General features: G+C 65.3%; 64 protein-coding genes, 1 tRNA gene and 1 riboswitch (1 of these 66 cut by a window edge). Of the genes, 39 read left to right on the plus strand and 26 right to left on the minus strand.

What is annotated here, in order from left to right:
- Positions 1–269 precede the first annotated feature (269 nt).
- Positions 270–1,121: a hypothetical protein gene (locus VHK65_09485; GenBank protein HVS06380.1), complete on the plus strand. Its 852-nt coding sequence runs from the start codon at positions 270–272 to the stop codon at positions 1,119–1,121.
- 218 nt (positions 1,122–1,339) lie between these two features.
- On the opposite strand, the gene VHK65_09490 is transcribed toward VHK65_09485, so the two are convergent.
- Complete coding sequence (locus tag VHK65_09490) at positions 1,340–2,620, minus strand: hypothetical protein (GenBank protein HVS06381.1); 1,281 nt, start codon at positions 2,618–2,620, stop codon at positions 1,340–1,342.
- A 235-nt stretch (positions 2,621–2,855) separates the two neighbouring features.
- On the opposite strand from VHK65_09490, the gene VHK65_09495 reads away from it, so the two are divergent.
- A complete protein-coding gene (locus tag VHK65_09495) occupies positions 2,856–3,278 on the plus strand; it encodes a hypothetical protein (protein HVS06382.1) in 423 nt (140 codons plus the stop codon).
- Positions 3,279–3,416: 138 nt separating this feature from the next.
- Here the strand turns inward: VHK65_09495 and VHK65_09500 are convergent, their stop codons facing one another.
- Positions 3,417–4,085, minus strand: coding sequence for a hypothetical protein (locus tag VHK65_09500; GenBank protein HVS06383.1), 669 nt, complete (start codon positions 4,083–4,085; stop codon positions 3,417–3,419).
- Between the two features lie 21 nt (positions 4,086–4,106).
- Positions 4,107–5,141, minus strand: coding sequence for a hypothetical protein (locus VHK65_09505; GenBank protein HVS06384.1), 1,035 nt, complete (start codon positions 5,139–5,141; stop codon positions 4,107–4,109).
- A 296-nt stretch (positions 5,142–5,437) separates the two neighbouring features.
- Here VHK65_09505 and VHK65_09510 point away from each other — a divergent pair, with 296 nt between their 5' ends.
- The 3 genes from VHK65_09510 to VHK65_09520 are packed head-to-tail and all read left to right on the plus strand — an operon-like array spanning position 5,438 to position 8,651.
- Positions 5,438–6,382, plus strand: coding sequence for an ABC transporter permease subunit (locus tag VHK65_09510; GenBank protein ID HVS06385.1), 945 nt, complete (start codon positions 5,438–5,440; stop codon positions 6,380–6,382).
- Positions 6,379–7,317 carry an ABC transporter permease subunit gene (locus VHK65_09515; protein HVS06386.1) on the plus strand — a complete coding sequence of 313 codons (939 nt, stop codon included), beginning with the start codon at positions 6,379–6,381 and terminating at the stop codon, positions 7,315–7,317. The genes VHK65_09510 and VHK65_09515 overlap by 4 nt, the downstream gene beginning before the upstream one ends.
- Positions 7,314–8,651 carry a kelch repeat-containing protein gene (locus VHK65_09520; protein HVS06387.1) on the plus strand — a complete coding sequence of 446 codons (1,338 nt, stop codon included), beginning with the start codon at positions 7,314–7,316 and terminating at the stop codon, positions 8,649–8,651. The genes VHK65_09515 and VHK65_09520 overlap by 4 nt, the downstream gene beginning before the upstream one ends.
- Positions 8,652–8,672: 21 nt before the next feature.
- Here VHK65_09520 and VHK65_09525 read toward each other — a convergent pair whose 3' ends face one another.
- The 4 genes from VHK65_09525 to VHK65_09540 are packed head-to-tail and all read right to left on the minus strand — an operon-like array spanning position 8,673 to position 12,359.
- Positions 8,673–9,098, minus strand: coding sequence for a VOC family protein (locus tag VHK65_09525; protein HVS06388.1), 426 nt, complete (start codon positions 9,096–9,098; stop codon positions 8,673–8,675).
- Between the two features lie 9 nt (positions 9,099–9,107).
- A complete protein-coding gene (locus VHK65_09530) occupies positions 9,108–10,748 on the minus strand; it encodes an ABC transporter permease subunit (protein ID HVS06389.1) in 1,641 nt (546 codons plus the stop codon).
- Entirely contained in the window at positions 10,738–11,664 is a 927-nt protein-coding gene (locus VHK65_09535; GenBank protein HVS06390.1) for an ABC transporter ATP-binding protein, read from the minus strand. The genes VHK65_09530 and VHK65_09535 overlap by 11 nt, the downstream gene beginning before the upstream one ends.
- Positions 11,665–11,675: 11 nt before the next feature.
- A complete protein-coding gene (locus VHK65_09540; protein ID HVS06391.1) occupies positions 11,676–12,359 on the minus strand; it encodes a TetR/AcrR family transcriptional regulator in 684 nt (227 codons plus the stop codon).
- A 134-nt stretch (positions 12,360–12,493) separates the two neighbouring features.
- On the opposite strand from VHK65_09540, the gene VHK65_09545 reads away from it, so the two are divergent.
- Positions 12,494–12,883, plus strand: coding sequence for an ACT domain-containing protein (locus tag VHK65_09545; protein HVS06392.1), 390 nt, complete (start codon positions 12,494–12,496; stop codon positions 12,881–12,883).
- A gap of 69 nt (positions 12,884–12,952) precedes the next feature.
- Here the strand turns inward: VHK65_09545 and VHK65_09550 are convergent, their stop codons facing one another.
- Positions 12,953–13,858, minus strand: a complete 906-nt coding sequence (locus tag VHK65_09550; GenBank protein ID HVS06393.1) for an ice-binding family protein — start codon at positions 13,856–13,858, stop codon at positions 12,953–12,955.
- A 128-nt stretch (positions 13,859–13,986) separates the two neighbouring features.
- A complete protein-coding gene (locus tag VHK65_09555; GenBank protein ID HVS06394.1) occupies positions 13,987–14,871 on the minus strand; it encodes a Hint domain-containing protein in 885 nt (294 codons plus the stop codon).
- A 71-nt stretch (positions 14,872–14,942) separates the two neighbouring features.
- On the opposite strand from VHK65_09555, the gene VHK65_09560 reads away from it, so the two are divergent.
- The 3 genes from VHK65_09560 to VHK65_09570 all read left to right on the plus strand — a co-directional run bounded on the left by VHK65_09560 (position 14,943) and on the right by VHK65_09570 (position 17,078).
- Positions 14,943–15,200 carry a GlsB/YeaQ/YmgE family stress response membrane protein gene (locus VHK65_09560; protein ID HVS06395.1) on the plus strand — a complete coding sequence of 86 codons (258 nt, stop codon included), beginning with the start codon at positions 14,943–14,945 and terminating at the stop codon, positions 15,198–15,200.
- A gap of 132 nt (positions 15,201–15,332) precedes the next feature.
- The gene (locus VHK65_09565; protein ID HVS06396.1) at positions 15,333–16,253 is read left to right on the plus strand and encodes an ice-binding family protein; all 921 of its coding nucleotides are present in this window, start codon (positions 15,333–15,335) and stop codon (positions 16,251–16,253) included.
- A 36-nt stretch (positions 16,254–16,289) separates the two neighbouring features.
- Positions 16,290–17,078 (plus strand): class F sortase, encoded by a 789-nt coding sequence (locus VHK65_09570; GenBank protein HVS06397.1) that lies wholly within the window; start codon positions 16,290–16,292, stop codon positions 17,076–17,078.
- Positions 17,079–17,497: 419 nt separating this feature from the next.
- On the opposite strand, the gene VHK65_09575 is transcribed toward VHK65_09570, so the two are convergent.
- A complete protein-coding gene (locus VHK65_09575; GenBank protein HVS06398.1) occupies positions 17,498–17,854 on the minus strand; it encodes a hypothetical protein in 357 nt (118 codons plus the stop codon).
- Between the two features lie 82 nt (positions 17,855–17,936).
- Here VHK65_09575 and VHK65_09580 point away from each other — a divergent pair, with 82 nt between their 5' ends.
- On the plus strand, positions 17,937–18,812 hold the full coding sequence (locus VHK65_09580) for a lytic transglycosylase domain-containing protein (GenBank protein ID HVS06399.1): 876 nt from the start codon (positions 17,937–17,939) through the stop codon (positions 18,810–18,812).
- On the opposite strand, the gene VHK65_09585 is transcribed toward VHK65_09580, so the two are convergent.
- Together VHK65_09585 and VHK65_09590 are read right to left on the minus strand one after the other, a co-directional pair.
- Positions 18,809–19,600 (minus strand): dienelactone hydrolase family protein, encoded by a 792-nt coding sequence (locus VHK65_09585; GenBank protein HVS06400.1) that lies wholly within the window; start codon positions 19,598–19,600, stop codon positions 18,809–18,811. The two genes, VHK65_09580 and VHK65_09585, sit on opposite strands and share 4 nt — an antisense overlap.
- A 9-nt stretch (positions 19,601–19,609) precedes the next feature.
- On the minus strand, positions 19,610–20,131 hold the full coding sequence (locus VHK65_09590) for an alpha/beta family hydrolase (GenBank protein ID HVS06401.1): 522 nt from the start codon (positions 20,129–20,131) through the stop codon (positions 19,610–19,612).
- A 19-nt stretch (positions 20,132–20,150) separates the two neighbouring features.
- Between VHK65_09590 and VHK65_09595 the strand changes: the two genes are divergently transcribed.
- From VHK65_09595 to VHK65_09605, 3 genes are read left to right on the plus strand one after another with little or no spacing between them, the layout of a single operon-like run.
- Complete coding sequence (locus VHK65_09595; protein ID HVS06402.1) at positions 20,151–20,381, plus strand: hypothetical protein; 231 nt, start codon at positions 20,151–20,153, stop codon at positions 20,379–20,381.
- A complete protein-coding gene (locus VHK65_09600; GenBank protein HVS06403.1) occupies positions 20,378–20,581 on the plus strand; it encodes a hypothetical protein in 204 nt (67 codons plus the stop codon). Before VHK65_09595 ends, VHK65_09600 begins: the two co-directional genes overlap by 4 nt.
- Before the next feature lie 43 nt (positions 20,582–20,624).
- The gene (locus VHK65_09605) at positions 20,625–21,335 is read left to right on the plus strand and encodes a tetratricopeptide repeat protein (GenBank protein HVS06404.1); all 711 of its coding nucleotides are present in this window, start codon (positions 20,625–20,627) and stop codon (positions 21,333–21,335) included.
- Positions 21,336–21,453: 118 nt separating this feature from the next.
- On the opposite strand, the gene VHK65_09610 is transcribed toward VHK65_09605, so the two are convergent.
- Positions 21,454–23,208: a hypothetical protein gene (locus VHK65_09610; protein HVS06405.1), complete on the minus strand. Its 1,755-nt coding sequence runs from the start codon at positions 23,206–23,208 to the stop codon at positions 21,454–21,456.
- A gap of 199 nt (positions 23,209–23,407) precedes the next feature.
- On the opposite strand from VHK65_09610, the gene VHK65_09615 reads away from it, so the two are divergent.
- The 6 genes from VHK65_09615 to VHK65_09640 all read left to right on the plus strand — a co-directional run bounded on the left by VHK65_09615 (position 23,408) and on the right by VHK65_09640 (position 29,085).
- On the plus strand, positions 23,408–23,704 hold the full coding sequence (locus VHK65_09615) for a hypothetical protein (GenBank protein ID HVS06406.1): 297 nt from the start codon (positions 23,408–23,410) through the stop codon (positions 23,702–23,704).
- Positions 23,705–23,834: 130 nt separating this feature from the next.
- A riboswitch (cobalamin riboswitch) is annotated at positions 23,835–24,016 on the plus strand.
- Between the two features lie 79 nt (positions 24,017–24,095).
- A complete protein-coding gene (locus tag VHK65_09620) occupies positions 24,096–25,208 on the plus strand; it encodes a prenyltransferase/squalene oxidase repeat-containing protein (GenBank protein ID HVS06407.1) in 1,113 nt (370 codons plus the stop codon).
- A 65-nt stretch (positions 25,209–25,273) separates the two neighbouring features.
- Positions 25,274–25,933, plus strand: coding sequence for a hypothetical protein (locus VHK65_09625; protein ID HVS06408.1), 660 nt, complete (start codon positions 25,274–25,276; stop codon positions 25,931–25,933).
- Positions 25,930–26,766, plus strand: coding sequence for an energy-coupling factor transporter transmembrane component T (locus VHK65_09630; protein ID HVS06409.1), 837 nt, complete (start codon positions 25,930–25,932; stop codon positions 26,764–26,766). Before VHK65_09625 ends, VHK65_09630 begins: the two co-directional genes overlap by 4 nt.
- Positions 26,747–28,249, plus strand: coding sequence for an ATP-binding cassette domain-containing protein (locus VHK65_09635; GenBank protein ID HVS06410.1), 1,503 nt, complete (start codon positions 26,747–26,749; stop codon positions 28,247–28,249). The genes VHK65_09630 and VHK65_09635 overlap by 20 nt, the downstream gene beginning before the upstream one ends.
- Positions 28,246–29,085: an ECF transporter S component gene (locus tag VHK65_09640; protein ID HVS06411.1), complete on the plus strand. Its 840-nt coding sequence runs from the start codon at positions 28,246–28,248 to the stop codon at positions 29,083–29,085. Before VHK65_09635 ends, VHK65_09640 begins: the two co-directional genes overlap by 4 nt.
- Here the strand turns inward: VHK65_09640 and VHK65_09645 are convergent.
- On the minus strand, positions 29,051–29,395 hold the full coding sequence (locus tag VHK65_09645; GenBank protein HVS06412.1) for a hypothetical protein: 345 nt from the start codon (positions 29,393–29,395) through the stop codon (positions 29,051–29,053). The genes VHK65_09640 and VHK65_09645 overlap by 35 nt on opposite strands.
- Between VHK65_09645 and VHK65_09650 the strand changes: the two genes are divergently transcribed.
- Genes VHK65_09650 through VHK65_09670 form a run of 5 tightly spaced genes read left to right on the plus strand, consistent with a single transcriptional unit; the run spans position 29,385 to position 32,769 of the window.
- Entirely contained in the window at positions 29,385–29,780 is a 396-nt protein-coding gene (locus VHK65_09650) for a hypothetical protein (protein HVS06413.1), read from the plus strand. The two genes, VHK65_09645 and VHK65_09650, sit on opposite strands and share 11 nt — an antisense overlap.
- 1 nt (position 29,781) lies before the next feature.
- Positions 29,782–30,369 (plus strand): sigma-70 family RNA polymerase sigma factor, encoded by a 588-nt coding sequence (locus VHK65_09655; protein ID HVS06414.1) that lies wholly within the window; start codon positions 29,782–29,784, stop codon positions 30,367–30,369.
- A complete protein-coding gene (gene rsrA, locus VHK65_09660) occupies positions 30,369–30,614 on the plus strand; it encodes a mycothiol system anti-sigma-R factor (GenBank protein HVS06415.1) in 246 nt (81 codons plus the stop codon). Before VHK65_09655 ends, rsrA begins: the two co-directional genes overlap by 1 nt.
- On the plus strand, positions 30,611–31,807 hold the full coding sequence (locus tag VHK65_09665) for a cytochrome c biogenesis protein/redoxin (GenBank protein ID HVS06416.1): 1,197 nt from the start codon (positions 30,611–30,613) through the stop codon (positions 31,805–31,807). Before rsrA ends, VHK65_09665 begins: the two co-directional genes overlap by 4 nt.
- Entirely contained in the window at positions 31,804–32,769 is a 966-nt protein-coding gene (locus VHK65_09670) for a pyridoxal-phosphate dependent enzyme (GenBank protein ID HVS06417.1), read from the plus strand. The genes VHK65_09665 and VHK65_09670 overlap by 4 nt, the downstream gene beginning before the upstream one ends.
- Here the strand turns inward: VHK65_09670 and VHK65_09675 are convergent.
- Genes VHK65_09675 through VHK65_09685 form a run of 3 tightly spaced genes read right to left on the minus strand, consistent with a single transcriptional unit; the run spans position 32,671 to position 34,462 of the window.
- Entirely contained in the window at positions 32,671–33,105 is a 435-nt protein-coding gene (locus tag VHK65_09675; protein ID HVS06418.1) for a hypothetical protein, read from the minus strand. The two genes, VHK65_09670 and VHK65_09675, sit on opposite strands and share 99 nt — an antisense overlap.
- Positions 33,095–34,213 (minus strand): glycine oxidase ThiO, encoded by a 1,119-nt coding sequence (gene thiO, locus VHK65_09680; GenBank protein HVS06419.1) that lies wholly within the window; start codon positions 34,211–34,213, stop codon positions 33,095–33,097. Before thiO ends, VHK65_09675 begins: the two co-directional genes overlap by 11 nt.
- Positions 34,214–34,249: 36 nt before the next feature.
- Entirely contained in the window at positions 34,250–34,462 is a 213-nt protein-coding gene (locus VHK65_09685; protein ID HVS06420.1) for a hypothetical protein, read from the minus strand.
- Positions 34,463–34,666: 204 nt separating this feature from the next.
- Here VHK65_09685 and VHK65_09690 point away from each other — a divergent pair, with 204 nt between their 5' ends.
- Positions 34,667–35,605, plus strand: coding sequence for a patatin-like phospholipase family protein (locus VHK65_09690; GenBank protein HVS06421.1), 939 nt, complete (start codon positions 34,667–34,669; stop codon positions 35,603–35,605).
- On the plus strand, positions 35,602–36,843 hold the full coding sequence (locus VHK65_09695) for a hypothetical protein (protein HVS06422.1): 1,242 nt from the start codon (positions 35,602–35,604) through the stop codon (positions 36,841–36,843). The genes VHK65_09690 and VHK65_09695 overlap by 4 nt, the downstream gene beginning before the upstream one ends.
- On the opposite strand, the gene VHK65_09700 is transcribed toward VHK65_09695, so the two are convergent.
- Positions 36,840–38,003 (minus strand): hypothetical protein, encoded by a 1,164-nt coding sequence (locus VHK65_09700; protein ID HVS06423.1) that lies wholly within the window; start codon positions 38,001–38,003, stop codon positions 36,840–36,842. The two genes, VHK65_09695 and VHK65_09700, sit on opposite strands and share 4 nt — an antisense overlap.
- A gap of 115 nt (positions 38,004–38,118) precedes the next feature.
- Here VHK65_09700 and VHK65_09705 point away from each other — a divergent pair, with 115 nt between their 5' ends.
- Entirely contained in the window at positions 38,119–38,874 is a 756-nt protein-coding gene (locus VHK65_09705) for a glycerophosphodiester phosphodiesterase family protein (GenBank protein ID HVS06424.1), read from the plus strand.
- A gap of 283 nt (positions 38,875–39,157) precedes the next feature.
- Here the strand turns inward: VHK65_09705 and VHK65_09710 are convergent, their stop codons facing one another.
- The gene (locus VHK65_09710) at positions 39,158–40,318 is read right to left on the minus strand and encodes an acyl-CoA dehydrogenase family protein (protein ID HVS06425.1); all 1,161 of its coding nucleotides are present in this window, start codon (positions 40,316–40,318) and stop codon (positions 39,158–39,160) included.
- 56 nt (positions 40,319–40,374) lie between these two features.
- Here VHK65_09710 and VHK65_09715 point away from each other — a divergent pair, with 56 nt between their 5' ends.
- The gene (locus VHK65_09715; protein HVS06426.1) at positions 40,375–42,123 is read left to right on the plus strand and encodes an ABC transporter permease; all 1,749 of its coding nucleotides are present in this window, start codon (positions 40,375–40,377) and stop codon (positions 42,121–42,123) included.
- Entirely contained in the window at positions 42,123–42,782 is a 660-nt protein-coding gene (locus VHK65_09720; protein HVS06427.1) for an ABC transporter ATP-binding protein, read from the plus strand. The genes VHK65_09715 and VHK65_09720 overlap by 1 nt, the downstream gene beginning before the upstream one ends.
- Here the strand turns inward: VHK65_09720 and VHK65_09725 are convergent.
- The gene (locus VHK65_09725; protein ID HVS06428.1) at positions 42,779–43,351 is read right to left on the minus strand and encodes an HD domain-containing protein; all 573 of its coding nucleotides are present in this window, start codon (positions 43,349–43,351) and stop codon (positions 42,779–42,781) included. The genes VHK65_09720 and VHK65_09725 overlap by 4 nt on opposite strands.
- A 137-nt stretch (positions 43,352–43,488) precedes the next feature.
- On the opposite strand from VHK65_09725, the gene VHK65_09730 reads away from it, so the two are divergent.
- Together VHK65_09730 and VHK65_09735 are read left to right on the plus strand one after the other, a co-directional pair.
- Positions 43,489–43,629, plus strand: coding sequence for a hypothetical protein (locus VHK65_09730; GenBank protein HVS06429.1), 141 nt, complete (start codon positions 43,489–43,491; stop codon positions 43,627–43,629).
- 44 nt (positions 43,630–43,673) lie between these two features.
- Positions 43,674–43,745: transfer RNA gene (locus VHK65_09735), tRNA-Lys, on the plus strand.
- A 175-nt stretch (positions 43,746–43,920) separates the two neighbouring features.
- Here VHK65_09735 and VHK65_09740 read toward each other — a convergent pair.
- Entirely contained in the window at positions 43,921–44,796 is an 876-nt protein-coding gene (locus VHK65_09740) for a helix-turn-helix transcriptional regulator (protein ID HVS06430.1), read from the minus strand.
- Positions 44,797–44,949: 153 nt separating this feature from the next.
- On the opposite strand from VHK65_09740, the gene VHK65_09745 reads away from it, so the two are divergent.
- The 7 genes from VHK65_09745 (at position 44,950) to VHK65_09775 (ending at position 50,791) form a co-directional block, all read left to right on the plus strand.
- Positions 44,950–45,816, plus strand: a complete 867-nt coding sequence (locus tag VHK65_09745; GenBank protein ID HVS06431.1) for an SDR family oxidoreductase — start codon at positions 44,950–44,952, stop codon at positions 45,814–45,816.
- Entirely contained in the window at positions 45,816–46,583 is a 768-nt protein-coding gene (locus VHK65_09750) for an SDR family NAD(P)-dependent oxidoreductase (protein HVS06432.1), read from the plus strand. The genes VHK65_09745 and VHK65_09750 overlap by 1 nt, the downstream gene beginning before the upstream one ends.
- 57 nt (positions 46,584–46,640) lie before the next feature.
- A complete protein-coding gene (locus VHK65_09755) occupies positions 46,641–47,162 on the plus strand; it encodes a GNAT family N-acetyltransferase (protein HVS06433.1) in 522 nt (173 codons plus the stop codon).
- A gap of 457 nt (positions 47,163–47,619) precedes the next feature.
- Positions 47,620–48,333 carry a hypothetical protein gene (locus VHK65_09760; protein HVS06434.1) on the plus strand — a complete coding sequence of 238 codons (714 nt, stop codon included), beginning with the start codon at positions 47,620–47,622 and terminating at the stop codon, positions 48,331–48,333.
- A complete protein-coding gene (locus VHK65_09765) occupies positions 48,311–48,643 on the plus strand; it encodes a hypothetical protein (GenBank protein HVS06435.1) in 333 nt (110 codons plus the stop codon). The genes VHK65_09760 and VHK65_09765 overlap by 23 nt, the downstream gene beginning before the upstream one ends.
- Positions 48,644–48,834: 191 nt before the next feature.
- Entirely contained in the window at positions 48,835–49,998 is a 1,164-nt protein-coding gene (locus VHK65_09770; protein ID HVS06436.1) for an MFS transporter, read from the plus strand.
- 76 nt (positions 49,999–50,074) lie between these two features.
- A complete protein-coding gene (locus VHK65_09775) occupies positions 50,075–50,791 on the plus strand; it encodes a TMEM175 family protein (protein ID HVS06437.1) in 717 nt (238 codons plus the stop codon).
- On the opposite strand, the gene VHK65_09780 is transcribed toward VHK65_09775, so the two are convergent.
- Positions 50,788–51,576, minus strand: coding sequence for a M23 family metallopeptidase (locus VHK65_09780; protein HVS06438.1), 789 nt, complete (start codon positions 51,574–51,576; stop codon positions 50,788–50,790). The two genes, VHK65_09775 and VHK65_09780, sit on opposite strands and share 4 nt — an antisense overlap.
- A 228-nt stretch (positions 51,577–51,804) precedes the next feature.
- Between VHK65_09780 and VHK65_09785 the strand changes: the two genes are divergently transcribed.
- Positions 51,805–52,449 carry a hypothetical protein gene (locus tag VHK65_09785; GenBank protein HVS06439.1) on the plus strand — a complete coding sequence of 215 codons (645 nt, stop codon included), beginning with the start codon at positions 51,805–51,807 and terminating at the stop codon, positions 52,447–52,449.
- Positions 52,450–52,453: 4 nt separating this feature from the next.
- Here the strand turns inward: VHK65_09785 and pyrE are convergent, their stop codons facing one another.
- The 4 genes in view from pyrE to carB are tightly spaced (each overlapping or abutting the next) and all read right to left on the minus strand, a layout consistent with a single transcriptional unit that may run on beyond the window.
- Entirely contained in the window at positions 52,454–53,056 is a 603-nt protein-coding gene (gene pyrE / locus VHK65_09790) for an orotate phosphoribosyltransferase (GenBank protein HVS06440.1), read from the minus strand.
- Entirely contained in the window at positions 53,049–53,981 is a 933-nt protein-coding gene (locus VHK65_09795) for a dihydroorotate dehydrogenase (GenBank protein HVS06441.1), read from the minus strand. The genes pyrE and VHK65_09795 overlap by 8 nt, the downstream gene beginning before the upstream one ends.
- Positions 53,974–54,834 carry a hypothetical protein gene (locus tag VHK65_09800; protein HVS06442.1) on the minus strand — a complete coding sequence of 287 codons (861 nt, stop codon included), beginning with the start codon at positions 54,832–54,834 and terminating at the stop codon, positions 53,974–53,976. Before VHK65_09800 ends, VHK65_09795 begins: the two co-directional genes overlap by 8 nt.
- On the minus strand, positions 54,831–55,135 hold the end of the coding sequence (gene carB / locus VHK65_09805) for a carbamoyl-phosphate synthase large subunit (protein ID HVS06443.1). It continues 2,899 nt past the right edge of the window; 305 of the gene's 3,204 nt are visible here — the last part of the coding sequence; the start codon falls outside the window, past its right edge; its stop codon occupies positions 54,831–54,833. The genes VHK65_09800 and carB overlap by 4 nt, the downstream gene beginning before the upstream one ends.

The following is a 55,135-nucleotide window of genomic DNA, read 5'->3' on the forward strand; positions in this document are numbered from 1 at the left end:
CGTCTACATCGCGGTGGCGGCGGGGAGCGGAACGACCTACCTCGAGCCAGCCTTCCTGTTCACGGGAACCTTCACCCAGGGCGGGACGGATTTCGAAAAGCGCGTCCTGGTCCCTGCGCTCGTCACCAGCGCGATTAAGTCATAGGGTCCAGGTTCGATTGTTCGAATAGTGTCCGCCACGGGCTACTTAACCGAACACGATTCGAACCCCCTTCGTGGTTCGCAGATCTCGTCGAAGGGGTAACTCAGAACGTGGAATGATGAGACAAATGGCTATTTCGCGGGCAAATGCCTTTCTTGTGAACACGATAGGACCCACCGGGACCCCCTTTCCGTTTCGTGTCCGGACCGAAGTCACGCCAGCGGGGATCTGGACGTTGTCTTTGGTTGCACTTGATGTTTCAGACGTCGGTCCCTCCTGGGGAGACATCGCCCTGCCCTACACCTATGTATGGGACGTTGGCCACTACCAGTTCCGCCCAGGGAGCGACCGGTTACTTCTCGACGCGGAGGAGATCGCGAGAACACGCGCTATCGAAGTGATGGGATACGAGATAGAGTGGGCCCGCACCCACCGGGGTCCAGCCCGCGAAGGGATTCGCGACCTAATTCGGATTCGGAGTTCCGACCTCCCGCGGTTTGTTGAAGACCTGCACACGTATGACTTCGAGATGATCGACGCGAGCCACGAACTCTCCAAGGCGGAACTCGACGAGCTCATGGTGATCGCCCATGCGCGAGAACCAAAAGCCGGGATGCTTGACCCTCTTACGTGGGCAAGCCTCTACGTGAGCAACCATGACGCGTGTTACATGTGGCAGGAGGCCCGGTCCAACGACCTCCTCCGGGCGACCGTCAGCCGCGCTTTAGTCAACTTCACGATAGCTTCGAGTCACACCGACCTCGAGGTGACGGCCCCGAATCCTAGGGTTCTAGACCACCTAATCGAGCCTGCCACCGCGTGGACGGCTCCTCAGGACATGGTCACTCTGTCGGAGGACGCGATCAGATTGGCTGTATGTCGTGGCGACTGGAAGCTTGGCCAGAATCTCCCACGAGAAGCCGCTTATATGGTGCAGTACCGGTTCAAGGCCGGTACTTGGGAATGGCTAGCGGCCTGACCAAGAGTCAGACTCGTGGGTGGCGGAGCTCCGCCGGGAGCCGCAGGCTGGCAACTCCTAGTCCAGGTTGGCTCTGAGGACGCGGCAGGAATGATGTGGGGAGATGGGTGCCGGCTGCGCGCGCCGCTAAAGGCCTGCCGGACTGGCATCTTGGGACCGGCCCAAATTCGTTTGTTCGATTAGTGTCCGCCACGGGCTACTCTTTAGGACGCTTCTACTCACGAGGAGCTACAGAGCGCTTGGGCCCGCGCGAGCCATTGGTCGTCAGTGATCGGCTGACGACCGGGGTCAAAGGGGCCCGGGGAGAGCTGATGCATGAGGTCTTGTGCGGCACTGATACCTCCATTTCGCTCAGCGCTAGCGAACGGGGCCTCTGCCACCTGAGACTGACAAACCTCTGAGATGGAGCGAGTTGGTGCTGCCTGATCGAGAAGCCATTGTTCGAAGGCGGCATAAGGTTCATATGCGGGAAATCCAAAGCGATAAGTGAGTGCATAGGCGGCAGCTTGGCGAAACTGCTGAAGCCTCTGACCTGGTGTGTGGGAGAGCGACATCGAAATGGGCCATTGCCAGGCTGCAAGCGTGGTCGGCCGCGTAGAAACAGAATCGAACGTGATGACAAACGTAGCGGCATCAATCGGGAGTCCGGCGCGCCGAGCAAGAAGGTTGTATTCGGCCTGGTAACTGTTGACTTCCCCGACTACCTCGGAATGGCCGGTGGGCGCCACCAAGACGATGGATTGGGATGTGGCCCGAACAGAGGTGGCTGGACTATCGCTTGGCAGCGAGGCAGACTGCCAAGCGACGCCGCTCCCCATGAGGAGTGTCACCGCTGCAAGCGGTAGCAACGGGAGCACCAATGGCCAGCCCGATGACCGGAAATGCCAGAGCGCCAAGATCCCCATCACGAGCAAGCCAACCGTCAGCACAGACCCCGCCGCGCTCATCCAATTCCCGATGTCCTGGTAATACCGTGGTGCCGTCGCCAACGACACGGCGCTTGGCAATAAGGCTGCGGTCAGGCCCACGAGCGTTGAATTCCGAGTTGCGCTGCGTTCGGTTGATCGCAGTAACACGGCGAACGTGATCGGTACGAAGACCGCCGCGACGCTGATTGACAGTCCGGCAACGATGAGCAGCCCAAAATAGCTGGCAAGGCCATGGTAGCCAGGGCAGCACGTATACGTCGATACCAGGTCAGCTCCAAGCAATAAACCGATGGCTGCGCAGACAACGCCGGTAACAATGGCGAACACCCGTAGTCCCGCGGCGACACCAGAACGTGGAGCAACCCGTTTGAGACTTTGCGTGGCGATAGCCGCGCCCCCGACAACGGCGGCTCCACCAACCGGAAAGGCCAGCCAGCGCAGGCCCTCGAGGAGGCTGGCAGTATGCCGTGGCAGCATCGAGAGGATGAGGAACCCGCCAGCATAGAGGAACGTAGAAAATGCGATCCGCGCGTCGTAACGGTTGTGGCGGTCGACCCTCACGGTGGACAAAACGGGACGGGCTAAGAAAGCTGCCGCTGCTGCTCCAGAACACCCTGCTGGCTTTGGCGGGGTGGCCTTCCTGTTGTCGCGTTTCTTACGCCTCCGGCCCATTCAAATGTTCGATTAGTGTCCGCCACGGGCTCCTCCACCGAACACGCTTGTACGCTAGTTCCGCCGCCGGCCGCGAAGGTAGCTGGCCACCCGGCGCGTTGAGACTGTGGCGACGGCTCCAGCTGCTTGAGGAATGCCCTACCTGCTCTACCTGCTCTTCGTCGTACTCCTACCCGTGGTCAGCACCGGGGGTGCGGTTGCCCTCCTGGCCGGAGCGTTCGGGCGGGGTACGCAAGCCTCCCTGTTCAGTGTCCTGAGCGCGGTCGGCCTCCTCCTGGCCGCGGGCCTGTTGATTTTTGTAACGGCGACCGGATCTGGCTACTCAAGCGTAATGGCTTTCGAGGAGTTGATCGTCGCTTCGGCCGCGGCGCTGGTAGGTTCGGGCGTCTTGATTTTGAAGCCACCCGCGGCTCGCCGGCTCGCGGCCGTTCTCCTCGTTACGGCGTACCCGCTTGTGCTTTTCGGGCTCGGATGGGCCGGGAGCCTTCTCTCGTCCGGCGCGACGTGCTGGGTGGTAGTCAAGGCCGCGCGAGCTGCCGCCGGCTGGTTCACCTGACGCGTCTCGGCCTAGAAGAAGGGTGGTCCAAGACGCGACCCTGCTGCTTTCGGAACTCAGCCGCGACCCGTCACTGCCCGCCGCACGAGCCCTCGATACTGGGGAGGAGGAGCGACTCGCTCCTCCTCCGCTTGAGCGCTACTGCCCGTCGCCTGGACTGAGCCTAGACGAGAACGGTTGCGGTAGTCCGAGTCGGCCATCCGACCACGCGACGTACAAAGTCTGGTCCGTGTAGGGCGAATTCGGCGTCGCGAGTACATAGTTATCGGTGTAGTCGCCGAAGTTGGGGATGATGTTTGACGAAACGTTGAGCCATCCCGTTGGCTCGGTCGTAACGCGCACGTTTCGGGGGATGTCCTCGGTGCGCGGATCAAAGCTCACGGCCGCCATGACGTCAGTCAGCGCCCCCGGCTCTCGCTGCTGGTACCAGGTCACGTTCAGCTTGCCGTCCGCATCAGCGTTTCGAAGGGCCGGCAGGATGTTCCACGTCGATCCCGGATCCGCGTTCAGGCGGATGGGAGCGTCCTGCACCGGCTTCAGGCTGACGAGGTTGAAACTCTGGAGCAGGATATCGGCGGTCGGGATGCGGCGCGCGTCATTCCAGGCAATGCTGACCGTCCCCGCCGGCTGGCTGACCGCGATCCTGGGGAAGTCCTGAATCCCCGGGGATGGGAATTGCGGGACACGATTGTAACCGGGCACGATCGCGAGATCGATCGAAATGATATTGACGGCCTGCTGCTTGGGGGTGGTCCCGCACGGCGACACCGGCTGCACGAGAAGGCAGGCAAACGGCACGTAGGCCACCTTGTTCTGTACGGGCAGCGTCTAGCAATCCGTCGGGCCCCATGGCGGTCCGAGGTTCGTCTGCAGGTTGTATTCCCAGGCTACGTAGACATCTCCGCTACCAACATGCACCGCTGGGTACGACCCCTCGTTCTGGCACAGCTGGCCGGGCTGAACTACGAAGTACGGCGTGGGCGATCCCCCGGGTGAGCAAACCGGAGTTCCGGGACTGCTGATGTCACAGGCCGCCAGCTCGATCTGGCCCTGGAAATTTGGAGAGGCCGGGTCTCCGTTGTAGCGGGTATAGCTAGCGTAGAGGCGGCTGCGGCTCGGGTCAATCGACAGGAATTCCTTGTCAAGGAAGTCACCCGGACCACCGGCTGCTACGAGGACAGGTGGCTTGCAGGCGAGGATGTTTCCCGTGGCAGCGCACGCGTTGACAGCTACGTTCGACTGGCCGGTCACGACACTGATGTAAAGGCTGCTGACATAGAAGTAGGTGGTGCCCCCTCGTTGCCAGCTTTCTACGCTGGGGTCGCCGAAGAGCCGGTATCCGGTCGTGCAATCGTTCGGGAGCCCGCCCATGTCGGTGAACGAGCGGCCGCCGTCGGCTGAGAAGCCGTAACCAGTGACCTCCTCTTTAAAGGGCGGTGAATACGAAAGACCGCAGGGGGCCAAAAAACCCGTCACATCGTTCCACGCGTCGACCACGTAGGGGCCGGTCGCGGCAATCGATGTTTCGGCCTGGCCGTATGCCTGGGCCCCTGGTGGCACCGCGAACTGGTCCTCCTGAGGATTGGCCGCATTGACATTCTTGCCAAACTGCCGTGGCGCACCCTCCTCGTTGTGCTCCGGTTGCGTCTTCGCCGCTGACGTCGCGGCCTTCGGCCGTGGAACACCGGCCTGCTGGCTCGCCTTGAAGTCGCAGTAAATGCGAGCGCCGGCCGAGGCGGCCACGTGGCCGATTCGGGCGCAGAAATCGTTGCTCGCTAAAGCCGGCGCTGTCGTGGCCGCGCTGAGCGGCAGCAAGACTAGTCCGACGATCCCACCCGCAGCAAAACGGCGCCAATTTCCCATCCCCATTCCCTCCTGGTCAGCCGAATCCTCCCGACGACTTATCCAATAAGCTAACGCCGCCTTAGCGTCCAGTCAACCGACCGTGCACTCTGCCCAATCCTGTGGGGACTCGGCAGACGCCGCAGCTATGCTTCCTTCGCCGTAAGCACGAGCTAGGCTTCCGACTGGATGGCCGCCGTGCTGCTTGAATTTGCGCGCACCGAGACGGGGCCCGCCTAACTGAGCAGCGCGATGGAGTCTGCGGGCCCGGACCTAATCTCGACCTAACAATTGGATGCAATGGTGGGATCGTAGGCATGCTCTGGCTGAACCTGAGCCTTATCGCACTGATCGTCAGCCTGGCCGTGGCCATCGTTTTCGCGCGCTGGCCGCAGTTGTGGGCATCCGCGCGGATCGTCGCGCTGTTCGCCTTTCAGCTGAGTGGCATTCTCCTGGTGACCTGGCTACTGGTCGCCGTCGTCCAGCCTCCGGTGCTACCGGGCCGGGTGCGTGCCGGACCGACCAACGTAGGCGGCGATTGGCATCAGGTGCTCAGCGTCGTGTTGATTGCCGCGGAGCGCAGCTTCGCGCTGATCGCCGTCGCGATCGCCGCGGGCACGGTTGCCGGCCTCGGCGCAACCTTCGCCATCACGGTCTTGCGCAGCCGGCGGCTCCTCGCGATCGCGCCCCTGGTGACGGTCTTGTGGGTCGTCCCCACCTTCCTGTTCGCCATCCTGGCCCAGGAGATTCAGTTCCTGCTTTATAACTCGCTGGACCTGCGGGTGAGCGGGGGGTATGGCGAGGTGTCCATCGGACAGATTTTCTGGTCGGCTCTTGTGCTGGGCGTGCGCCCGGCAGCCTACATCTTCCGGCAGACCCGCGTCGCCCTAGACCAGGAGAGCACCATGGATCACGTGCGTGCCGCACAGGCGCGCGGGTTGCCCTGGCGAGTAGTCGCGCTGCGCTACATCATCCGGCCGACCGCGCCGACGCTGGTGGGGACCTGGGTCAGCTCGGTGCGATTGATGATCGGCTCCCTGCCGCTCGTCGAGTTTTTCTTCGCCTACCCGGGACTGGGCTACACGCTCTTGCTCTCGCTCGGGATCGCGCCCGGCACTCAAGCGCCTGCCCCCAACGCGGACCTTGCCATCGCCCTCGTCGTCGCCATGGCCGGCCTGCTCGTCCTGCTCGAGTCGGCGGCATCCCTGCTGCAGGGCTGGCTCGACCCCCGCATCCGCGACCTTCGCCTCGAGCAAGCATGAGACGGGCCGCGGCGGTGGCTGGCGTCGCGATCCTGGTCGCCCTGGGAGCCCTGCTCGCCTATGGCTTGCTGCAACCACTTATGTGGTCGACCACCATCTGGGTCTTCGGCGTCGGGCACGGCACGCATGCCGTCTTTCTGCCACCGTTCCACGCATTCAGCACGATCGACGTCTTCGACGCCGACAACAACGTGCATGGCACCCACTTCTATCTGCTGGGCTCGGACGACGGCGGGCGCGACCTGGTGGCGTTGACCGCGCGCGGCGCGCTGCCCTCCCTGACGCTGGTCGGGCTGGTTGTGATCGCTCGCGTGCTCATCGGGGCCCTCGCCGGCCTCGCCATGGGGCTCGGCTATGGTCCGGTGCGCCGGCTGAGCCGGGGCATGAGCCGCTGGGTGATCGGGTTCCCATACCTGGCGCTGGCCATCATCGTCATCCACGCACTGAGCCCGCGCAACCGCCTGCTCGCGTTCGTGATCGGCATGGCCGTGGTCGGATGGCGCGATGTCGCCGAAGTGGTTGCCGAGCGGATCGAGCATGTGCGCTCGCAGCCGTTCGCCATGAGCGCCCGGGCACTCGGCACGCACGGACTGACGTTCTTCCGCATCCACGTGCTGCCCCACCTGCGGCCTGCGCTGGCGGTGGAGCTACCATTTCAGGCCAGCGCGGTGCTCGTCCTGCTCGCGGAGCTGGGCTACCTGAAGGTGTTCATCGGCGGCGTTATCACCCTCGCCGAAGGCGAGCGGGGTGACCAGCCCCTCCAATTGCTCACGCAGCCGGAGATCGGCCAAATGCTCTCCGACTCGTACCGGTACATCATCCACAATCAGTTCCTGCCGGTCCTGGTACCGGCGCTGGCCATCGTACTGGCTGCCCTCGCGTTTGAGCTGATCGGCACCGGGCTGCGGTCGCAGATCGACCAGAGCGTCCGATGAACCGAACCCTCAAGCTCATGACGGCAGTCGCCGCGTGGCCGATCCTGCTCGGCGCCTGCGCGCTACCCTTTGTGACGCCGGACGCCTCTGGCACAGAGGGCAAGCCCATCGGAGCCTTTGGACCCGAAGCCAAGACGGCGGCCAACAACCTGGGCCTCGTTTTCGCCCTCCTGCCCGACGACCGAGTGCTGGCGACAGGTGGCTCCGCCTCTCGCGGCTCTTTGGACGACGCGGAGGTGTACGAGGCGCAGCGCAACACCTGGTCGGTCCTTCCCAGCATGCCCGAGGCACGCAACCAGCACACCGCGACGGCGCTGCTGGACGGCTCGGTCCTCGTGGCGGGCGGCACCTCGGCAACGGGCGACGTCCTCGCGACGGCAGCGCTCTTTCACGCCAACGGGACCTGGACGCCAACCGGGCCGATGAGTCAGCCGCGGTGGGGGCATACCGCGCTGCGGCTGAACGACGGGCGTGTCCTGATCATCGGCGGATGGGCGAGAGCCTATCCAGGGCCCGGCGTCGCTCCCGACGCCACCGTCGACCTTTTCGATCCAGCAACTCAGCGCTTCACGCCGGTCGCTCCAGCGCCTGCCGTGCTATGGGGGACGATGTTTGCGACCCTCCCTGACGGCCGGGTGCTGATGGCGGGCGGTGAGGATCCGACGAATGGCTCGAACTCGAAGGCCTGGCTTTACGATCCGAAGACGAACGTGTGGTCGTCGGCCCGGCCAATGCCCGGATCGCGCAGCTACGGAGTCACCGCTACCCTCGCGAATGGCAAGGTGCTGGTGGCCGGCGGCAATCAGATGCAGCCCCAGCCGGCCGCGCAGCCTCCAACACCATTGAGCGGCGCGATCCTTTATGACCCAGCCCACAATTCGTGGTCGAAGATCGCAGATGCACCGACCGCGATCAGTCAAGGGTTTGGCGGAGCCATCGTTCTGCGCGACGGCCGTGCTCTCGCCTTCGCGGTGGACTTTTCGGGAGGTGCCGCAGGGGATGTCTCTGCCATCTTCTATGACCCGGCGACAGGCACATGGTCGACGGGTTCGCCCCTTTCGGTCACGTCTTCGAACGGAGGGACCTTTCCGATCGTCCTGCAATCCGGCAAGGTGCTGGTCGTCCTTGGATCCACGAGCGTGCTCTTCGATCCCGAGCGGACGGCGCCAGGCCCGCCCCGGGCGCCCGTCCACCCGCTCGCGTCGCCGCAGTTGACGCCCTGGCTCCTCCTGGCCGCGGCCCTGCTCGTTCTCATCCTCGGTGCGCAGTACGGCCAGGCACAATTTCGCGGCCGAAGGCGGCCCGACGCTTCGCCGAAGGGGTTGGCTGAGTAGCGTCGCGCCGGGATCGCTGGTCTACGAGGTTCTGGCCGCCGTTGACTCGCGCGCCTCGGTTTCTGCCAGGCCCGGCTGCTGGTAGATGCCGATCAGGTTTCCCGCGGGGTCACGAAACGTCGCGACCACCTCGCGGGCCTTCGGGTCAACTGGCTTCACGATCTGACCGCCAGCAGCGACGATCGCTTCAACCGCGGCGGCGGCGCTGCCCACCATGATGTAAACCATCAGTCCGGGCTCGGCCGCGATTGGCCGCCCGAGCACCCAGGTGCCGCTGACCTCGTTGACGGTGTCGTCGAATGCCGTCGAGCCGTCACCGCGTCGTCGCGTCTGCCATCCGAAGGCCCGCTGGTAGAACTTGGCCGATTGCTGGATGTCCTTTGCGGGAATCTCGATGTAGCAGATCTTGCCGGTCCGGTAGGTGGCTGTGGTTGCCGGTGTGGTCATCGCTCGAGCCTACACCCCGATATCTTTGCGGACAAATCGAAACGCGCCAAGGCCTAACGCCAGGGCGGCGACCGCGATCAGGCCCAGCACCGAGGTCAATGCCAGCCCGTGGATCAGCGGCGTGCCGTAGTAGTAGAAGGGCGAGAGGCGGAGTGTGGCGCTGGGCAAGAATTCCGGCCCGATGAAGCTGATGAAGAACCAGATCAGCAACAGGAAGCTCAGCAGCCCGGTGTCTGCCGCTGTCCGCAGCCACCCCGAGGCCAGGTACCCGATGGCGGCGATCAGCAGACCGAGCGGGATCATGCCGAGCGTGGCCGCAGCGAGGTTGCCCGCATCGAGCGTCAGGCCTGCCGCCGCGGCGGCGCCAATCGACGCGAGCAAGGTGATCACGCCGATGAAGACTGTGGCGGTGCCGAGGGCGGCGAACCGTGCCAGCAACACCCCGAGGCGCCGCTGCGGAGTTGCCAGCAGCAGCTCGAGGCGGCCGTCCTGCTCGTCGGCGGACCATCCGTTGACCTGGGTGACGGCAAACGCCATCAGGAAGAGCGGGAGAAAGACAAAGATCGCGCTCAAGAAGCCGGCACTGACGCCGGCATCGCCTCCACCGAGGGTCTTGATGAAGTTCAGGACAGTGGGCGAACTCGCGAACAAGGACGACAGCCTCGACTCCATCTGCTGGACAGCGAAAATAATCCAGCCGGCGAAGCCCGCGATGCCCAGTGTCCACCAGAAGGTTGGCATCGCGATCATGCCCAGGCTGCGCGCGTAGACCGAGCGCAGCGACCAGTCTCCGACCGGCAACGCCCGGCTCGCCGCGCGCTCGGGGAGCCGGAGCCAGCTTGGCAGCGGGACCGTCCCTCCAACATCGCGATGAACGAAGAGCCAGACCGCCGCGCCGCTAAGAAGCACGGTCAGGACGAGAAGGAGGAGCATCGCGCCGGCATTGACGCCGTAGCTCGGCACCAGGGGTTTGCTCAGGTTGTAGTAGTAGACCGGAGAGAAGCGGGAGATCCATTCAGTGTTGGGAATCACGCGGCGGACCATGTCCAGGACGATGAAGATAAGGAGGAGGCCTGCCGTCCAGCCTGCCGCAGGGCCTGACTCCTGGGTGAATTGCGAGATCAACAGCGCCACGCCACCAATCACCGCGCAGAGCAGCGCGAGGTTCAAGCCGAAGAGGAGCCCATCACTAAGGCTGAAGCCGCCACCGAACTTCTGGCCGCCCGCGAACGCCAGCAGCCCGGTCAAGAGACCCATCGCGAGCAGCGCGGTCCACATCGCCGCCAGCTTCTCGAGGGCCACCGCCAATCTCGGGTGCGGCAGCGAGAGCAACACATCCAGCGAGCCGCGATCTTCTTCACCGCGCAGCATGCGGCTAGCGGCCAGCAGCGGCCAGACGGCGATCAAGAAGATGAAGATGCCGATCTTGAAGGTCGCGTAGCCACCGATCGTGTCGACTGCGACGACATCCGCGTTCCATGCGAACGTGGCGGCCAGGCTGACAAGCTGGGCCCGCGCCTGCGGCGTCGTCAGGAGCGTCGCGACGCTCGCCATCGGCGATACGACGACGAGGCCCATGCCGATGCCCCAGCCGAGGATCGGGATCCGGTAGTCGCGGAGGGTCTTGAGGAAGACGCTCCTAAGCCACATGGTCGGCATCCGTGGTACGCGGAGCGTCCGCTTGGTAGTAGCGAAGGAAAATATCCTCCAGGCTCGGCTCGTAGCTCGTCAGCGACACGACCGGATAGCGCGCCGCCGCCTTGATCACCGCATCCGCCGGTCCCTGCATGGCGAGGTGCAGGCCATGCCCTTCATTCAGCGCCTTCACGTCGATCACCCCGTCCAGCGTCTTGAATGTCTCGGCGGGAATCGCGCTGGCGAAGATGATCGTCATTTCGTAGCGCTTGATGGCCTTCACTTCGGCGACGTCCCCCAGGCGCACCAGTCGACCATCGCGGATGATGCCGACCGTCGAGCAGGTCTTCTCGACTTCGCTGAGGACGTGCGACGACAGAAAGACGGTGCGCCCTTCATCGCGCGCCTCGAAGACCAGGCGATCGAATTCCTGCTGGTTCAGTGGATCGAGGCCGCTCGTCGGCTCGTCGAGAATAAGCAGGCGCGGGCGGTGCATGAAGGCCTGGATCAGGACGACCTTGCGCTTGTTGCCGGTCGAGTACTGGCGGAACTTGCGACTGGTGTCGAGCTCGAAGCGGTCGATCAACTGCTTGAGGTACGCATGGTCGACGCCCCCGCGCAAGTGCCCGAAGTACTCGAGGATCTGCCCACCCGTCAGATTGGGATCAAGCGCGGGCTCGCCCGGCATATAGCCGATGAGGCGCTTGATATCCAACGATTTGTTCCAGCAGTCGAGCCCCGCGATCCGCGCTGAGCCGGCGTCGGCGCGCAGCAGCGCCATCAGCAGCCGGATGGTCGTGGTCTTGCCCGCCCCGTTGGGGCCCAGGAAGCCGAACACCTCGCCCTCCTCGACCTGGAACGAAACGTCGACGATACCGCGCTTGCTGCCGTAACTCTTGGTGAGTTTTTCCGCCTCGATGATTGCTCCCATGGATCTCCTTTTCAGCCGAACCAGAAATGTAGGGTCGACTCATCCGTCAGCGTTAGTGACCCCTTCGGTATCCCCAGGATCCGTTCGAATGCCTCGGTGAACGAGGCTACGGATCGCCGAACGACCTCGAAGGTGATGGTGCCGGCCTGACGGGCAATGAAGTGCCCGTTCGCGACCTCCTGAAAACCGAGCATCAGCGAGACGAAGACGGTGGCGGTCTCGTCGGGAGAGGCGGAACGGAACACGCCCTCATCGATGCCTTGCTGTATCACCGCCGAGAGGAGCGGGACCATGCGGCTGACCGTCAACCGGCGGAGCTTTTCGCGGACGATCGCGTTGCCGTCTGAATTCCAGACCTCGATGATGGCGAGCATCAGGTCCTTGTGCTCAGCCTTCCGGCGAGCGATACCGGCGAAGAAACGCTCCAGCTTCCGCAGGGCCGGCAGCTTCGCGTCGTACAGGACAGGCGCCAGGTCCGCGATCGCGCTGTCGGCGAAGCGTTCGACGACCGCCTCCAGCAGCGCCTGCTTCGAATCGAAGTAGTGGTAGAAGGCTCCCTTCGAGGCTTCGAGCTCGTTGAGGACGTCCTGGATGCTCATCGCCTCATAACCCTTCGTCTGGACGAGGCGCTGAGCGACATCCAGGAACGCGTCCCGACGGACCGTATAGAGGGTCGCGTTTACCGTTCGGGCCATGTCCACGATAATAACAGACCGACGGTCGGTTTGGTAATCCACCCGGGCTCTGGCCTTCGGGGGGCTAGCGGCGGAAGCCTATTCGAACGCGCTGCACAGCAACCAGCTTTTAATAGGTGAGGAGGGATGGCCCTGTGCCCAAAGCGAAGCAGCTGACAGTGTCGGTCGACAATCGGCCGGGAATGCTGGGGGAGGTCGGCTCGGCGCTCGGCGCGAAGGAGGTCAACATCGTGGCCTTCATGGCCACGGTTGCCGACAATCGGGGCATCATCCGGATGATCGTGGACAAGCGGGCCGTGGCAAAACGGGTCTTTGCGGAGCATGGCTGGGTAACCACCGAAGAGGAGGTGTTGGAAGTCGCGCTTCAAGACAAACCTGGAAGCCTGGGGAGGGTCGCCCACAAGCTGCGCGAGGCCAGCGTCAATATTGACTATTCGTACGTGGGCTTGGGGCCGAGCGCGCGGCGCGTCAATGCCTACTTTGGGGTCTCAGATCTAAAGGTTGCGTTGATCGCGGTCCGCTAAGGCCGAGCGGCACGGAAGCGACGATACCGGAGGACAGGATGATGTCAACCTGTCCTCCGGTTGCGCAGCCTAGGACGCGCTGCGGCGGTCGACCCCATTCCTGAGGCTGAAGCGCAGGACTCCAAAGCTGCCGGCGATCCCAGCGATCAGCACGAGGACCCAGGGGAAACTATCGTGAGCCGGCCCGCCGCCCGTCTGCGCCAGTGTGGGGACCGTCGATGTGCTCGTCGTGCCGGTCGTGCCGGTCGTGCCGGTCGTGCCGGTTGTGCCGGTTGCGCTACACGGACCCGTGGGCAAATTGATGAGATTGCTGTCTAATGTGACCGCGCCATTCCGTGCCAGAGCCCGACCCGGGAGAATAGTGGCTCCAGTGACCATCGTGATCGAGGTCAGGGCAATGATGGTTCCCTTGAACTGCGTTCCCGTTCCGAGCGTTGCGGAGCTCCCAACCTTCCAATAGACGCCACACCCCTGAGCGCCGTTGGTAACGAGAACTCTTGAGTTGCTCGCTGTCGTGAGGGTGCTACCGGTCCGGAAAATGAAGATCCCATTTCCGCTGAGGGTGAGGGTTCCTGTCAGTTGTGCCGACGAGGAGAAGGTGTAGACGCCGGGGGTAAGGGTTTTGCCTCCCAGATCCTGACCCGTCATACTGCGCGTCGTTGCCCAGCTCGCCAGATCGTTGTAAGCGGTCACAAGAGAGTTTTTGGCGCCGAGCGCCACGGCATCCGTCTTGTGCCGGCTCGTTGCACTCCCTGGCGGGAACCCCGTCACTGCGGTACCCGGGCTCAACCCGACTGCGCCATGAATCACCGTTGACCCGGTATTGGTGATCGTGCTGCCGGCCAGCACGGCAAAACCGATCGCGGTCCCCAAACGTGGTTGGGTGGCGGCCAGCGCCGCCATTGGCCATGCGCCGAGGACGAAAGCTGAGACGACAATCGAAAGCGCGATCACAGGCCGCTGGATCTTGTTCATTGACTTGTCCGCTCCCTTGAGTCCTGGTGGTCAGAAATACGCCGCGCCTATTGGACGCCGCGACACCGCAAACGGACTCAGAGGCGAACGCTACACCGAGGGCCTAAGAATTTGCCGGTGAGTTCCTATCAGAATATCACCAAATCAATTTTCCTGTAAAGAGTGCTCCCAAGAAGCACGCCGTTCGCCCAGTACTCCCCGCTGGAGCTGAGCGGCAGCAGGTCCCAGGTCGCGCCGACATACGGCACTGACTCCGTGGCCGTAACGCGACTCCCGTCCAGGAGATCGCCGGGGTTCAGCTCGCCGACCCGTCGACCGTCACCGGTGGGGTGGCCGGGCGAGGCGACGACCGCACGCCCGTCGGCGAGGACCACGCGGATCACTCGATGACCGAATGGTGCGGGAGTGTGTCCAACAACTGATATTGGGGCGGCAACGCGACGGCCGGCGTCGATGGTCCAGACGAGCATACCGGGCCGGAGTTCCGTCACGGGAACCTCGCCGGTGGGGGTCGCGATCCGGTCCCCTGCCGCGAGGCAGATCGGGCAACCGTACCGTCCGGGGAACGGCGTGGGATCGTGGCTCTCGAGGTTGATCGCGCCGTGCGTATCGATGGTTCCCACGACGTGTTCCGGCGAAGGCCTGGCGGCGATGTAGTCGAATCGGAACGCTTGTCCCTCCGGTTGCAGCAGCAGCGCTCCCAGCAGCTCGGCTTGCTGCAGGATCCGGCGGTCGTCGGCGGCGGTGAGATGCGCGGCATCGAGCTTCTCGTGACGGACGATCGCGTCAAAGGTCGCGGGGTCTTGCGACCGCAAAGCCGCAACCTCTTGGGCCGCCTGCGCGTCGTCCGGCATGCGGACCACCGGCGGTCCGCAAAACCGGGGTGGTCCAATCGTGTCGATCAAGCTGTATTTCAGCTCGGGCGTCGTGAGCGGCTGCGTGCCCCCGCCGTACTTGACCGACCCGCACGCCGTCAGGGACAGCAAGACGAGGGCGATGATCAGACGGCGCACGGTATTAAGACGTCGCCGATCGCAAAAGGTTCCAGTCGCCATGGAGCGCAAATTCGCATATCATGGGCGCCATGAATGGTGTGAACTGGCTCTGGTGGATCATCATCGGCGGCATCGCGGGTGCGCTCGCTGGGCGCGTCGTCCGAGGGCGCGGCTTCGGGATCATCGTAGACATCATCGTCGGGATCGTCGGCGCCTTCATCGGCGGTTGGATCATCTCCGGCCTCCTCAACATCCAGGGGAGCGGGATCATCTTCAGTTTCATCGTCGCGTTCATCGGCGCGTGTATCCTGCTCTGGCTGCTGCGACTGGTTGCCAAGCGTGGGTAAAAGTGCCTAGTCGACATGGCCATCGTTAAGGCGACAGGTCGTCCCATGCCACGGTGAGTCACATTAAGGCATCAGCCAGTCTTGTATTGGGCCTGTTGCATATTTATCTGCAACTCGAGTTATGATGCCGCTGTGAAACGAACCCGTCGCTACACGATCGCTATTGTAATTTCAGCCCTGATTATTGGGGCAAACTCACTCTCGGCGCTGGCGGCCACCGACCCAGGTCTCGCGTCCGCTGGGTTTTTCGCGGTGCTGTCTGGAGCCGGCATGACGAACACCGGCCCGTCCTGGATAAGTGGCTGGATCGGCGCGTCCGGCGCCGGCATCACCGGATTCCCGCCCGGAACCGCCGGGCCTCAACACATCGGCGACTCGACGTTCACGACGGCCGAAACGGATTTGACAACGGCGTATGCCAATGCGGTGCAGCCGTGCACGGTGGACTATTCTGGCGTCAATCTCGGGGGCAAAACCCTTACCCCTGGTGTCTATTGCCAGACATCGGGTGCGGTGCCGTCGCCGACGCTGACCGGGACGCTGACACTCAACGGCTCGGGTATCTACATCTTTCTCATTGGAACCAGCGCGGCGCCGACCACGCTCATTACGGCACCCGGTGCCAAGGTGGTCCTCATTGGGGGCGCCCAGCCGTGCCAGGTCTTCTGGCGGGTCACGTCCTCCGCGACACTTGCCACCACAACGCAGTTTGTGGGAACCATCATGGCGAACATCAGTATCCAGCTGCAGAATAAAGCCACCCTCAATGGCCGAGCGCTGGCACGGACCGCTGCCGTCACCTTGGACACTAATCGCATCATCCAGCCGACCGGATGCGGCTATGCTGCGCCTGCTGCCGTTCCCCCGCCCGCCGGAAACACACTGCCGGCCACGCTGCCGCCGACGGCCGTAGCCGGACCGCCCAGCGGTGGCGGCGGTCCTCTACAGGGCGATAGTTTCCCCTGGATCCTGGCTCTTGTCGCCGGTGTCCTAGCCAGCGCCGGAGCCGCGCGCATGGGCATGACGATGCGAGGCCAGCGCCGCCGCACGTAGTAGTAGTCTGGCGACAGGAAGTAGGGGCCGACTGCAATGCTGTCCGCACGCCACGGCTCGCTCGGTCGACTCACCGCCGCGCTGATGGCGGCAACCGTCCTGGCTGCTTGCGGAAATGTCCAGGCGAGCGAGGGCCAGCCGGTTCCCCGCCCATCTCCAATGGCGGCGATCTCTTCGCAACCGGGCGCGCAGCCTGCCGTCGCCCCCTCCGCCGATCAACTCCTTGTCCAGGCGCCCTTGGTCGATCCCAGCGTCGATCTCCGGGCGGGGCCAGTGGACGTGCCCGTCGAGCTGCGGATTCCGTCACTGCGGATCACCGCCCCCGTGCTTGGTGTAGGGATCAACGCCAAGAACGTGATGGACACGCCGACAGGTTCGGCGAACGATCCCGTTTGGCGCAAGGTCTTCTGGTATCGGGGTGGCGGCATCCCGGGCGACGCGACCACGGCGACGATCGCCGGTCATGTCGATGACGTTCTTGGCCGGCCCGCCGTCTTCGCGCACCTCAAAGACCTGAAGCCGGGCGACCGAATTGTCATCCACGATACGGGGACCGACCTCGACGTCGAGTTCGTGGTGACCGCCACCGTCGTCTACACGCTCAAGCAGACCGTCGACCACACCGTGCTCTCGCGGATCTACGGGTCCGGACCTGCCGATGGGCAGGGGCCGCAGCCGTCGCCTGACGGCCTCGCCCACCTGACGCTGATAACGTGCACCGGGCACTGGGTCAGCGGATGGGGCACGTTCGATCACCGTCTGGCCGTCTACGCGGAGAGCCTTCCGTTGCCGCTCACACCTGGTCCACCGAATGGGAGGGCGTAACCCAGGCGGAGGTCGCGACCGCTAACGAGGGCTGAACGTGACCGACCAGGAGCAGCCCCAGCCGGTCGTCATGGCGATGTAGTAATTGGCGACCTGCAGGTTTGTTCAGAATCTTCGTGGCCGTCGTACTGGCAGCTCGACCCGATCGTGTACCGAGTTGGCGGGAGCGGTGGGGGTGGCGTCGGGACATATGGGGGTGGGGGTTGGCGTCGGGGAACGCTTGGGCGTCGCCGTGGGGGTCGGTGTCGCGCTGACCCTGACGGAGGCCGTTACCGTAGGGCTCGGTGCGACCGCCGCAGGATGCCGGCCGTGTCAAGAATCAGCTGTGCGCCGGCACCCACGATCAGGACGGCAATCACGACCAGGACGAGCTTCATCCGTCAGAACAACGGCACCGTCCCGATCGACCTTGCCCGGCGTTAGGTAGCGTGTTGCCGGCCCTGGGCGCGAGACACGAGGCGCTGCCTGATGCCGTAGGCGGCCACGATGCCACCACCGGTACCGAGCGCGGCCGCGATCAAGCCTCCAAACACGAAAAGCAGCTGCCGAGCGCCAATCCCGTAGGCAAGGGCGCCCAGGCCAGGAAGACCGAGAGCTACGACGACCGCCCCGCCGAGGCCGATGGTGGCCGGCGTGACCCAGGTCGTGCGCAAGGAGAGGCCACCGGGACGGGACCACATCAGGGCCATGAAGCGGTCCGCTGCGGGCAGCAACCGCAGCTGCCAGGCATCAAGCGGCGGCTTGCCCTTCGGCACTCGCGTCCAGGGATAGCTCATGGGGGTGCAACGCGAGCCCATTCGAAACCTTAGTACGCGCCTGATTGATTCATCGCTCCGGCGCTCATAGAATCCGCCCGAAATGAGACGCCGTCCCGGAATCCGACTGACCGCTCCCATTCTGGCGATCGCGCTGAGCGCATGCGGTGCGGCCGCCCAGGGCGCGGCACCGCCGGCACGCCCGTCCGCGTCGCATCTTGCCGTGATCACGGCGAGCTCACCGGTGGCGACGCCCAGACCACACGTCGTTGTCGTCGATGCGGCCTACGTCGCCGACGAGCTGGGTACCGTCGAGCAGGCCATTCGCAATCCCGCGACGCCGCCAGGGGACTACACGAGTTTGGGGCAGCGCCAGCAGATCGCCTACCATCGGCTCGCCGCCCACCCCGAGTGGGTGCCGGCCGTGCTCAACGCGGTGCCGCCATCGGTTCGCTCAGCCATCCAGGACAACCTGAGCGCCGCCCAGCAGATTGGTGACCTGAACGGCACGAGCAGTGCTCTGCCGCACTGGCGGATCATCGCGCCGCCGGGGCCCGACGTGCTGCTCGGCTACTACAACGAGGCGCAACAGGCCTCTGGCGTGGCATGGCAGTATCTCGCCGCCATCAATCTGATTGAGACCAACATGGGCCGCATCCAGGGATTGAGCTCGGCCGGCGCGCAGGGCCCGATGCAGTTCATGCCGGCGACCTGGGCCAGCTACGGCCGGGGCGACGTCAACAATCCCCGCGACGCGATCCTCGCGGCCGGTCGCTACCTCCACACACACGGGGCGCCCCAGAACATGACCCGCGCCATCTACGCGTACAACCCGAGCATGCTGTACGTGCGAGCGGTCCAGTTGTACGCGCAGCAGATGTTTGCCAACGAGCGGGCCTTCCTCGGCTACTACAACTGGGACGTCTATGTGCCGACCAGCAACGGTAACGTCCTCTTGCCGGAAGGCTTTAGCGGCTAACGTCCCGAACCCGGCCCAGCGAGAACCCGCCCAAAGAACCGGAAGGTGCGTTGCAGCGCATCGTCGATCGCCGCCTTGTGCTCGGTCGCCCCATACCGAAGGAATCCATGCGGCGCAGCGGGATAGGTGACGACCTCTTTGTCGGTCGTCAGCGCCGCCTGAAACGCCGAGACCTGGTCGGCGGGGATGCCGGGGTCGGCGCCGCCGAAAATGCCCAGCACCGGAATGCGGATCTCACCGGCGAGCTGCAGCGGCGAGAGACGGCCTGGCTCGGCTTGAAGATGCCCGTAATAGGCGACGGCGCCGGCTAACCCACCGACCCGCGCCGCCGCAACATAGGCGAGACGGCCGCCCATGCAGAATCCCCAGCACGCCACCTCGGCGGCGCCACGCGCATGCAGATCATCGACGGCGGTCTGCATGTCGGCCAGAAAACGCTCGTCGGGGAGCTGCTGAGCACGCTGCACCGCGCGGGCCATCGCTTCCGACTTGATGCCGGTCCGCTCCGGTGTCCGCATCGACGCCGGCAAATCGCCCTGACGCCCGAAGAAATCGACGAGCGCCGCAGCGTGGCCGTGCCCGGTGATGCGCCGGGCAAGGTCTTTGTAGAAGTCGGTGTAACCCCAGATGTCGTGGATGATGAGCACTGCGCCGGGCCGGAAACCGGCGTCCGGCAAGGCCGCGAATTCTCGCAACGCCGCGCCATCGCCGGCGGATAACGTTCGCTCCTCCTCTTTGACCGCGGCCGCGGCACGCGGACCGTCATCGTCTCCCGGCGCCGTGCACATCCGCCCAGTCTAAGATCTGAGTCCGCGAACGAATTCCGCGACCCGATCCATGGCGGTATCGATCACCGGCAGCAGACCATGACCCACGCCCGGAAACGTCACGAGCTCCACCTTCCGCAACAGCCGGACCGACGAGCGCAGCAGGTCAACCCGAGCGAATGGATCGGACTCGCCTGACAACAGCAGCACCGGGCAATCGATCTTCGGCCAGTGCTCGGTGCGCAGGTCCTCGGGATGGCCCGGCCGGTGGAGCGGGTAGCTGAGGAGGATCAACGCTACATAGCGCACCTCGACCGCGGCCATGCTGGCCACGCGACCACCGTAGGAATGACCGCCCGCGATCGCGCCCGCCGGGACTTTCTGGATGAACACGGGAACGGCCCGCTCGGCTTTGGATTTGGGCAAGTCGATCGCGCTCGCCGTCAGCTTGCGCGCCTGCAACGCTTTGACGTAGGGGCGCATGCTCGTCGCGTCACCCGACGCGCCGTGGGCGAGGTAAATGGCGGGAACGTTGGTTGCTCGTGGCGGCACCCGTTAACATTAGCGACCCATGGCACGCGTCCTGCTCGTCGAGGACGAGCCCAACATCGCGTCGATCATCGTCTTCAAGCTCGCCGAGCGCAGCCCGGTCGTGATGATGACCGAGTTCCGTGACACCGTCACGCCAGTGCGGGCCCGGGCGGCTGGCGCCGTAGCGACGGTAGAGAAGCCCTTCAAGCCAACGCAGCTGGCGCGGCTGGTCGCGCAGCTCGTGCCCGCCGCGGCCGCGGGCCGGCCATGATGACGGTGCTGGCGCGCAAGCAGGGGGCGGCGCTCGTCATCCGGGACCGGGCCCTGGGCATCTTCACCGACAAAGGCTTCACCCCGGTTGATTTCAAGGTCGAGCTCGCCATGAAGCTCGCCACCCGGCTGAAGTACACGCCGGTCCTGCCGGCGCAGGAGATGGAGGAGCCGGAACTCCTACGCTTCCTCACCGAATAGGCCGAACGTAAGAGCGGTCGCGGCGCTACGTTGTTTTATTGCGATGACCCCTGAAATCGAGCGCCTGCTCGAGAGCGGCAGACTCGCGGAGACGGAAGGGAACGTCCGCGAGGCGCTCGTCCGCTTCGAAGCCGCCGTCAAACTAGCCGGGAACGAGGCGCTTCCCCGGCTGCGGCTGGGAACGCTCTGCCACCGAATCCGGGATTATGCCCGGGCTCGTGCGGCGCTGGATGAGGCCACTCGCCTTGACCCGGACAATGCGGAGGTGGCCTTCCGCCTGGGCCTGACTTGCGATGCGCTGGGGGATCGGGAGCAGGCCAGGGCCGCATTCGCGCGTGCCATGATGCTCGCGCCCAGTGCCTGGCAAACCTGGTTTCTGATCGGCCGGGACCACCGCCAGTTGGGCCACGCCGAGGTGGCACGCCTGGCGTACCTCCGCGCCCTGGAAGCGGGGCCCGATGAGCCCGAGCTCCTCTTCGAGCTCGGCACGCTGCTCTGGGAGATGGATATGCGCGACGAGGGCTTCGCCTTGCTGGAGCGCGCGGCGCTGGCCTGCCCGGTCGACCCCGGGTTCACCTTGCAGCTCGGCCTGGCGGAGATGGCGCGCGAGAACCTGATGGCGGCGCACCGATTGCTGACGACCGCGAAGCATCTCGATCCCGCGGAGCGGCGCATCGACCTCGCCCTGCAGGACCTCGCGCTTCGAAGGAAGACACTCCGCAAACGCAAACCCAAACTCAGGCGCGCCGCCTAGCGCTTTCGGGGAAAGACAAAGGCCGCTTTGAGGGCGGCCTTTTGTGGGGAGGAGGGGGGCGATGGGATTTCGAACCTGACCGCAGGCTAGCAGCGGCGCATTACGGTGCTGCTAACCGTCAAGCGCCCTGACGGGCTCCGGCGTCCGCCCAGCGCGGGGTCGCAACGTCGGCCGTAAGGACCTGCTCCTGAGCCAGGATTCGCCGCAGGATGGCGACCGATGAGGCGTAGGTGGAATCCAGGCCGTAGTAGGAGAGACCGCGCGCGCCTAGCGTGCGGGCCTGGGTGTACGGCGTATCAGAGGCGTAGTGAAGCACCCCGAAATCGAACGGCAGCTTGGTGAAGTTGATGTTCTCCCGCATCGGATAGCGCGACGATTCAGCGGCTTCATAGAGGGCGTTGAGATAGGGACCGGCTTCCATTTCGACCACGGTGAAGCTCTCTCGGTGATAGAAGTCGAGATACCCGCGGTTTTGCAGGAAGGTGCCGCGAACCGTCACCGCGCGCTGATTGTCCAGCGCGGCGCCGTATACGAGGAAGGGCGCGACACTGTTGAAACTGAAACAGTTGTCCAGCCAGTACGTGTTTTCGGAGTGTTCTTCATAGACGACGTTGGAGATCATGATGTCGCCGATGCTACCGTTGAGGGTCGCTGCCTTGCCAAGGACATAAACGCCGCGCAGCGTCCCGACACTCTCAGCCACTTCCCGCAGGACGTTGTAGGCACCGAGCCCGAGCGGGTAGTTGACATTGATCAAGACGGCCGGGCTGCGCTCCAGGCGATCCGGCGGCGGGCTCCCCAGCCGCGGATCGAGATCGTTGGCGACCAGCCGGTCGACAATGATCACCTGCGCCGCCACATCGAGGCCCGCCTGGCTCGGAAGGAAAAAGATGCCGCGCTCTTCTTCTTCCGCGGTGCGAAGCGCCCGCCGCCCCTCCGCCTCGGGTGACTGCCCGTAATAGGAGCGGGCCGCGTAATAGAGGAAGTTGTCCCAGTTGCCACGAGACTGACCCTGGCGGAGCTTCTTGAGCTCGGGTACCAACTCCAGGTTATTGCTGCGTTCGGTGAACTCCACGATCTCGTGTTGGTGCCGGCGCGCGGAGCCGCTCAATAGGTTCACGAGGCTATGCGTGTTGCTCGAGACGAAGTAGACCGGCCGGTCGCGCACGCCCTCGCGTTGCATCAGGGACTCGATCGGCTGCCACCAGCGGCGAGTGGCCTTGATGTAACCGATCTGGGTGCCGCCGAGCATCCGCACACGGAAGTCTTTCTCCTCGGCCCGGATGCGGCGGAGCGGCTCCAGCAAGTCGCCCCAGATTTCAACTAGGCGCAGCGCGTCATCCTCTGAAATGCCGAGTCGTTGCAGCACCTGGAACTGGTCGGCGACCGTCCTGGCCCGACTGAGGTCTTCCGCATTCAGCAGCGCGTGTAGCTTGTTCCATTCGATTTGAAGCGCGACCAGTTGCGGAATGACGTCGTCGATATCGGATGGGCTGGCGATGTATACGGCCAACGTCTCCTTGCCGTCGAAGTAGTAGCGACGGCGGCGCCCGGGCGCACTCTGCATCTCCCACTTCTCCACGTCGACGTCGAGCAGCCGCTTGAAGACGTCAGCCGATTGGCCGAGCACGATTCGCTTGACTGCGGTGATGGAGGGAGGCAGGCGACGGAGCGCATAGATCAGCGCTCCGGTGTCCGGCTCGGGCGATCCGGCCTTCGGGTGCAGGCTCGACCGCATCCCGATGTGGGACTGCTCGAGCACCTTGAGCTTGGTTTCACCCGAGCTTCGTAGCAGCGTGCCGTACGTCCGGGTGTAGAGCTCGACCGCGTCACGGCCTGGCCCGCGGTCAGGGTCGGCATCGATGAAAGCCATTGTGGGTATTATCCCGCTCGATTTCGAAAGCCTGCCCGGTGACAGAGCGTCGCTTGTTTACATGTTTTAACGAAAGTTATTTGCTGAGGCTGGAACCGGCTCGTACCGTAGGCGCTGGCCGAACCAACAAGCGTCGGAGGAACCTAGCCTGAGAATCTACGAAGCGATTCAAACTGAGACGCAACGCACGACGCTGCGAGTGATCGCGACCCGGGCCGAGGAGGCGAAGCGCAAGCTCAGCCTTTATGGGCTGGACCGCATCCTGTGGGCGCTCGAGGCGTTGAACCTTGCGGAACGCACCAAGGTGCCTGGCGATATCGTCGAGCAGCTGCTCGCGTTTGGTGTTCCATACACGCCTGACGTCAAAATTCCCGACCTGATCGAGCTCGTCTTCACGGCGCAGGAGCAGTTCATGAATGTCGAGCCCGACGAGATCAACCGCGTCCCAACCATCGAGGAGTTGGAAGCCTACTTCGAGCAATCGCGCGTCGCCTGAGATAGCGCACCACTCGTCACTAAACGCCGCCGCCCCATGAGTTCGGGCGGCGTTTTCTTTATCGGCCCCGCGGCGCATCCTATAATGCGGTCACCTTTTGGGGGAGGTGATGCCGACCAAGCGTTCCACAAGTTAAAAACGACCGATAGGTGGCTCGAGGAGAGCTGAAAAGGGAAGCCGGTGCGAATCCGGCGCGAACCCGTCACTGTAACCGAGGAGCCGTGGGCGAGATCCACCGAGGCCGTGCCTTGGGAAGGAGCCCAGCGACAATGATCCGGAGCCAGGAGACCTGCCTATCGGGGACCAACGACCCTCTTCGAGGCTGAGAGGGAGGTGCCAAGCATCTTCACGATCGGCCTCCAGTTGCGCATTCACTGCTCTGGAGGACACCATGAAAGGACGACTCACGGCGCTGGCTATCGCCGCGCTCGCGACGCTCGCATCGGCTATGCCGATTTCCGCCTTCACCCCGCAGTCGACCGCGGCATCCCAAGCCCTTGCATGGCTGCACACCTTGCAAGGAACCGACGGAACCGTGGCCGGCAACGCCTCGCGGACGGAGGAGACCGTCTGGGGCTTGATCGCCAACAACCTGGCCGTCGCCGACTTGTCCACGTCGGGAAAAACGCCGATCGATTCTCTGCGCACACACATCGCTGACGAAGAGAAGAGTGCGGGAAACATCGGTACCCTTCTCCTGGCGGTTTCGGCTGCCGGCCTCGATCCCACGACGTTCGCGGGACGGAACCTGCTGCAGGACCTGCAATGCACCTATAACCCATCGACGGGTGCATACAACGGGCAACTCTTCAACGACGCCCTCGCCGTCCTCGCCCTGCCGGCCGGCGCCGCGACAGCGAAAGCGAAGCAGTTCCTCGCGAGTCGACAGCAGGCGGACGGGGGCTGGGAGTTCCAGGCCGGCTACGGCTCCGATACCAACACCAGCGCACTCGTCCTGATGGCACTCGTGTCAGCTGACGGCCTGGACGCCACGACAAGAGACAAGGCGCTCGCGTACTTCAAGCTCCACCAGAAACCCAGCGGAGGATTTGAGTATTCGGCGCCCTTTTCCCCGCCGGGAGATTCGGATCCCAACTCGGATGCGGCAGTCATCGAGGCGTTGCTGGCAACTGGCCAGGATCCCACGTCGGCCGCCTGGTCCATCGGCGACAAGAATGCGGTCACCGATCTCCTGACCTTCCAGTACCCGAACGGTGGACTTGGTTTCACGCGTCCCGGCCCGTCGGCCAGCGGCACAGCTGACGCCTTCTCGACCACGCAAGCCCTGCCGGCCCTCACATCGAAGTACCTCCCGGTGAAAAAGACCAACGGGGTCATGCCATCGACATGTCCGGCGGTACCGATCACGACACCGACCCCGACCCCGTCGACAACGCAACTGGCCACGACGGGCGCTCCGCCAGATCCCACACCGCTGCTGCCGATGGTGGCTGGACTCGCCATCGTGGCGCTCGGCTGGAGACTGCGCCGACGCGCTCGCTGAGAATCGCCAAAACGACGTGGCTGGGTGCCGCCGCGGCGGCGGCGCTCATCGCCGGCCTCCTCTCCATGCGGCCGGCCCATGCGGCGATCCATCACGCCGCGCTGGTCATCCAGCACGCGAGCGGGAGCGTCATCACGCGATGCGTGGCCTTTGCGGAAGACCAGATCACCGGGCTTCAACTGGTCGAGCGCTCGGGCGTGCAGTACGAGGCGCAGAATTTCGGTTCGATCGGGAGTGCGATGTGTCAGCTCGACCGGGAGCCATCGAGCATGCCATCCGGATGCTTCGGCGCCGGACCGTACTGGCAGTACTTCCATCGTCGGGGCAGCGCCTGGCAAACATCGGCGTTCGGGGCCAGCTCGTCGCTCCTGCGCGACGGCGACATGGACGGATGGCATTTTGCAGTGGGGGCGAATCAGGTTCCCGGCAGCGTGGCGTTTTCGTCGGTCTGCGCCGCGCCCGCGCCACCCGCCGCGACCGCAACGCAGGTGACGCACGCACCGAATCACGCGACCCCTCTTCCGGCGGCAACGCCCGCACCGTCGACCAGCCTGGAGGCGTTGGCGCCGTCAGACTCACCGCCGCCCAATGCCGTGCTGACATCCACGGGACCGCCCACGCAGCCGCCGAAAGCGACCGCGCTCGGACCCTGGCTCGCGTTCGGCAGTATCGCGATCCTGCTCCTGACGCTCGGTGCCGTCAACCTGCGGAGGCGGGGCCCGTGATCCGCCACCCGTTCGCCTGGGGCGTATGGGCGATCGCGGTCCTTGCCGCCGCATTCATCGACCGCAATCCGTACCTGCAGGTGCTGCTGTTGCTGGTCGTAGTGAACGTCTTTCTGCCCTACCGTGCACGTCGCCGCGTCCGGACCTGGAAGTTCGCGGTGGCACTGGCGTTGGTGCCCGTCGTCTTCAGCGTCGCGCTCAGCCGTTTCGGCCAGCACGCGCTCTTTACGCTGCCGGCGATCCCGATCATCGGCGGACGCTGGACCTTCGATGCCGTCGCGTTTGGCGCCTCGACCGGCCTGGCCCTCGTGCTGACGGTCGCCGTCTTCGCCGTCGTGCAAAGCACCGTGCGAAGCGCCGACCTCGTCGCGATCCTTCCCCGCCCGCTGTACCGGGCAGGCACGACCGTCGCCCTCGCCCTCGCCTTCGCACCAAAAACGCTGACCGCGTTTCAATCGATCCGCGAGTCGCGCCAGCTGCGCGGGCGGCGAACCGGCTGGCGATCGGCGCCCGCGTTGCTGCTGCCGCTCCTGCTCACGACCCTCGAGCGCGCGCTGCAGTATGGCGAGTCGCTCGACGCGCGCGGTTTCGGCAGCGGCCGCAGGTCCCGATACCGCCCGCTCCAATGGACACCCGGGGACCTGCTGGTCCTGCTCGCCTCGCTCGCGGCGATCGTCGCCATCGCGGTGTTGCCGGGCGTTTCGTATAACCCGTACCAGGAGCTGGTGCCGAGCGTTCCGGACCCGGATCAGCTGCTGGCTGTCGGCCTGCTCGCCGTGCCCGCCGTCACCGCCAGCCTTTCGCGAGTGGACCATGCCCCTCATCACGCTTGACGCCGTCAGCTATCGCTACCCGGAGGCCGACAAGCCTGCGCTGAGTGACGTCACGACGACGGTCGAGCCCGGCGAAGTGATCCTCCTCCGCGGCGCCTCGGGCAGCGGAAAGTCGACCCTGCTTCGCTGCCTGAACGGTCTCGTCCCGCACAGCACCGGGGGCCAGTTCCGTGGCCGGGTCGTGGTCTGCGGCCTCGACACGCGGGCGCACCCACCACGACAGCTCGGGATCCACATCGGTTTCGTCTTTCAGCATCCCGAGGCGCAGTTCGTTCTCGAGGACGTCGAGGCCGAGCTGGCGTTTGGTCTCGAGAATCTCGGACTCTCGCGGCCGCTGATGCGCAAGCGCGTCGAGGAAGTGATCGACCAGGTCGGTATTAACCCGCTGCGGCGTCGCCGGATCGATACCCTCTCGGGCGGCGAACGCCAGCGCGTCGCCATCGCGGCCGCGCTCGCCATGCACCCGGATGCGCTCGTCCTCGATGAGCCGACCTCGCAGCTCGACCCGCAGGCCGCCGAGGACGTCCTACAGGTCGTGCTCCGGCTGGTTGCCGAGCTCGGTATGACGACGGTGATCGCCGAGCATCGCGTCGAGCGCATCGCGCCCTTCGTCGATCGCATCTGGACGCTCGACGGCGGGATGCTGCGTGACCAGGCGCCGCGTGTCGCACTTGCCGAAGGCGGAGCCCGCCCGCCCGTCGTCGACCTGGCGCTGCGGGCCGGGTGGACACCGATCCCGCTAGGACTTCGGGACGCCCGCGTCCATGCGCAACGCCTGCCCAGGGCCCCAGCCAAACCCGTGCCCGTTGACGGCCACGGGCCCGTCATCTGCCGGATTGACCGACTGGATCATCGCTACGACACCATCCCCGCGGTGCAGGGTGTGTCGTTGACCCTGTGCCGAGGCCAGGTTGTCGCCTTGATGGGTCGCAATGGATCCGGAAAGACCACACTCTTGCGGTTGATCGCCGGGCTGATGCGGCCACAACACGGCACCGTCACGCATGAGGGCATTGCCGCCTACGTACCGCAGGACGCCGACTCGCTGCTGTTCGCGCCAACCGTGAGTGAGGAGCTGCGGGGCCAGGCGGCCGAGGTCGTCGCGCCGTTCGCCGCCTGGCTCCATCGTTATCCACGTGACCTGAGCTCGGGCGAGCGTCAGCAACTGGCCATCGCCTTGATGGGGGCCCGAGCCGACCTGTTGCTGCTCGACGAACCGACGCGTGGACTCGATCCCCAGGTGAAGCGGGCCCTCAGCGCCTACCTGCGCACGCGCGCCGGCGCGGGCGCCGGGATCCTGGTCGCCACCCACGACGTCGAATGGGCGGCCCGCACGGCCGATCGCGTGCTCCTGATGGCAGACGGCGAAATCTACGCCGACGGTCCACCAGCCAGCGTGTTGAGTGACTCCCTGGTTTTTGCTACGCAGATCAGCAAGCTCGTCGGTGGCGGTTGGCTCCTGCCGGAGGCGGTGCCGATATGACCCGATGGCTCGCCGCCCGGGCCGAAGACGCGGTCTTGCTCGGGCTCACCGGCGCCGGGCTCGCGCTTTTCATCGGACCGCTCCTGCTCGGACCAGCCTTTCCGCAACCCGTGGTGCTCTTCAGCGCGCTGGTCGCTGTCTCGACAGTGGTCGTGCTGGGCGTCGCCCTCCAAACCCATCGCCTCTCGACCCGGCTGCTGGCGGTGCTGGCGGCGCTGGTCGCGATCGATGCCACGCTGAGGCTCGTCATCGTCATCGGGCTCCTCGGCTTTTCACCGATCTTTTTCCTGGTGATCGCGGGCGGATTCGTGATGGGGCCAAGCTTCGGCTTCGCCGGTGGCGCCCTGACGCTGCTCCTGTCCGCCGTCCTGACGGCGGGCCTGGGGCCGTGGCTTCCCTACCAGATGCTTGCCGCGGGTTGGGTCGGCATGGGCGCCGGATACCTTGGCCGGGCGACTCGCCGCTCCACCTCGCCCTTGGCCGTCGCCCTGCTGTGCCTCTATGGCGGCCTGGCCGGCTTCGCCTATGGCCTGCTGCTCGACCTCTGGGAATGGCCGTTGCTCGTCGCCGCCGGATCATCACCGTTGAGCTGGGCGCCCGGGATCGGCCTGGCGGCCCTGCTTCGCCGCGCCGGCGGCTTCTACCTCGCAACCTCGGTCGCCTACGACAGCTTCCGGGCCGCCGGCAACTTGGTGCTGCTCGCCCTGCTGGGTCCGGCCGTGATCCGTGCCCTCGACCGCTTCCGGCGTCGCTTCCTCCTGGACTGGGTCGAGCCCGAATCGGGGCCGGAACCGGCCCCCGCTAAGATTTCGGCAGATGTCGGAACTCCCGCCTGAGATCGCGGTCGAACCCGAACCGACCGATGTCGATCCGCCGCCCGAAGCCATCCGCCCGGACCGGCCGCGCATCTGGCCGGACGAGCCACGCGCGCCGCGCCCACAGATCAAGCGTCCGATGGAGGAGTGGCTGGCTGAATTCGAGGAGCGGGTCAAGCAGCAGGACGCCCGCCCACGCGAGCCGCTCAGCCGCCGGCGGCGGCCCCGCGGCCTGGCGCGCATCGTGCCGCAGGCGGCCACCCCACGTCCCGAACGTCCACCCGAACGGGCCCGGACCGAGGCGGGCAGCGCGCAGCCCGGTGATCAGCAACGGCGCGGCCGGCGGCGGCGGGGCCGCGGCGGTCGCGCGCTGGCCCCCGGCGAATCCGCACAGGCGCCGCGCCCGAACCAGCCGCGGCAGAACCAGCCCGCCAGATCACCCCGTCAAGGATCGGCGCCACGCCAGCCGGGCGCACCCGGGCCGCAGCGCGGCCGGGACCGGCAACCAAATCCGCCGCGAGGCGACGCACCCCCGCCCCAATCGTCGGCCGACCCGCAATCCGATCCAAATCGGCGCCGGCGGCGACGGGGTCGAGGCCGAGGCCGCGGCCCGCGGCCGGGCGGTCCGCCGAGTCCAGGCGGGGGTCAGGGGGGCGGTCCCGGCGGTGGCCCCGCCCCCAGCTGAGCTCGGCGAGGCACGGAAATGGCCGGAATAGAATGGACCAGCGGGGCGTTGGCATGAGTAGCGATTTTTCGCTTTTTGAAAGGCATTTGGATGCGCTCTACCGAAGCGCGTTGCGCCTTACCAGGAAGCCGGAAGACGCCGAGGATCTGGTGCAGGAAACCTATTTGCGAGCCTACCGATATCGAAACCGCTTCAAGCCGGGCACGAATGAGAAGGCGTGGCTCTTTACGATCATGACCAACGTCTTTCGGAACAAACTGCGCAAGCGGCCCGCGCCCGAAGACTCCATCGATCAACCCGGAACCGACTTCGACATCTATGACCAGATGCGGCGCGATGGTATGCCGGTGCACCTGATGTCGCCGGAGGAGATCATCGTCGACCGCGGTTTCGGGGACGAAGTCAAGCACGCGCTCGAGGAACTCCCCGTTCCGATGCGGATGGTAGTGGTGCTGGTCGATGTCGAGGACTTCTCCTATAAAGAGGTGGCGTCGATCCTTGGCATCAAGATCGGCACCGTGATGTCCCGTCTCCACCGCGGCCGGCAAGCACTCCAGAAGAAACTGTGGGAATATTCGGGTAGGCCGAAAGCACCATCGCTGGCCGTGGGGGCACGCTGATGGGAGATCACTGCGAACAGACGATGCGCCGGCTCAACACCTACATCGACCGCGAGTTGACCGAAACCGAGGTCCGCAAAGTCAAGGCGCACCTGGATGACTGTCCTCCCTGCGAGCAGGTCTTCGATTTCCAGGCGGAGATGAAACGCCTGGTTCGCAAGGAATGCTGCACCGACGACGCCCCCGCGCGCCTGCGCGATTGGGTCCGACAGCTCGGCACCGAGAAACCTAAGCCAGCTGGATGATCGTCGACCTGGCCCTGGCGTTTCTCGCCGGCCTGCTGTCGTTCGCCTCGACCTGCGTGTTGCCGCTGGTTCCGGCCTATGTCGCCTATATGGGTGCGGCCTCAACGGGGACCGACACGACCCTCCGCCAGCAGCTCAAGGTGCTGGGGAACGCGGCACTCTTCGTCGCCGGGTTCGCCACCGCTTTCGTCGCCCTGGGCGCATCGTTTGGGCTGATCGGGGCGGACCTGAAAGCCTATCGCCCGCTGCTGCTGCAGATCGCCGGCGCGGCGCTGGTGTTGATTGGGATCGCGCTGCTGACCCTGGGCCGGATTCCCGGGTTGATGGGCGAGAAGCGCTTCGACATCGCGCACCGGTTGCCACGCGCGCCGTGGGCCTCGTACGTGGTTGGCCTCGCCTTCGCGATCGGCTGGACCCCGTGCGTCGGGCCCATCCTCGCGGCCATCCTGCTCCGGGCTGGCGGCAGCGGGACGGCGGCGCAGGGGGCGCTGCTACTGGCGGTCTATTCCGTGGGCCTGGGCCTGCCGTTTCTGATTGCCGCGGGCCTCTCCGGCATGCTGACCCGGTTGCTGACCCGGGTGCGGGGCGCGTACGCCGTCCTGAATGCCGTCGCGGCCGTCTTCCTGATCGGCATGGGTTTGCTGATCTTCTCCAACCGTCTCACGGTCTTCAACGACTTTTTCCCCGTCGTCACCGTCACGACGCCCTTCGACTCGCACTTCGACAGCGGCAATCCCACGCCCGCGCCCCATGGAACGGTGCAGGTCGGCAAGCCCGCGCCGAACTTCACCGCGACTGACATCGACGGACACCGTGTCTCGTTGTCGGACCTGAAAGGGAAGCCGGTGCTGATCAGCTTCTGGGCGACTTGGTGCGTTCCTTGCCGCGACGAGCTGCCGTTGATCCGCGACGAGTACATCACCCATCACGCAGAGGGCTTTTCGGTGATGGCGATCAACTTCGGCGATGAGTCGGCTGACACCGTGCGCAAATTCTGGAGAAGTCTTAACCTGCAGCCGGCACCGTTCCTTGACCCCGACGGCCGCGTGGCCAACGCCTACGGTGTTGCGTTGAACAACACGGGGTTGCCCGTCAGCATCCTGGTCGCCCGTGACGGCACGGTCAGCAGCTACGAGCCGTTTCCCCTGACGAAGGACTACCTCGATCCGGCGCTGCAGAAAGTCCTCTCGTGACCCAGACCGCGCCGCCCAACACCTGGTCCGGGCGAGGGCTCTGGCGGTATCGCGCCGACCTCGCGATCCGCGGCGACCCGGTGACCCTTGGCGAAGGCGGGACCCCGATCGTGCTCTATGAAAAATACCTGCTGAAGCTGGAGGGCATCTCGCCGACCGGTTCGTTCAAGGACCGCGGAGCGGCGACCGCCATCACCGCGGCCCGCGCCGCCGGCGCAAAAACCGTGATCGAGGACTCGTCAGGCAACGCCGGTACCGCAATCGCTGCCTATGCGGCCGCCGCCGGTCTTCGCGCACGCATCTTCGCGCCCGACGACATCGTCCCGGTGAAAGCCCGCGCGATCGAGGTGCTAGGGGCGGAGCTCATCAAGGTGTCGGGACCGCGCTCAGCCGTCACCGAGGCGGCCGTGGCGGCGGCCAAAGAGGCCTATGACGCCGGCCACGCGCGCGACGATGCCTTCCTCGAGGGGACCAAGACCATCGCCTATGAACTGTTTGAGGAGTTGGGCGACCAGCTCCTCGACGTAATCACGCCAGTCGGCCAGGGAACCGTGCTGATCGGGATGGCGTTGGGGTTCGCCGACCTCGTGGCCTCCGGCCGGATGGAGCGGGCGCCCAGGCTGCACGGGGTGCAGTCCGAAGCGTGCGCGCCGCTGGTCCGCGGGGCGTCGCTGGGGCGGCCGGCCCCCGTGGTCCGGCAACCATCCATTGCCGACGGGATCCGCATCCCCGAGCCGACGCGGGCGGAACGGAGCTACAACGCCGTCCGCTACAGCGGCGGCCGCTGGATCGCGGTCTCGGAGGACGCGATCGAGCGCGCCTGGCGACAGGCGGCCGCCGCGGGGCTGCTGATGGAGCCGACGTCAGCCGCGGCGATCACCGGTGCCCGGGTGCTGAACCTTCCGCCCGGCGCCGCCCTGATCATCACCGGCTCCGGCCTCAAGGCGATCGACCACTACTGACCGCTGGCGGGCCGCCGCCAGCGTCTCGGGATCGTACGCCAGCGCCAGTCGCGCTCCCCAGAGATCGATGTGATAGCCGGGCAAACGCCGGCGGCCTATCCTCGGCATGTCGACGTCGGGCAACGACTTGACCTCGAGCGCACGCCGCGGGATCGCCTTGCTCACGGCCCAGGCCAGCAGGCGCTCCGGATCGGAGCTGACGACCTTGCCGTACCAGCCAGGTCCGAAGCGGGCGTGCTCGAGGTAGACGAGCGGGGCGAGCCAGAGCCCACCCCCCGCGGCGTAGCGAAATCCATCGGATCGGCGCGCGAAGGCGCGCGGGGTCTCAGGCGGCACGGACCAGGAAGCGAGCCGGGTCGAAGGCATCGAGTGGGAGTCGAGGCCGGCGACGGGCCAGCAGGTCGGCGACCAGTTCGCCGGTGATCGGCGCCAGCAGAATCCCGTTGCGGAAGTGGCCCGCCGCCACGATCACGCCATGCCATCCGGGGAGGCGACCGAGCAGGGGAATCCCGTCCGATGTTCCCGGGCGGAGCCCCGCCCAGGCTGACACGAAGGTAGCTTGGGCCAGCCGCGGCGCGATCCGCGGCACCAGCGCCAGCAGGCGCGCGATGCCGGCCGCTGTCGGACGCGCGTCGTATCCCGCCTCTTCCACGGTGGTGCCCACGTAGGTGGATCCATCGGGTTTGGTCAGCATGTATCCTTCGGCGAAGCTCACCACGTTCTTCAGCCCGGTTCCCATGGTCCGTAAGGCCACCATCTGGCCGCGCACGGGTCGAACCGGGATCGGCGTCTCCAGGGCATCCGACCAGGAGGACGCCCAGGCGCCGTTCGCGATCACGACCTCGCCGGCGTGCACGGCCTCGCCGCCGATCGCCACGCCGACCACCCGATCGCCGCTCGTCAGCAGGCGGTCGATGCTCGCGCCCTCCCGCAGCACGGCGCCGAGGTCGACCGCCGTTCGAGCCAGCGCTTGGGCGAGGGTCCGGGGCATCACCTGGTGATTTTCCGGATAGTAGAGCGCCGCACGGACATCGGGGTTCAACGCCGGCTCGAGATCGAGCGCCGCGGCGCGGTCGCGCCAGGCGACGGCGACCCCGTGGTCGACCTGCCAGGCGCGGTGCGCGCGCAGCTGTGGCTCCTCCCCTTCATGGAACGCCACGTGCAGGAGCGGGGCTGCACGATAGCCGATGTCCACGCCGGAGCGGTCCAGGAGCTCCGTTGCCAGCGCCGGGTAAAGCCGGGCACTCTCCATCTCGAGCATGGACAGTGCCGTCGGGGTGGAACGGTCCGGATTGATCTGGATCATGCCGGCGGAGGCACCGGTCGCCGCCCCGCCCACCTGGCCGCGCTCGAAGACCATCACTTTTACGCCGGCCTTCGCCAGCTGGTAGGCGATCGATGTGCCGATCACACCGGCGCCGACGACGATGACATCAGGACTCACACGGCCGATGTTAGTCCCCGTTGGACGCGGGCCGGGTTAGTCGATCAGGCGGCGCAGCCGCAGGTCTTCGCTAGCCCGCGCTTCCTGGTAGAGCGCGCAGGTGGCCATCTTTCCCAGGCAGGGCGGCGACGGCCACTTGACGACGCCGTAGAACTTGTGGACCTTCCGGTCGACATGGCAATCCGCCTGGAAGACCTTGAAAAAGGCGGTCCGCTTCCGCAGGATTTGCTCTAGATAGGGACAGTGCATAACGGGGAAAAGTGATACTGCAAGGCTAACACGAAGCGGGTTTCGCGGAGCCCTGCAGTCGGCCTCTTCAAGGCTAGTAACGCAGCGTCCACAAGCTTCCAGCCTGCTGCCACCGACCCGTTACACTCAGCCGGAGCGCATGTTCGGATCGGGATCTCAAACGTAATGCCTATGCGGGAAACTGGCTTCTGGCGATCCCCGAACATGCTGTCCTGGTGGCGACGGCGCCGACCAACGATTGCGCAACCTGGGGGGAAACAGCGACGGTTGGTCTTTGTCCTGGGGGGAGGCGGGAGCCGAGGTGCCTGCAGCGTGGGCGTCCTCAAGGCGCTGCTGGAAGCCGGTATCACGCCGGATGGGCTGGTCGGCTGTAGCTCCGGGGCCTTCAATGCCGTCGCCCTTGCCGCCAAGCCCGACCTGGAAACGATCGAGCAGCTGGCCCAGGTGTGGCGCACGATCCGCAATCGCGACCTCTTCAACCGCAACCCGCTGCGCATGGCCTACCGGTATGTCCGTACGCGCAACAGCGTCTTCGACAGCCGCTACCTGCGAACGCTGGCCGCGATGAACCTGCCCGCGACCTTCGAACAGCTCGTGCTGCCCTGCGCAGTGATCGCGACGAACCTGACCCGGGCGCGCAAGGAGATCTTCACCACCGGTAGCGTGCCGGATGCGGTGGCCGCCTCGGCCGCCATTCCCGGCCTCTTCAATCCCTACCGCATCGGCGATGAAGAGTTCGTCGACGGAGCCGTCGCTGAGAACGTCGGCCTCCCCGAAGCGATCCAGCTGGGGGCCACCCACATCGTCGCCATCGATAACAGCACATCCAATCCGCGCCGCCCACCGAACCACACGCTGACCGGCATCCTGTCGCAGAGCATCCAGATCATGCTCGGCCAACGAATGCTGGAGGAATACCAGCGCTATTCGGACCAGGCCGAGATCTGCCTGCTGGTCCCGAACGTCGAGTTCGGCACAGCCGGCACCGACTTCAGCCAGGTGGATCGCCTGATCGAAGAGTCGTATGCCCGCACCCGCGGCTTCCTCGACGCCGGCGGCCTCGATCATCGCGGCCGGCTCGAGCCGGGCATTCACTGCATGCTGCCCATCCGGCACCCGTCCGTCATCAGCCTCGCCCAGTGACGGCCGCCGCGCCAAAGCCGGGCCGCCGCTGGCGGTGGGCTCAATGGACCTGGCCGCTTGGACTCTTGCTGCTCGCCTGGCTGATCACGCCGCTGCGCGCGGGCGCCAACTATCCGGGCATGCCCTGTGCGGCGCAAGCCGACACCGTGTTCGGGCTGGCGTCGTACACGATCCTGTTCATCCCGACGGCCGCCATCCTCCTCCTGCTCAGCCGTCGCCTGATTCCCGCTGCCCGACGCCGGGGTCTTCGCGCCTGGGTTGCTGGCCTCTTCGTTTTCGGCTTCGCTGTCGCCATCGTCTTTCTTGCCTTTGCCGGTGTCTCCGCGGACCGCCGACCTTTTCGCGCCAGCGAGCAGGCGATCAACTGTCCGACGCTCGGCGGTGGACTGCAGGCACTGCACTGCTGGCGGAGCGGGAGCACGATCGAGATGAACGTCTCTGGTCAGCGGCCCCTCGACGTCGCGGGCGTCCAGTCGATGGCGAAGACGCTGGCGGCCTCCAAGCAGGATGCCGCGCTCTATGAGGCCTTCGTCCTCGACACGACCGACGCGAGCATTGCGAACTACTCGAACGCGCGCTTGTTCATCCTTCAGGATCCGGGCCTGACCGATTTCGCCGACCTGTGCCTTTCCGAGCGCCAGGCCAAGCTGCGCGAGGTGCAGACGCATCGCGTCGGCTTCTACCGCTACAGCGCGCAGCAATCACCACCGGTCGACGCTTTCTTCTTGCAGGACACCGCGAGTGGCGGCGAGGTGGGATACGAGGTGATCGACTTCCTTCATGGGCAAATCACCCTCCCCTACGTGCGGCCCAGCGACCTGCAGCCGGCCGAGTCGGCCTATCTCGATCGCGTCTCGCGGTCGATGACCACGTTGAATCAGGACCTCGATCGTGAGACCCAGTCACCCTCGCCGCCGGGCGCCCTGGCCGCCATGCGCGGGGACTTTCAGCGGATCACGGCTGACCTCGCGAGCGCGACCCCGTCGCGACTCGTACTGTTTCGCGACAGCCGGGTGCAGCGATTCCTACAGAACTACGACCTGATCCTGACCGCGGAAGAGAGCGCCGCCCAGGGGCAGAGCGGGCAGGCGATCCATTCCACTGCCTACCAGGATCACCGCCGTTACTACTATCAGGAGGCGCGCGTCGCCCGGCTGATCGGATACCTCTACCTGCAGCAGCCCGGCCACGACTTCACCGAGGACGTGCTATCCACCGTCAACTGGGCCGTCTTTTAGGCCGCTGCCATCGACGGCGCTTTGGCCTCATCGCGCAGGATCGCTTTGACGGTGTCGATCCAGCGGGAATCGCCACGGTCGGCCTGCCAGAGCCAGTACTCGCTGCCCCAGAACAGCACGGTGCTGAAGCCGGCGTCCTTGAGGTTCGCGAACAGGCTGCGAATCGCCTGCGGACTGGTGCTCTTCGGGTTGACGTCGCTATTCGCGCCTGACTCCCAGGGTTCGGCCTGCGCCTCCGTGATCCACGCCTGCTTGCCTTGGAGCCGGGCCAGCTCGCGAACCTTGGCCAGTCGATCCGGCCAGTCGGCGTCAGCGTGACTCATGTTGTCATGACCCAGAAAGCGGTAGCCAATCGCTGTGTAGACATCGAGACCGAGGACATCACCCTTGCCCAGGAGCGACAGACCGTCGCGCTCCGCGCTGTCCGCCTGGAATCCGAGAAATTGCCGAAGGTCGAAGCCCTGGCGTGCCGAGGCCTGGTCGAGGATGAGGTTGAAGTGACTGAAGGCGTTCACGATAAGCGGCCGGTGATGGCCGTCCAGCTGGCGCATGCTGCTGATCTCGTCGCGGAGGAACGCGGCATCGATCCATAACCGTTGCGGACCAGCCCGGTTGAAGGGCTCATTCTCGACCTGCCAGGCGATCAGGGTCGAGTTGTCTCGATAGCGAAGCACGGTGTCGTTGACGAATGCGAGGGTCGCATCACGCAGGCTGGCGTCAGACGCCGCGTCCTGCCCCTGCGCCAGACCTGCGGCCGGCATCGCCGCCGCCGGGATATAGAACTCCGGCCAGCCGAGCCCCTTCATGCCAACGGCCAGGACGATCGGCTGCCCGGTTCGCTGCGCCTCGCTCATCAACCAGTCCAGCTGCCCATAGCCCTCCTGATCGATCTGGTCCCAGTAGGCACTGAGACGGATGACGCGGAAATGCAAGGCCTCCAGCCGGGTGAATGCCGATCGGTAATCCAGTCCCATCGAGGCGGCGCGATGGGGGTTGAAGCTGATCCCGACCTGCACCGGCCCTACGACCCCATGCGCCTTCGCCGTCGCCGGCTTGAAGAGCTGCAGCGGCGCCAACGCCAGGAAGGGCACGAGCAGCACGATCGCCATCGCCTGCACCCGCCGTCGTTGCAGCAGCGATTGGAGCCTGGGAAAGGTCATAGCTGAGACGGCCGGCGCGCGCCAAAGCCGCTAGTGGTGTCACGGCCGCATGCGAGATTTCTTGCGCGTGGCGGCTGATGTAAAAAGCTCGCGACAGTTCACGTAGCATTGGCCGGTGACGATCGCGCACGCCGAAAGCCTGGCGGCGAAGTTCCGGAGCGGCCGCATTTTGCTCGGCGGTCATCGCGGAAACCCGGATGAGTACCCGGAGAACACGCTGGGCTCTTTCCGTTCCGCGATCGAACTCGGTTGCGACGTGATCGAATGCGACGTCCATCTCTCCGAGGACGGCGGCCTCCCGGTCATCCACGATCACCTGCTCGATCGGACGACCGATGGCAGCGGGTTGGTGCGGGATTACAGCATGGCCGAGCTGAAACGGTTCGACGCCGGAGGCTGGAAAGATCCGCGCTTCAAAGGCGAACAGATCCCGTCGCTCGACGAGGTCCTCGCCGTGGCAAAGGGACAGGTCGGCGTGGCGATCGAGATCAAGAACCTGCCACTCCCCTACGCTGGAATCGAGGACGCGGTCGTCCGCACCGTCAAGGGTGCCGGGATGGTCCACCAGGTCGTCGTCATCTCCTTCGACCACCGTTCCGTCCAGCGGATCAGCGAGCTCGAGCCCGAGATCCTGACGGGAGTGCTCGAGGCCTCGCGCCCGGTCGACATCTTGCGGGTTATGGACGATGCGGGCGCCGATGTCTTCTGCCCGCATTGGGCATCGATCGAGCCGGAGACGGCAGCCGAGCTGCACGCCGCCGGCAAGCTGATCGGGGTATGGACCGTCGACGACGTCTTCTCGCTCACCTGGTCCAAGGCGCTGCCCGCCAACGCAATTTACACGAACAAGCCGCGCGAAATCCGTCCGTAAGCCGGAACGCTTAGCCAGAGGGGCAATGCTCGGCGAGATGAATCACTCCGATAAGGACGAGCGTACCGATGACGACGAACGCGGCGCCGACGACGATGTTGACTGGACGCGATGACCGGCCACGGGCGGCAATCTGGCTGCTGAAGACAATCGCAGCCAGGCCAACTAGGATTCCCAGAACCCGACGGGTCGCTGCCAGCCCAGCGGGATTGGGTTGCAACCAAATGATAGCCAGGCGATCAAGCTATGAGCGATCAGCTCATGGTAGGTGGTGCCCCCTCAGCTACTTAAAGGCCGAGAGCCCGGTGATCTCCTCGCCGATGGCGAGTATGTGGATTTCGCTGGTCCCCTCGTAGGTCAGGACCGTCTCGAGGTTGTTCATGTGCCGCATCACCGGGTACTCGAGGCTGATGCCGTTGGCACCCAGGATGGTGCGCGCCTCGCGCGCAATCTGCAGCGCCTCGCGGACGTTGTTGAGCTTCGCCATCGAGATCTGCGTCGCCGTCGCGCTGCCCTGATCCTTTAGCCGACCCAGCTGCAGGGCGAGCAGCTGTCCCTTGGTGATCTCGGTGAGCATGTTCACGAGCTTTTCCTGGGTCAGCTGATAGGCGGCGATCGGTCGATCGAACTGCACGCGGGCCATCGAATAGCCAAGCGCGCTGCGATAGCAGGCGATCGCCGCGCCGAGCACGCCCCAGACGATGCCGTAGCGGGCCTCGTTCAGGCAGGAGAGCGGGGCCTTCAGCCCCTGCGCCTCGGGCAGCTCGTTGCCGGCCGGGACCCGGACGTCGTCGAGGATCAGCTCCGACGTGACCGAGGCCCGCATCGAAAGCTTGTGGTGGATCTCGCGGGCTTCGAATCCCTTGGTGCCCTTCTCCACCAGGAAGCCGCGGATCCCCTGCTCGCTGCGGGCCCAGACGATCGCGAGGTCGGCGAGGTTACCGTTGGTGATCCAGCGCTTGGTGCCGTTGAGGATCCAGTCTTTGCCATCGCGGCGGGCGCGGGTCGCCATTCCAGCCGGGTTGGAGCCAAACTCCGGCTCGGTCAGTCCGAAGCAGCCGATGACCTCCCCGGCCGCCATCCGCGGTAGCCAGCGCTGCTTCTGCTCCTCTGACCCGTAACGATGGATCGGAAACATGCACAGCGACCCCTGCACCGAGACGAAGCTGCGCAGCCCGCTGTCGCCCCGCTCCAGTTCCTGGCAGGCGAGGCCATACATGACGTTACTCATGCCCGCGGCGCCATAGCCGTGCAGGTGCATGCCAAAGACGCCGAGGCGGGCCAGCTCCGGCAGGATCTCCATCGGGAAGGTCGCCCGCTCGTAGTGGTCGGCAATGATGGGCAGGAATCGCTGGTCGACGAAGCGACCCACCGTCGAGCGGACGAGTCGCTCCTCTTCGGTCAGCAGGTCATCGGTGTGGTAGAAGTCCACCAGCTCCGGCAAAGCGAACCCATTCTAAGGTTGCGTAATGCGCGCCCCCTATCATGGGAATGGCGTGCATGGAAAACCCCCTCTCCCTGTGGCATTTTTATCTCCGCAACAAGCGCAAAGTGGTGCCGGTCATCGGCATCCTCGCGCTGGCGATCCTTGGCGTGGTCGTCACGGACTCGCTGCTGGCTTCCGCCCGTGAGACGGCCTACGCCACCTTCGGCAGCTACCAGAAGCTGATCCTCGTCGCCCCACGGGCGACTCTCGACCAGGACCTGGCAAATCCGCTGCAGGATTCACTCGCACGGCTCCACGAGGTGCAGCTCCAGGTGGATTCGCTCGATGGTCCCGGCGGCATCTCCTCGTACTACAACGCTGTCATCGCGTTGCCGACCCAGGTCCGCGCGCAGCTTCCCGCCGTCCAGCAGCTTCAGGTCGACGCCGCCAACGCGCGCTATTACGCCGCGCGGCTGCGCGGCGACATCGTGCCCCTCGGCGATCTCATCGTTCGGGTCCAGCGGCTGCAATCGGAGGAGAAAGCGTTCGAGGAGCTGGTCCGGACGCTGACCCAGAATCCCAATGACCCGCGCCCGTTGATCACCTATCTGCAGCAGCATCAGACCTGGCTGCATTCGGTCCTGCCTGACGCCGCGCAGCTTGGGCGGCTCCAGGCGGCGGTGACCAGTGCGTCCTCGGACGCCGCCGGCCTGCAGCAATCGTTGCAGGCGATCAACCGCGACACTGCCAACCTCAACGCCGCCGGCCGGAACGTCGCTGACATCCCGATCCCGCCGTCGCCAAGCGCGACGATCGACCAATTCAAGACGTCCCTCGACCGTCTGACCTCGAGCCTCGGCTCTATCCAGGCTCCCCAGCCAGGCCTCGACAAGCTGGTCGCCGACAGCGCCCGCATCCCCGGGACCACGTTCGTCAAGCGGGACGCGTACTCGAACCTCGACATCAATATGCTCGCCGGAAATGCCCAGTTCGACCTTTACGGGCTCGATCAAGCCGGCATGGCGCAGCTCCTCTCGCTGTACGGCGACCAGGTGGTCACCGGCCGGTTGCCGTCGGCGAACGCCAATGAGATCGCGCTCTCCGAAGAAATCGCGCGATCGCGGCACGTGTGGATCGGCGGAAAGGTCGGAAACGCGCTCGATGAGCTCGACCGTCTGCCCGATACCTTCACGGTGATCGGCATCATCCGCGGGCCAACCCGCCTCGGCCTTATCCCGATCGACTACTTGACGGAGCACTACCTCTTCGAGCGGCGCTACCAAGGCCTCGTGGTGGTGCCGCAGGCCGGCCACGAGCAGGCCGTCCATGACCAGGTCCAGCGCCTGATCGGCGACAGCGCCTTTCGGATATTCGACTGGCCGTACATCAAGGGAAAGATCGATAGCCTGATCGCGAACCTCGACACCATCAATCGCTTCCTGATCCTGCTGGTGACGATCGTCCTCGCGCTCGTGGTCGGATTGCTCAACAACCTCTTCTTCCGGCAGCGAATGAACGAGTTCGGGCTGCTCGCCGCGGTCGGGTACAGCCGCTGGGGTCTGATCATGCGGGTGGCCTGGGAATCGCTGGGTGTCACAGTGGCGGCCTGGGGCATCGGCGTCGGCCTTGGTGTAGCGGTGCTCACCTGGTTCAACGCGATTTTCATGCTGCCGCACGGCCTGCTGATGAACATCTTCGACTGGAACGTGCTCGCGCTCCATACGCTCCCCATTCCGTTGATGGTCTTTCTCTTCGGCATGGGAACCGTGGCCTGGCAGCTGCTCCGCCTGGACCCCATCTCGATCATCGAGAGGAGAGACTGATGCTGAGCGCACAGGACCTCGCGCTCGACTATCGCAGCGGCGATAGCGTCGCCCATGCCGTTAACACCGTCTCCCTGTCGGTGGAACAGGGCAGCTTCGTCGGACTGATCGGCCCCTCCGGGTCCGGAAAGAGCTCGCTGATGTATCTGCTATCTGGACTGAAGCGGCCGACACGAGGCCAGGTGGCCTTCGAAGGCCGCGATTACAGCGACATCTCGACTCCCGGCCTGATCCGCCTCCGCCGGCAGCGCTTCGGTTTCGTCTTCCAGCAGCACTTCCTGATCAACTACCTGAGCACGCTCGAAAACGTCATGGTGGGCGCGGTAAAGCGCAATCACGAGGCGGTGGCCTATGCCCAGGAGCTCTTGCGGCGAGTCGGCCTTGGCGACAAGCTGCGGCAGCGGCCGTATCAGCTCTCCATCGGCGAGCGGCAGCGCGTGGCCGTGGCCCGCGCCCTCATCCACCGGCCGGCGGTCGTGTTCGCGGATGAGCCCACCGCGTCGCTCGACCAGGGAACCGGCCGCGATGTCATCAACCTGCTCGCCGACTACCGGACGAGTGGCGGTGGGAGCGTGGTGGTCGTCACCCACGATCCGGCGATGTTGACCGGTGCCGACCGGGTCCTGCAGATGCGGGACGGGCGCCTGAGCGTGGCTTAGGCGGGCGCCCCCGCCAGCCCGAGGGCGGCGGCGTTCCCTCTCATCGCGTCGATGACCATTTGGATGTGCTGGTCTAAGTCGACGCCGAGCTGCTCGGCCCCGGTGAAGATCTGCTCGCGGTGGACGCCACGAGCGAACGCCTTGTCCTTGAACTTCTTCTTGACGGACTGGACGTCGACATCCGCGACCGCCTTGCTGGGCCGCACGAGCGCCACCGCCGCGACGAAACCGACCAGCTCGTCGACGGCGTAGAGCACTTTCTGCATCGGGGTGGTCCGGGGCGCGTTGGCGTAGTCCGCGTGCGAGAGGACGCCGTACCAGATCTCCTCCGGCCAGCCGCGCTCCTTCAGGATCTCAGCGCCCTTGATCGCGTGCTCGCCGACCTCGGGGAAACGCTCGTAGTCATAGTCGTGGAGGAGGCCGACGACGCCCCAAGTGTCAGGGTCACCGCTGTACTTCGGCGCGTACGCCCGCATCGCCGACTCGACGCCCAGCCCGTGCTTGATCAGGTGCGGGCTTTGGGTGAACTCGTTGAGGAGCGCCCAGGCGTCGTCCCTGCTGGTTGGCACGGTGGTCGAGTCTAACAGCCGTTACACCCTCCGCCGTTTGCGGGGGAGCGCAGGGTGGGGCTATCGCCGGTGGGCACTTCGGGCTATTGACGCGCCAACGGGGACCACCTACGCTCATTGCAGGAGGTCTGGTTTACATGGTTCGGCATCTCCACCACTGGCTTGACATGGTGGAAGCACTGCTGATTATCGGGGTCCTGCTCGCCATCGCCTGGGTTACCTGGCTGGCGCTGACGCAGGCGTACTCCCCGGTCTTCAACCTCTTCAACAGGCTCTAGCAAACGGCCAGGCTGGGCGTCGACCCCTACCTATAATCGACGGCGGGGGTGTAGCTCAGTGGTAGAGCACCTGCCTTTTAAGCAGGGTGTCGAGAGTTCGATCCTCTCCGCCCCTAATCCAAATACAAACCGGACACCCGAACTGATTTCCTGGCTGGCTACAGCGCTGGCCGACACTATGATTGCGCCCGTTTTTAGCAACAGCTGCAAGGAAACGGTGCATGGCAGCGGCAAGGTGACGGCTCCCGTGCTGGCTACCCAGCCGCAGCGCGTGTCAGCCTGATACGACGGTCAGGCCGACCTACTTGAGGTGAGCTCCTTGTTCGCCGGGGCCCAAGTTGCGAGAAGGCGGATCGCGTCGACGGAAGGGGTGCCGGGCTCGGGGCTGTAGACGTACAGCGACAACCCGGTGTCGGCTGGCAGTTGCATGGACTCAAACAGTAGGTGGAGCTCTCCGACGACCGGGTGGTGAAAGTGTTTAACGCCCGTAAAGTGCTGGCGGACGTTGTGCGTCGCCCAGCGCGTGCGGAACTCCTCGCTGCGGGTGGACAGCTCACCGACGAGGTCGCTCATTGCGCGGTCGTTCGGGTCGCGGCCAGCTCCTGTGTGCAGGATCGCCACGGTGTCGTCGGCCGCTCGGTCCCAGTCGCGATAGAAGGCGCGGGCACGGTCGTCGAAGAAGATGAACCGGGCGTGGTTCGCCGGACGCGCCGGGTTGGCGAACATTTCCGAATACAGCGCATAGCCCAGCAGATTCGCAGCGAGGATGTCGAGGCGCTCGTTGCCGACGAATGCCGGGGCGCCCGTGATCGCGTCGAGCGCCAGCTGCACGCCCGGGCGGATGCGCTGTTTCGGGGCCGGGCGACGGCGCCACCGGCTGCCCATCCCAGAGGCGCGGGCGAGGTCAAAGAGATGTGCCCGTTCCGCCTCGTCAAGCTGCAGCGCCCGCGACAGGCCCTCAAGCACAGCCTCCGACGCCCCCGCAAGGTTGCCCCGCTCGAGGCGGGTGTAGTACTCGATGCTGACCGCGGCCATCTCCGCGACCTCCCCACGGCGCAACCCCGGCACCCGCCGGGTACCCGCGTAGGAGGGCAACCCTGCCTGTTCCGGCGTGATCCTGGCCCGCCGCGAGGCCAGGAACTCGCGGATCTCGGTCCGGTTGTCCATGCCCTGAACGATAGAACTTCGCCGGTCTGCGCAGAGAGGCCCTGCTGTTACCCCTCAGAACGGTGACTCCCTCACCGCGCCGCAGCTTGCTTACATGAAGAGCGCCCCAGTCTGAGGGACGACTAGCCACCACCTAAGAAGGATGTGAGATACATGACGGACAAGAAAGTTTGGTTCATCACCGGTGCCGGCCGCGGCATGGGTGTGGACATCACCAACGCTGCCTTGGCCGCCGGCAACGCGGTAGTGGCCACCGGACGCAACTCCGACAGGATAAGGAGCGTGCTGGGCGAGGCCGACGACCTGCTCGTCGTCAAGCTCGACATCACAGACCCCGCGGACGCTCAGGCCGCCGCGCAGGCTGCCGTGGAGCGGTTCGGCCGCATCGATGTGCTCGTGAACAACGCCGGGAACTTCATCGCCGGCTTCTTCGAGGAGATCGGCTCGGAGCAGTTCCGCTGGCAGCTCGAGACCAACCTATTCGGCCCGATGAACGTCACCCGGGCGGTCCTGCCCGTAATGCGGCGGCAACGGTCCGGCCTCGTGGTGGCGATCTCGTCGACCGGCGGAATCGTCGGGCAGGAGTTCTGCTCGGCATACTCCTCCAGCAAGTTCGGGATCGAGGGCTGGATCGAGTCTCTGACCCCCGAAGTCGCACCGTTCGGCATCCGCACGATGCTCGTCGAGCCCGGCTTCTTCCGCACTGACCTGCTGACACCGGAGTCGACTGTCTACGCCGAGCCGTCGATCGAAGATTACGCCGAGCGCACCCGGCAGACGATCGCCGCGTGGAACAGCATGAACGGTCAGCAGGGCGGGGATCCAGCCAAGCTCGCCGCAGCAATTGTCCGCCTCGCGAACCAGGACGAGGTGCCGCTGCGCTTCGTCGCCGGCGCCGACGCCGTCGAATCCGTCGAGCGGAAGGCCCGGGACCTGCTCGCCCAGGCCGACGCCAACCGTGAGCTGTCCTCGTCCTTGGCCCTCGACGATGTCGTGAGTCCCGTCCGGGGGAGACCCTGATGACATCAAAGAAACTGACCGGCACGGCCGCTCTCGTCACCGGCGCGAGCAGCGGTATCGGTGCCGCGACCGCCCGCCAGCTCGCAGAGCTCGGTGCTTGCGTCGCGCTCGTCGCCCGCCGCCGGGACCATCTCGAAGACGTCGCTGCCGAGATCGACAGGGCGGGAGGCACCGCGCTGGTCGTGGAAGCGGACATCACCGACCGTACCCAGGCAGAGGCGGCCGTACGCCAGGCCGTTGAACGGTTCGGCCGGCTGGACACCCTTGTCAACAACGCTGGCGTCATGCTCTTGGGGGCGGTCGTGGGTGCGGACCCCGAGAAGTGGGAGCGCATGATCGCCATCAATGTCCAGGGCATGCTCTACACCACCCATGCCGCCCTACCACACCTACTGCAGGCCGCCGCGGAGGGCCCGCGCCGTGTCGCCGACATCGTCAACATCAGCTCGATCGCCGGGCGCGTCGCCTGGAAAGGCTACGCGGTGTACAACCTGACAAAGTTCGGCGTGAACGGCTTCACCGAGGCTCTGCGTCAGGAAGTCACCCAGCGGCACGTGCGCGTCGGTGTCCTCGAGCCAGGTGGCGTGGCGACCGAACTGGGCTCGCACAACGACCCCCAGATCCGCGAGCAGATGATCGACCCGTTCTATGAGCGGACCGAGGTCCTCGCCCCGGACGACATCGCCGACGGCGTCGCCTACATGGTCACTCGCCCTCGTCACACAGCCATCAGCGAGCTCTGGATCATGCCCACCGACCAGCCCTGACGTCGAGCGCCGGGCCACCATGCAGAAAATGTGCGGGTCGCTTAGCGTGTGTCGCCCATGGCTGAGTACCTGCCGTTCGAGATCCGACCCATCCCTCCCTTCACCAACGAATGGGCCAAGCTCGCCATAACGGTCTATGCCGCGCTCGTCGATGAAGGGCTCTACACCGCGCAAGAGGTGGAGGGCATGGCCGACCCGGAACAGCACGAAGCGTCCTGGCTCCCCAGAAACCGCTACATTCAGCTCGTCCAACTAGGCGGGTTCCTCGGTCCCGAGCTCGTTGCCATCGTTGATGTGCTGCGCCGCGACGACGAAACCGCCATTATCGAAGAGCTCGCGGTCCACCCGCGATATCAAGACCAGGGCTACGGAGGGAAACTTGTGCGCGCGCCTGTAGCATCAGCGCAGCGCGCGCAGCTGCCGATACTTGAGGTCTTCGCGCTCGAGCGAGAACCCAAGGCGGTTTCGTTCTGGCGCCACCTGCTGGGAGCCCCCAACATCGGCGGCCACCTGATCCTACTGGGCACACGCCGACCCGCGAAGGGCTGGCGCCTACCTACCGCCGAGATTTCGGTTTAGGGTCGGAGTCTGAATCGTGCAAGGCAAAGGGCTCGGCTTTGCACACCATAACTGCGGGTATTTCGCTTGGTCCGCCAACCTCGGAGCTACAGCGCTCAAGCCCTGCTACCTTTTAAGCAGGGTGTCGAGGGTTCGATCCTCTCCGCCCCTATTCCAGACCATCAGGTCTTCTGAACCAGCGACGGCGGCTGCCCACTGGGGCCACAACGGGATCTAAACCGCCCGTACAAGCCTCAGGCTCCTGCGATTTGTGATAGGTGGGATTGAATTGCTATTGGCGCGACCGGGTTGTAGACTCTGACGCGGGGACTTGGGTCGCTACGATTGCAGCCGAGGCAAGGAGGCCCCACGGCGTGACCAACACTTCTGTTTAAGCGTACCCGCGAACGAGGTGTTTCGTTCCAATCCCCAAGGGACTTTGCTAGGACGGCGGTTTCATGGATAGGGGACCAACGCAATGAGAAAGCTGATCGGCGCCCTGATGTCGCTGCTATTGATCGGTCTTTCTGGAGTAACGACCTATGTTGCGGCCGCGGCGAAGGACAAGGATTCGGAGGCCACGCCTTGTAATGGCACCCTTCTCCCTGGTGAGTACAAGGACGTCATCGTGCCCGTTAACGGGACCTGCTTCCTGACCTCAGTTCAGGTTGTCGACCACAACATCTACCTGGACAGCAATGCCTATCTCTTCGCTTATGGCACGCAGGTGGGCCACGACATCGAATCCATCGCGCCCACGGCCTACATCGAAACACGTTTCGGAACCAGCGTCGGCCATGACATCTCCTTCAAAGGACCGGGTGGCGGCGTGACGATTTGCTCGACAACCGTCGGCCACGACGTCACGGTGGAACAGGCCATCAATTTTGATGCCCAGGTCGGCGGCGTCGATGACGGCGGCATCGGCGGCGGCTGCGGTCCGAACGGTGGCAACGACATCGGACACAACCTCATCGTTCGTGACAGCACGGCCGCCGTCGAAACCAGCAACAACAACGTGGGGCACAACCTCGAGTTACTTGACAATCATGGATCTGGCGGCGTCCCCAGTGGCGCTCACACCGTGCTCAACAATCAAATCGATCATGCCTTGATCTGTCTGGATAACAATCCACCACCTGTATCAGCCGGCAACACCGCTCAGAAATATGAGGGACAGTGTCAGGCTTAGCTGGGAGAAGTCTCCGAATAGCCCTCGAGCACTAGGCACCCAAGAGCGGCCGGCCACACCGGCCGCTCTTCATCTCGCCCCTCTTGATATCGCCGGGTGCGGGCAACCCCAGCAGGGCACGATCTTCACGCACTTCAAGGGCGTCGCGTTTCCGATCACGAGCCCGCACCAGGTGGGCGAGGGCAGTTTCGTAATCCGCTCGGGCACCGGCGCCTACGCGGGCATCCGCGGTCGCGGGTCGTTCCTAATTGTGGTAGACCAGATCTCGAACCAGTTCATCGGCACGGAGACCGGAAACGTCGAAAGCTAGCTAGGGTGGGGCGGCAGTCAGCGGTGACACACCATAACTGTGCCCGTTTCGCTTGGCCTCCCAAACTCGGAGCTACAGCGCATAAGCCCGCCTAGCTTTTAAGCAGGGCGTCGAGAGTTCGATCCTCTCCGCCCCTAATCCAAAATACGATCGACTGCCGCTATCCTGTCCCGGTGCAAAGGGGCAAAGGCTTGCTCGGCAAATCGGTGATTGCAATCGCCCTTGCATCCCTCCTCTCCGATCTCGGACACGAGACAGCAACTGCCCTGCTTCCGGGCTTCCTTACCATCGCTCTTGCCGCTCCACCTATCGCGCTGGGTTTGGTCGAAGGGTTCTCGGACCTTGTGGCTGCCGGAGCCAAGCTCTATGGAGGCAAGCTGGCTGCTGACGGTATCGCATTGCGCGCCTGGGCCGCCGGGGGTTATGCGACTACGGGGTTAGCAACGGCCCTGCTCGGCCTCATTCCCTCATGGCCGTGGCTGGTGCTGATCCGTCCGATTGGCTGGGCGGGGCGGGGATGGCGCGGGCCAGTGCGCAACTTGCTGCTCACACTCTCCGTCTCGAAGCAACAATTCGGGAGAGCCTTTGGCTTTGAGAGGGCAGCAGACAATGCCGGAGCTGTGATCGCTCCCTTGGTGGCGGTTGTTCTACTCGGCGCGTTTTCCTACCGACCGACCTTCGTCTTTGCTGCTCTACCCGGATTCTTGGCAGCCGCGTGCTATCTACTGGTGCGACCAGTCATTGCTGAGCGCGGGAACTTCGGTGTTCGGCTCACTGGCTATCCGACGGCATTCAATCGCCTGCTCGTCGCCACCGCCGTGTTCGGCAGCGCCCAGTTTGCTGGGAGTCTTTTTACCCTTCGAGCAATCCAGCTATTGGCTCCCCTGAACGGTCCCGCAACCGCGGTCACGCTCGCCATCTTTCTGTATTTCATCTACAACCTGACCGCCACCGCCGCCTCTTATCCAGCCGGGGCCTTCGCTGATCGCACCGGCAGGCGCGTGACCTTGCTAATTACTGGCTTTCTCTTGTTCGCCATATCCGCTGCTTCACTCGCGCTCGCATCAACCGCAGTCTGGTTGCTCATCCCCGCCTTTGTGGCCGGCGGCGCGGCTGCCGGATCGGTTGAGGTTGCCGAAAGTACGCTGGCGGCGCACCAGCTCGCGGCCGCTGACCGTGGCGCAGGATTTGGGGTCCTGGCGGCCGTCAACGGAGCAGGCGATTTCGTGGCATCCGTTTGGGTGGCGCTGGTTTGGACGGTTGCTGCTCCGAGTATCGCTTTTGCCGGGGCTGCCATCGTGGCCGTGGTTGGGGCTGTTCTTGCTGGCCGGGTATCCGTGACTCCTGAGGTTTGACCAGCCAGAAAGGGGGCGCTGGTGGAAATGCACGGGGTTCTGGAGCGTGAATTCGCTCCAGCCTAGACTTCTCGCCGTGGCCAGCGCCGACGTGCCCCGCTTTCGCAATCGAGGCGACTCGGTCTCACGGTTGGAGGGGTTCAGCGACACCGCCTTCGGTTTCGCCATCACCCTTCTGGTCGTTTCGCTAACCGTTCCGACCAGGTTCCAGGAGCTGCTGCAGCAGCTGAGCGGGCTTCCCGTCTTCGCGGTAACCTTCGGGCTGGTCGCGACCATCTGGTATGCGCAATACGTCTTTTTCCGGCGCTATGGGCTCAACGACGTTGTGACCGTCACCCTCACGCTGGTCCTGCTGTTTGTGGTGTTGTTTTACGTCTACCCGCTGAAATTCCTCTTCGGGGTCGTTTTTCAGGTCGGGGGAGTCGCCTTCCAGGAGCGGGATGCCCCAGCCCTTTTCCTAATCTATGGCCTCGGTTTCGCCGGCGTCAACCTTGTCCTCGCGCTGCTCTACGTTCACGCCTACCGGAAGCGAGACGAATTAGGGCTCACCGACTGGGAGCGCCTGGTAACGCGCCTTTCGATCGCCGACAACACGGCGACCATGATGATCGGACTGCTCTCAGCCGCACTGGCGCAGGTCGTCCCTCCGCCCGCCACCGGGGCCGTGGCCGGATCAATCTACTTCGCGGTCGCGCTGCCCAAGTTCCTTGCCGGATGGTACGCGGGTAGCCGAGCCCGGGCGCTAGCCAGATCACCCCAGCAGACACCGCGGGCCCCCGAGCCTGGTCTTTAGAAGCAGGGCGAGGGGGCGTTCGCGGCGTATCCGTAGAGGTTCTCGAGGAACTGGTGCGGGTTAACCGTCCCGGCATGGGCGTGCAGTGGATGCGGTGACTCGATCACTTCGAAATGCACGTTGGCCATGTCGCTGAAACCGGCGCCTGGATCATCCGGGTCGCCACCGCTCTTCGCGATCAGAGCGCCCGCTGCCACATGCTCCCCGTTCGGGACATCGAACTCACGGACGTGTCCATAGAGGAACGCAATGGCGTCGCCCTGATCATCCTTGAGGACATCCGACACGACCACAACGGCATAGCCCTGCGGTCCGCCGGGGATAGTCCAGTTGGTCATGCGGTAGACATTGCCCGACGTCACCGCGTACAGCGGGGTTCCGCTGTCGAGCACGATGTCGATCGCGTTGTGGCCGAACAGCTCCTGCAATGTTCCGGTGGTCACGTCATGCACGGGAAGCTGCTCACGGATCGACCCGCCGTTGTAGGCGCCGTAATCCTCGATCATGCGTCCCTCGGGATCGCCTGGGTGGCCCCACGGAAGACGCATGGGGAGGCCCGACGTGTCGGTCACATTGCTCGTAAAGGCGATGGCGAGCGTCATTGGCGGGCACAACGGACGCGGGGAGGGGCTGGCAGTCGGGCTTGCGACCGTGACTGACACGGCAACCGATGAATGGCCGCCAGCAGGCAGAGCGGCGCTCACCGCGCTGAACTGAAAGGCGGCGCCGGCCAGCGCGCCCAACGTAATCCCGCCGGTAATGGCCGCGACCTTCGTGATTTTCATCGTCGCCCGCACAACGCGCGCACCTCACGAATTGGTACGAAAGGAGCCCATCAGCAGGTTGTGCATAACCAATTGGGCGCATGCAGCGTTTCACGGACCTTGGATCGCACCGCCGACAACATTTCCACAGGCGCAAAGAAAGTTGTTTGCAGAGCGGCCAGACGCTGGTAGTATTTCTCTCAACGCTGCGTGACCGCAGCGTCCTAGGTTCAGAAGGGCAGGCACAACATGCAACACATTGACGATACTGGCTGCCTTACGCAGCGCTCCCAGCTCGATCGACTCCAAGCGCTCGCTGACCGCATCGCTCGCGAGCGCATAAAGACACTCCAGCCCTCAGACCTACTGGCGACCACCGTCTTCGTGATTGGTCCCACTGGCCAGGAATCGACGTGGGACCTCGACCACCTGGAGCTGGCGCGGTCGTCCCCAGATGCCGCCGTCCAGCTGTTACTCGACCCTGAGGCGGTGTTGGATAACCTCGTGCCCACGCAGGCGATCATGCGCATCCTCCGCGATACGGGAGCTTCGGCGGTCGCCCTCATCGCGCCGATAAGCGCAGCCGGGGCCGCGCTCCAACTGGCCGACGTCGATCACGAGCAGAGCCTGACGGCGCGGATCGCGCATCAGCCCGATAGCGAGCCCAGCCTGAGCCAATGGGACTTCGGCAAGGTGGCATGGACAGTGCGCCTCCGGCATGTTCTCCGAGCCGCGCGCGGCGCCGCCGTCGACGAGGCAGCCCAGCCGTCAGCCCGGCCGGTGACGACACCGATGCGGGCCGCGGAGCCGGTTGTCGGACGTCGCAACCAACGGCGGGAGATGCGCGAGCAGCTGCACCGCACACCGGCGGCCGCGCCCTCCTGGCTGCAGTAAGGGACTAGGCCGGAACCTTCTTGCCGCTGCCGCGCGGCGACGCCACCGGCACGCCGGCAGCGCATTGCGGGCACGCGTCCGGCGCGTAAGAAGGGAAATCGACCGTCAGGCAGGCAAAGAAGGGAACATCGGTCGCGGCCCGACCAGCCGTTCGGTCGGCAAGGACTCCAACGCCGATGACGACGCCGCCGGCGTCGGTAATGCAGGCGTGCGTCTCAGCGAGCGATCCACCGGTCGTGACGACATCGTCGACCACGAGGACCCTGCTGCCGGGCGAGATCTCGAAGCCGCGACGTAGGACCCGGCCTGCCGATCCGCCGCGCTCGACATAAACGGCGTTGACACCAAGCTGCCGGGCAACCTCATACGCGAGGATGATGCCGCCAGTTGTGGGGCCGGCCACCAACTCGGGTCGCAGTGGCATGAATTGCTGCGCGATCATGCCGGCGAGCTCGGTGGTCGCCTTCGGATCTTCCAGGATTCGGAACTTCTCCAGGTAATCAGTGCCGTGCCGTCCGCTGGTGTAGACGAAGTGTCCCCGTAGGAAGGCACCTGCCGCGTCGAATGCCCGATGGGCATCGAACTGACTCATGTTGCGGTCAGGCATGGGTCAGCACGCTCGCGGACCGGATCGGCAACGCGCGCATGTCCCCGAACCCACGCTCTTCTAGATATTCAGCGATCCCATCGTGGACTTCGCGGGCTGCCTGAGGCCGGACGTAGTTGACAGTTCCCAATTGCACGGCCGCCGCGCCGGCCAGCAGGAATTCCAACGCATCGAGGGCCGACGTGATCCCACCGATGCCAATCACCGGAATGCGCACGGCCGCGGCCACCTGCCAGACCGCGTGCAACGCCAGCGGCTTGATCGCCGGTCCGCTCAAGCCGCCGCTGCCCCGCGACAGCACGGGCCGGCGCCGGCGAACGTCGATCGCCATCCCAACGTAGGTATTTGTGGCGGACACCGCGTCCGCCCCTGCGTCTTCGACCGCGCGAGCAACCCCGACGAGGTCGGTGACGTTGGGGGTCAGCTTGACCATCAACGGAAGCCGCGTCACGGCCCGGACGGCCGAGGTCAGCTCGGCCGCCAGGTCGGGATCGACGCCGAACTGCAGGCCGTTGGCGACGTTCGGACAGGAGATGTTCAACTCGAGCCCGGCAATGCCGAGCACGCCCTCAAGGCGGCGCGCGACCGCGACGTACTCGTCCACCGAGTCGCCGGCGACGTTGACGATCACGGGCAGGTCCCACGATGCCCAAACCGGTGCATAGACTCGCGCCACGTGATCGACGCCGGGATTTTGCAATCCGATGGCATTCAGCATTCCGGATGGCGTCTCCGCGATGCGGTTCGGGGCGTTGCCGTCTCGTGGTCGCAGCGTCGTGCCCTTAGTAACGATGGCGCCCAAGACGGCACGGTCGACCTGCGGCGCATCGAAGCCGTAACCGAAGGTCCCCGACGCGACCAGCACCGGGCTCCGCAGGCGCAGGCCCCCGCCGAGGTCGACGCGCAGATCCAGGGGCTTAGCCATGGAACTCATCCGTCATCCGATCCCAATCGATGCGATCGGCGCGCACGCACGGCCCGTCCTGACAGGTTAGGAGGTAACCGGCGCGACTCCGCGGCGCCGCGCAACCCAGGCAGGTGCCGACGCCGCAACCCATCGGCGTTTCGAGCGCCACCTGGATGGATGAGAGAGGAATCCCGTGATGGGGTGCTGCGCTGATCAAGGCCTGGAGCATCGGCGTCGGTCCACAGGCGACTATGTCGATACCCCCCACCCCGGCCCTCCCCCACAAGGGGGGAGGGAGATTGGAGAGCAGATCCACCACCCGCCCGCGATGGCCTGCGCTGCCGTCGTCGGTGGCGACCCGCATGTCGGCCCCAACGAATCGACTCGCGGGCAGGAGCTGCGCGGCCGTGCGCGCGCCCTGAAGCATCGTGACCTTGCGTCCACGGGCCACGAGTGCCTGAACGACTCCCGGGAACACGGCGACGCCGAGGCCGCCGGCGATGCAGACCGCGGGGCCGTCACCGTCGAGCGCGAAGCCGCGCCCGAGTGGGCCGAGCAGGTCGATCTCGTGGCCCTCATGGCGGACCGACAGCCAAGCGCTCCCGGCGCCCACGACATTGAAGATGAACCCGATCCGGCCACTCGCCGGATCGGACCAGGCGGCGCTGTAGGGCCGGCGCAGGATCGTATGCGGCGCGCTGACCGCAAGTTGGAAGAACTGCCCGGGGTTGACGGCGACCGCTGACGGCGGATGGTAGAGGACCAGCTCCACCGCCCCGGCCATGGGGACGGAGCGCTCGACCACGATCGCGCCCCCACCTTGCCCTCCCCCGGAGGGGGAGGGTGATATCCGCTCAACAGCGATACTCATGCGCGCACGACCTCGGCGACAGCGCCCACGTACTCGCCGAGCGTCGCGACGCTCGATCGATGTTCTCGGCGCCAGGATCGCAATGCCTGCACCAGCGCCCGTGCGGTGTCCAGCGAAGTCAGGCACGGGATGCGGCGCTCGACCGATGCCCGGCGGATCTCGTACCCATCGCGCAGGGGCACGCCCCCACCGTTATTGGCGACGGGCGCCGGCGTCGATACGGTGTTGACGACGAGCTGGACCTGGCCGGACTGGATCACGTCCACGACATTGGGATGGCCGTCGCGCAGCTTCTGCACCG

Source organism: Candidatus Dormiibacterota bacterium (assembly GCA_035544955.1).
Taxonomy (GTDB): domain Bacteria; phylum Chloroflexota; class Dormibacteria; order CF-121; family CF-121; genus CF-13.

Coding starts and splice junctions, on each gene's coding strand:
- VHK65_09635 (HVS06410.1), top strand. CDS start 26,747: ATGCCCCTCATCACGCTTGACGCCGTCAGCTATCGCTACCCGGAGGCC.
- VHK65_09625 (HVS06408.1), top strand. CDS start 25,274: ATGCGGCCGGCCCATGCGGCGATCCATCACGCCGCGCTGGTCATCCAG.
- VHK65_09540 (HVS06391.1), bottom strand. CDS start 12,359: ATGGCCCGAACGGTAAACGCGACCCTCTATACGGTCCGTCGGGACGCG.
- VHK65_09700 (HVS06423.1), bottom strand. CDS start 38,003: ATGACCTTTCCCAGGCTCCAATCGCTGCTGCAACGACGGCGGGTGCAG.
- VHK65_09485 (HVS06380.1), top strand. CDS start 270: ATGGCTATTTCGCGGGCAAATGCCTTTCTTGTGAACACGATAGGACCC.
- VHK65_09550 (HVS06393.1), bottom strand. CDS start 13,858: ATGAACAAGATCCAGCGGCCTGTGATCGCGCTTTCGATTGTCGTCTCA.
- VHK65_09575 (HVS06398.1), bottom strand. CDS start 17,854: ATGAGCTATCCCTGGACGCGAGTGCCGAAGGGCAAGCCGCCGCTTGAT.
- VHK65_09525 (HVS06388.1), bottom strand. CDS start 9,098: ATGACCACACCGGCAACCACAGCCACCTACCGGACCGGCAAGATCTGC.
- VHK65_09640 (HVS06411.1), top strand. CDS start 28,246: ATGACCCGATGGCTCGCCGCCCGGGCCGAAGACGCGGTCTTGCTCGGG.
- VHK65_09510 (HVS06385.1), top strand. CDS start 5,438: ATGCTCTGGCTGAACCTGAGCCTTATCGCACTGATCGTCAGCCTGGCC.
- VHK65_09605 (HVS06404.1), top strand. CDS start 20,625: ATGACCCCTGAAATCGAGCGCCTGCTCGAGAGCGGCAGACTCGCGGAG.
- VHK65_09765 (HVS06435.1), top strand. CDS start 48,311: ATGAGGGACAGTGTCAGGCTTAGCTGGGAGAAGTCTCCGAATAGCCCT.
- VHK65_09795 (HVS06441.1), bottom strand. CDS start 53,981: ATGGCTAAGCCCCTGGATCTGCGCGTCGACCTCGGCGGGGGCCTGCGC.
- VHK65_09505 (HVS06384.1), bottom strand. CDS start 5,141: ATGGGAAATTGGCGCCGTTTTGCTGCGGGTGGGATCGTCGGACTAGTC.
- VHK65_09785 (HVS06439.1), top strand. CDS start 51,805: ATGCAACACATTGACGATACTGGCTGCCTTACGCAGCGCTCCCAGCTC.
- VHK65_09750 (HVS06432.1), top strand. CDS start 45,816: ATGACATCAAAGAAACTGACCGGCACGGCCGCTCTCGTCACCGGCGCG.
- pyrE (HVS06440.1), bottom strand. CDS start 53,056: ATGCCTGACCGCAACATGAGTCAGTTCGATGCCCATCGGGCATTCGAC.
- VHK65_09600 (HVS06403.1), top strand. CDS start 20,378: ATGATGACGGTGCTGGCGCGCAAGCAGGGGGCGGCGCTCGTCATCCGG.
- rsrA (HVS06415.1), top strand. CDS start 30,369: ATGGGAGATCACTGCGAACAGACGATGCGCCGGCTCAACACCTACATC.
- VHK65_09620 (HVS06407.1), top strand. CDS start 24,096: ATGAAAGGACGACTCACGGCGCTGGCTATCGCCGCGCTCGCGACGCTC.
- VHK65_09595 (HVS06402.1), top strand. CDS start 20,151: ATGGCACGCGTCCTGCTCGTCGAGGACGAGCCCAACATCGCGTCGATC.
- VHK65_09655 (HVS06414.1), top strand. CDS start 29,782: ATGGACCAGCGGGGCGTTGGCATGAGTAGCGATTTTTCGCTTTTTGAA.
- VHK65_09690 (HVS06421.1), top strand. CDS start 34,667: ATGCTGTCCTGGTGGCGACGGCGCCGACCAACGATTGCGCAACCTGGG.
- VHK65_09570 (HVS06397.1), top strand. CDS start 16,290: ATGCTGTCCGCACGCCACGGCTCGCTCGGTCGACTCACCGCCGCGCTG.
- VHK65_09495 (HVS06382.1), top strand. CDS start 2,856: ATGCCCTACCTGCTCTACCTGCTCTTCGTCGTACTCCTACCCGTGGTC.
- VHK65_09745 (HVS06431.1), top strand. CDS start 44,950: ATGACGGACAAGAAAGTTTGGTTCATCACCGGTGCCGGCCGCGGCATG.
- VHK65_09685 (HVS06420.1), bottom strand. CDS start 34,462: ATGCACTGTCCCTATCTAGAGCAAATCCTGCGGAAGCGGACCGCCTTT.
- VHK65_09535 (HVS06390.1), bottom strand. CDS start 11,664: ATGGGAGCAATCATCGAGGCGGAAAAACTCACCAAGAGTTACGGCAGC.
- VHK65_09610 (HVS06405.1), bottom strand. CDS start 23,208: ATGGCTTTCATCGATGCCGACCCTGACCGCGGGCCAGGCCGTGACGCG.
- VHK65_09740 (HVS06430.1), bottom strand. CDS start 44,796: ATGGACAACCGGACCGAGATCCGCGAGTTCCTGGCCTCGCGGCGGGCC.
- VHK65_09715 (HVS06426.1), top strand. CDS start 40,375: ATGGAAAACCCCCTCTCCCTGTGGCATTTTTATCTCCGCAACAAGCGC.
- VHK65_09585 (HVS06400.1), bottom strand. CDS start 19,600: ATGTGCACGGCGCCGGGAGACGATGACGGTCCGCGTGCCGCGGCCGCG.
- VHK65_09720 (HVS06427.1), top strand. CDS start 42,123: ATGCTGAGCGCACAGGACCTCGCGCTCGACTATCGCAGCGGCGATAGC.
- VHK65_09580 (HVS06399.1), top strand. CDS start 17,937: ATGAGACGCCGTCCCGGAATCCGACTGACCGCTCCCATTCTGGCGATC.
- VHK65_09760 (HVS06434.1), top strand. CDS start 47,620: ATGAGAAAGCTGATCGGCGCCCTGATGTCGCTGCTATTGATCGGTCTT.
- VHK65_09755 (HVS06433.1), top strand. CDS start 46,641: ATGGCTGAGTACCTGCCGTTCGAGATCCGACCCATCCCTCCCTTCACC.
- VHK65_09780 (HVS06438.1), bottom strand. CDS start 51,576: ATGAAAATCACGAAGGTCGCGGCCATTACCGGCGGGATTACGTTGGGC.
- VHK65_09520 (HVS06387.1), top strand. CDS start 7,314: ATGAACCGAACCCTCAAGCTCATGACGGCAGTCGCCGCGTGGCCGATC.
- VHK65_09560 (HVS06395.1), top strand. CDS start 14,943: ATGAATGGTGTGAACTGGCTCTGGTGGATCATCATCGGCGGCATCGCG.
- VHK65_09800 (HVS06442.1), bottom strand. CDS start 54,834: ATGAGTATCGCTGTTGAGCGGATATCACCCTCCCCCTCCGGGGGAGGG.
- VHK65_09515 (HVS06386.1), top strand. CDS start 6,379: ATGAGACGGGCCGCGGCGGTGGCTGGCGTCGCGATCCTGGTCGCCCTG.
- VHK65_09730 (HVS06429.1), top strand. CDS start 43,489: ATGGTTCGGCATCTCCACCACTGGCTTGACATGGTGGAAGCACTGCTG.
- VHK65_09665 (HVS06416.1), top strand. CDS start 30,611: ATGATCGTCGACCTGGCCCTGGCGTTTCTCGCCGGCCTGCTGTCGTTC.
- VHK65_09530 (HVS06389.1), bottom strand. CDS start 10,748: ATGTGGCTTAGGAGCGTCTTCCTCAAGACCCTCCGCGACTACCGGATC.